The following is a 57,671-nucleotide window of genomic DNA, read 5'->3' on the forward strand; positions in this document are numbered from 1 at the left end:
ATACGCTAAAATTTCAATAACATCTAAAAGCTAGCTTTTTAAATGCGCTGGCAAGCGACTGGAAATTGCGTATAAAATAAATTACAATAGTAATTTGATTTTATCAAAGCAATAAGCGTTGGCAGCGGATATTTTACATAACGTCAAATTATAGTTACATTTTAATTCTCCAAATGCTAATCGCTGACAATCGTTTAAAAATGAAATTCTTGATCATTATACAGAATATTCAAGTTAACGAGAGGCTCTATTTTACATAGTATCATTATAGCTACAGTTGGATTATGCATTGGCGCAAATTACTTTTTACATAATTACTATCGTTATACAGCTAAAGCTCTAGAACTGCAATTATGTAAAATACTGCGTATACAGTAATTTGCTATAAATGTACTATAATTTATATTATGTAAAATAGAATATATGGAATAGAACTATTCCTCTTCAGATATAATTTTGTTTAAAGTTTTATCAATCTTCTTCTTTTCCGTCTTCGTTTTCATATTTTCATCTTTCTCTAACTTCAGTTCTCCATCACCTTTTATGTTTAATTCATCAGGCTTGTCGGTTTTTCCAAAGTTGGACGACTTCCTATATTCATCTTGGAAATCTGCATGTTTCTTTTTATCACTCATAATTTTTTTATTTATTTATTATTTTTAAAATTTCCGTTGAAAGCAAATTCATCTTGTGACATTCTTTTACGATTTTCTTTTAACTCTTGTTTTCTAAGATCCTCGGGTAAATCTTCAGGGTTGCCACCAAAATAACCAAAAGCTATCGCTGTAGTTACATGATAATTATCGGTAAAGCCAAATTCCTTTTGGGCTTTCTTAAAATCTACTCCAGCCATTTGATGCACAGCAATCTCCATACTATTTGCTTGTTGGATTACATTCCCCATAAATAGCCCTAAATCGTGCAAGGCATGAAAGTTATCCACGTCTCTATTATTCATGGTTTTTTTATAGGCATTTATCCATAGTAACTGTGAATTCCCCGCCCAACTACTATTAAATTCGTCTAAGCAATTAAAAATTCGATCATACATTTCTGTACCTTTTAATCCCCATATTACACGCCATGGTTGAATGTTTGACGCGCTTGGTGCCCAACGTCCAGCTTCTAGCAATATTTTTACTTGGTGTTCTGTAATTGGTGTATTGGCAAAAACTCTTGGACTCCATCTATTTTTTATACTATCTAAAATTGGGTAATCGGTTGGTGTAGTTTTATTTACTTTCATAAGTTTTAAAAATTTTTATTAAAAATAATCAGTTAATAATGGTCTAAAAAGGATTTAAAAAAGAATTAACGGAAATATTTTTTATTAACAAATAAGTAGAACGTATTACAATGGTTTAAACTTAATTTTACTAAAAAAAAATCTGCTATGTTGCAATTTGCACTGCCATTTGGATAACTATTGTTTTTAGATTTTCTGGTATAATTTACTGGTTGTTTTTTGAAAACTTAGTCGTTAATCCTACGCAGCTTAGCTTATCTTTGATAATGCAGTCCTTAAGTATATCACATAATATTATTCGAGCTGTGGTTAAGTATTGATACTATTTTTGTGATAGCTGTAATTTTTTCATCCTTTGCTATTCTTTTAAAATATTAGCATTAGGTATTTATGAGAATATGGGCAGCCACTCCCCTTTTCGTGGCTTTAAAAATTATCGAATTAACAGATTGACTTTCGGTAGAAATACTCCAATGGCTTTCTCATGGTGTTACTGGTATATATTTGGCTGGAGATATATTAGCATCCATATTAATTCCAGATTCTAGGAATACACTTCTTAAGGAAGATTAATTTCACAAAAAGGTATTAAAAGTTTGGAATGGATTTTATGCTATTGTATCTTTAGTATTCAAATTTTAAATATATAAAATATGACTATCAATTTTGAATATCACGAGGTAACCGCAAGTCCAAGGTTAGAAGCTTTATTGACTGAAAGGTTGAATAAATTGGAATCTAAATACGATTCTATAGTAAGTGCAGATGTTTATTTCAAAAAAGAAAATAGCAGCAATCCAGAGAAAGGTAAAATATGCAGTGTACGTTTAAGTGTACCTGGTTCTAATATTTTTGCTGAAACATCAGCAGCATCATTTGAGGCTTCTGTAGCAAAGGTTTCAACAGAGCTTAGAACGCAATTACAAAAGCGAAAAGAAAAACTACAAGCACATTAAGAAGATATAAATATGGGAGTGATAGCACGTGACGAAAATCAATTAACACTTATATACAGTAGTAATACACGTGTAGGTACTCATACGTTGAGTTATCTTACAGGTATCGAAAAACCGTATTTAGCAATTGATATTGCTAAAACGAAAGTTGGAGATACACAATGGGTGGAAGTAGCAAAAGCTCTTGGAGTGAAAGTTGGCGATCTAGTTGACACTCGTGAGCTTGATTTAAATTCTGAAAATACTTCAGATTTTAATTCAGAGGATTGGATAAAAATTATTCAAAGTAATGATTTTGTATTATCCAGACCAATTGCTATAAATGGGAATAGAACAAAACAAATTGAAAATCCAACAGAAATATTAGCGTTTTTTGATGTTGAATCTGCAGGTTTGGAGCAAAGTCCTTCCAATGACACTCCACCAAACATTCAACCTACTTCCGAAAACGAAAATTTTATAGAATAATTAAATTAATTAACTGTTTTTATTAGTATTTGAGATTCAACTCCTCTAAACTAATAAAAACAGTTTTTTTATACCAATTCAAACTTGATAACTGTTTAGAACGAATACCTAATTAGTCCGTTTTCTGTTTGATTAAATTAATTACATCATTCAGGTTTCTAAGTTTTTCAAGATCTTCATTTTTTATTTCGATATCAAAAACATCTTCTACATCTAGAACAATATCAATTAAATGGGCTGAGTTGATATTCAATTCTTTTGTAAGATCACTTTCTCTACTAATTTCCATTTTAGAAACATCTTCTGGTAGGTAGTTCTTTATAATTGGTTCAATTTTTATATAAATTTCTTCTGATGTCATATTTTATTTATTTTTTTTGAAAATAACACAAGCGTTAACATCTCCAAACCCAAAACTCGCTTTGGCCATTATGTTAAATGTTTTGTAAAGAGTTTGTGTAGGAATTTTTTCTATGGAAATATTCTTTAGTATTTCGGGGTGTATAGGCTCACAATTATTATTTTGAAAAATAAACCCTTCTTTCATTTGCACTAATGCTGAAACTATTTCGATACTAGCACTCGCACCTATACAATGCCCTATCGCACCTTTTAAGGAATTTATAAAAGGAAAGTTATTTCCATTTCTATTAAGTGCTTTACACCAACTTTCAATTTCGTCGGGGTCTTTAGAAGTTGCCGTTAAATGACCATTTATATATTCGATATCTCTTCCATTTACTTTTGAATCAATTAAGGCTGCTTCAATACATCTTACAATAGCTTTATTGTTAGGAGCTGTCATAGTTCCTTTACCTCTTTGACCACCGTTATTTATGGCGCCACCTAAAACTTCTGCATATATATTAGCTCCTCTTTCCTGTGCACTCTCTAATGACTCTAGTAGATAGGCCCCTGCTCCACTACCTGGTATAAAACCTTTTGCCGTTTCATTTAAAGGACCCGGAACTTCTTCGGGAGCATCGTTATATCTATAATTGGTAATTCTTAAGGCGTCAAAACCTGCCCAAATATATGGCCCATGATCACTAGTACTCCCACAAAGCATTTGCTTGGCTTTGCCAGTTTTTATTCTTTCGTAACCTAATAGTAGCGCCTCAGTACCAGTGGAACAGGCAGATGAGTTTGTTGTAACAATATTCCCTGCACCAATTAAACCACCTAAATAAGCGCTAATTCCGCTAGTCATTATTTGTTGAACGGTATTACTACTTAACCTACGTGCTTTTCTATCATCTACTTTATGTATGCTTTCTCTAAACTTTTCTACGCTACTTACTCCGGTTCCAAAAATAATTCCTAAATCCCATAAAGGGTCATCATCAATTTTAGATGTTGAAATTTTCGCATCTTTTAAAGCATCCATTCCTGCAATTACACCATATAAAATACTACTACTTTTAAAATTTCGTAGCTGTAATTCTGTAAAATACTCCCTTTTTTTTTCTTCACTAACTTCGGGAATGGCACCTAAATGACAAGAAAACTTTAAATCTTCCAATTCAGAATAATAGCGAATTCCAGAATTACCATTTTTTAATGCTTTCGTAAAATCGGATAACCCCACTCCTATTGGGGAACATACACCTAAACCAGTTATTACAACTCTATTTTTCATACTTCTTTATCATTCCGCTTAATTCACCTTTCGCCACTAGCTCCCCTTTTTCATTAAACATTTTAACCTTGCATTTTAATTTATTAAATCTAAAGTAAACCTTTTCAGAAACTACGTTTACTTTTTCTCCAGGAAACACAGGAATTAAAAAGTCAACTTGAGAATTGCTAAATGCAACAGTAGTTTTTACAGAAACCTCTTCTGAATTTAATAAATAGATTCCCATACACACAAGTCCGATTTGAGCCATACATTCTATAAGGATTACACCTGGTGTTACTGGGTTATTTTTAAAATGACTTTTGTAAAAATATTCGTCCTTTTTAAAAGTATAGTAGCCATCGACCCTTTCAGAAGAAATTATAGTGAGTTTGTCCACAAATAAAAATTCGGGGCCGTAAGGGAGCAGTTTTATTATGTTATCACTCTTCAAATTTTATTTTTTAATTACCGAAGACTTTCGCCCCCATCAACTTTTATAATAGTTCCATTTATCCACTTAGCTTCATCTTTACAAAGTAAAAAAACCACATTTGCGACATCTTCTGCTTGAGTCATTCTTTTAAATGGATTTCTCTTTTTACTCATTTCTGCTAATTTCTCACTACCTGGAATCATTTTAAATGATGCGGTTTTTGTGGTGCCTGCTTGAATACAATTGGATGTAATATTAAGTGAAGCAAGTTCTACAGCCATACTTCTCATTAAAGATTCTAATACCGATTTGGCAGCTGAAACGGCTGCGTACCCAGGCCAAACTCTTGTATTTCCTTCACTTGTAAAAGCTAGATTTCTAGCACAATCTGAAAATTTATTATGTTGGATTAATTCCTGTGTCCACTCGTACCAACTAGTCGCCATTGCATGTATTGTTATATCTAAATCTTGTTTGCTAAGACAAGCTTCATCGTTAGTCATATTCTTTAAACTTCCTTTCGCAATACTATGTAGTAACACTTTCACACTATTTGCTGGTAATTCAGAAATTATTATATTTCGCACCTCTCTATTTAAAGCATCTCTGTTAAACGTTTTTATAGCTACTCCAAATGCTTTTAATTTAGAAACTTCAGCTTCAAATTCAGGGATATTACTTCTTCTATCTCTGTGAACAATACATATATTCATTCCTTCTGAAGCGAGTTTAATAGCACTTGCAAGACCTAAACCACTACTTCCACCTAAAATTACTGCCCATTGATTTTTAAAACTCATAGTCTCTTGCCTTAAAACCTTAACAATATGCGCTGAGCCGAAAACCCAGGGCCAAAACTTAGCATAAGTCCGTAGGATCCAGCTTCAGGATTTCGTGTCATAAATCTTTCTAATACAAAAAGAACGGTGGCACTACTCATGTTTCCATAGAGTCTTAAAACTTCCTTGGTATCGGTAATATTTTTCCCTAATTTACCAAAAAGTTCTTCCACAGTTTCTACAATTTTCCTACCTCCAGGGTGGAAAATAAGATGGTCTATATTTTCAATTTCTAAATTATTCTTTCTTAAAAATGGGTGAATAATTTTAGGGAAGTGCTCTGCAATTTTTTCAGGTACTTCCTTATCTAATATCATTTGTAATCCGGTATCAACAAGTTTAAATCCCATCATATCTGTGGCATCATAAAAGTGATACATTTCATCAGCAATTATCTCAGCCCCAGTATCCTCCTCGCAAGAAGATAATAAAACACAAGCAGCACCATCTCCAAATATTGCGGTACTTACAATGTTTGCCATTGAATAATCATTAATTTGAAAAGTAGCAGACGGAGCTTCTATTGAAATTAAGGCTGCTCTTTTACCTGGATTCGCTTTTAAAAAATTTCGGGCATAAATCATTCCAGAAATACCTGCAGCGCACCCCATTTCAGTTACAGGTAAACGCACCACGTCATCTCTCATTTTAAGGTCATTAATTATGTAAGCATCAACCGATGGAATCATAATTCCTGTACAACTTACTGTAATAATAAAATCGATATCAGTAGGATCCCAATTAGCTTTATCTAGTGCATTTTGTAGGCATTCTTTTCCCATCTTTTTTATTTCCTTAACGTAAATGTCATTACGAGCTTCAAAACTGGGATTTTCAAATACTTCTACAGGATTCATAATAGAATAGCGTTTGTCAACCCCTGCTCCTTCCATTATTTTAACTACTTTACGTTTGTATCGATTATCTTGACCGCTCATCCAATTTTTAACTAGCTCAATAATTTCAGGTGTTTCTCTGCCATGTTGAGCTACTTGAGTCGAAACTGTTGTGATTCTTACCATTATCTATTTTTTTTTATTATCCATTGAAATCTGTATGCCCAACACCAACGGATAGTGCTTCTTTGATTTGGAATATGCTCTGAAAATTTTACTAGTTCATTTTTTTTAAAACCTTTTGCGATGGATATTAAACCGTCATGTCTAGCCGTTTTTGTTTTCAGAAATAATTTATGTACCAATTTAAACAAATTAAATGCTAGTTTGCTTCTTTCTAAATCATTTATAACTATCCCTAATCGTGACTTTATCAAAATTTTTTTTGTTAACTTTTTTATTTCTTCATTATTAAAGTGATGAAGAAATAATGTACATAAAACAATATCGGTTTCAGGAATTGCCTCTGTGTTGTTTACAACGTCCATATTAAGAAATGAAATATTTGAATAAGCAGCGCTTTTGGATTTGGCTATTTCTAATATGTTTTCATTGAAATCTATACCAATAAGCTTAAAACTTAAATTTTGCTTTGCAGAATAATCAGCACATCTTCTTAGCATTTCTCCGTCGCCACATCCTATATCAAGTATTGTAACAGTAGTACCTTTTGAGTGATTTTTTATTAACTTTTTTACCCCATCAATTGTAATGTGATTGCCACCCAACCATTTGTTTATGGTCTTTAAGTCATTCAGTAGGTTTTTCAATTCTTCTCCTTGAAAATCTAAACTGTCCATCACTTCTACTTGAGAAGATCTATGTTTATTACTGAAATTAATCATTTAGTAGGACTACCATGTGTTTTTTTTATTAGTATAGGGATTATTGAGGGAAATATTTTGGCTACGGAGAATCCAATTTTTGAACTATGAGGATTCACTAGCAAACTTTGAATAATTCTTCCTGTTTTTAGCCTTTTTCCAAACTCAATATTCCATAATCGTGTGTAATTCATCTCTAAAACACCTCTGTTAAATCTATCCTTATGCATTGCTTTTAAAAATGAATGTGAAAATATTTGAGCACTTCTAATGGCCATTGCCATCCCGTTTCCACATAAGGGATGAATTAATCCAGCACTGTCACCAATCATAAAGATATGATTTTCTACGGGCTTCTTTCTTTGAAAAGAGACTTGACTTATCGTTAATGGGTGTTGGAAAATAGGCTTGGCATTATTATAAAATTCTTTTAAAAATGGGTTCTTACTCATTTCGTTACTTTGAAAAGCATCGATTTTACCATATTTTTTAAAGGCTTTAAAAGTGGTTAAATAACAAGCATTAACAGCATTAGTTTCGATTTTACTAAGACCGCAATACCCGCCATTAAAGTTGTGTAAAGCCACAGTATCCTCGGGAAAATCAAATTCATAATGACCCTTAACAGCAAGCCAAGGTGATTTTTGTAATATAAAATCTCTTTTTAGAAAAGAATCAATATTCGATCTTTTTCCAAATGCTCCCACCACAAAATCTGCATTAAATACTTTCTTGTTCTGAGTGGATACTTCAAAACTATTGTCTTGAAAAACTATTTTTTCGACAGTTTGAAATATTATTTCTATTCTAAATTTTAAAGCTTCATAAATTAGATTATCAAAGGCGTACCGACTAATTCCGAAGCCACCTAAGGGAAGATTTGTGTTTAGAGTTGTACCTTCTAAATTCGTAATATTGAATCTTTTAATTTTTTTTGCTCCAACAGAAAAAGGATCAATGTTTAGGGATTTTAGGTAAGGTAAAATTTCATTACTCACATATTCACCACATACTTTATGGTTTGGATATGAATTCTTTTCTATCAAGCATATCTTTAAATTATGATTAGATAAATGTAAGGCTGTGGTAAGGCCTGCAAGACCTCCACCTATTATAATTAAATCCCATTTATTTTTTTTAACCATAATATCAAATAAAAATAAAAAATCCCGCTCCAATTATGGGCGGGATTTAAAATACTTTCAAATATTAATTATTCTCCAGCTTCGTTCTTTGCATCCTTCTTCATTTTTTCATTTGGAACGATAGCAATGTTTACACGTCTGTTTTTAGCTCTTCCTTCAACAGTACTATTGTCTGCAATAGGAGTATCAGGTCCGAACCACTTCGTAGTAATTCTTCCAGAACTAAGACCTTTCTGAGAAACAAAATAATTAGTTACTGAATTAGCTCTATCTCTAGAAAGTGTCATGTTAAAATCTCTTGGACCTGTACTATCGGTATGTCCTACAACTAAGATATTAGTATCCGGATATTCCCTTAATACATTCGCCAATCTATCAAGCGTTTCTTGAGATTTAGCATTTAGGTTATATTTGTTAGTAGCAAAATAAACACCACTATTTTCGTCAAAAGTTACTACAATTCCATCATCAACTCTTTCTACTTGAGCGCCAGGAATTTCTTCTTCGATTTTTTGTGCTTGTTTATCCATTTTGTTACCGATGATAACACCAGCACCACCACCAACTACACCACCAATTACTGCACCCAGCTCACTGTTTCCTCCTTTGCCAATATTATTACCTAATATAGCACCGAGTACAGCTCCACCAGTAGCACCAATTACAGCACCTTTCTGTTTGTTATTTGCGTTTCTAGTTGCTTCACAGCTTCCTAAACTAATAACAAGTGTAAATGCTAAAGCAACTAATGCGGTTTGTTTAAAAAATGTTTTCATAAGTTTTTAATCGTTTATTTTAGAAAAGTTCATATTAATTTTAAATGGTTTACCATCAAGGCTTACAGTTTGCTCCCAACGCATAGAGTTTTCATTAAGTTGCGTTAAGCTCAATCTATAACCAGCATTTGTATCTGATTTACCTTTGGCGTTTGTGGGCTTAAGTAAGAAATCATACAACCCACTTGTTGGATCTATTTCTTGAATTGTAAAAATAAAGTTACGTTCACCAGTAGGACAGTTAGAATTTTCTATGCTGTATCTACCAGTATTATTGTTAGGGATGAAACGCCACATACTGCCTTCAAAACATTCTGCAGATGTGTCATTAAACAATGTAACGTTAAAAGTACCTGTCGAATCGTAGGTAACTTCATCTAAATTCCAGTAACCTTTAATTACTTTTCGAGATTCTTGTACTGTTTTTGGGGTACCGCAGGCAAATGCGGTTGCAGCAACTAGTGCTAGCATAATTAGTCTTTTCATGATTTTAAATGTGATTTGTTTGTAAATAAATTGGTTAGAATACTACTATTTTCTAAATAATCTAGAAAGTAGGGATAGCACTAGTAATACAATAAAAATCCAAAAAATAACCATTGCGATGTCAGTTGCACCATCCGCGATGCCTCCGAATCCAAAGATTCCAGCAATTATTGCTATTACTAAGAAAATAATAATCCAGCGTACCATATTGTTTAGTTTTAATGATTAGTATTTCACTAAAGTAAACAACAATTTTAGCGTTTGTATTTCCTTTATCTAAAGTTTAACAGAGAGTGTTAAATGATTAATAAGATAATAAGTTAAACAGTTCTTTTTTAAATTTTCCTTTAGAAAGGTAACCTTTTTCAAGGTTTGCGGCAAAAGGGATTGGTGTTTCTAAACTAGCTACACGTTTTACTGGCGCATCCAATTGTTCGAAACAATTCTCTGTAATTAAAGCTGAAATATCTGATGCTATACCTCCAAACATAGAATCTTCTTGAAGAATTATAACCTTCCCAGTTTTCTTTACAGATTTATATATAGTTTCTGTATCCAAAGGTATAAGCGTTCTTAAATCTATAAGGTCTGCCTTAATATCAGGATTTTGCTCGAGAGTATCAAGCGCCCAATGCACTCCTGCTCCGTAGCTTATAATAGTAATGTCTTCTCCTTCTTTTAACAAGGCTGCTTTGCCTAATGGGATTGTAAAATAATCGGTAGGAACATCCTGTCGGATACTTCTATACAGTGCTTTATGTTCAAAGAATAGGACTGGGTTTGGATCCTCAATGCTGGTTGCTAATAGTCCCTTTGCATCATAAGGAAAAGCAGGGTATACAACTTTTAATCCTGGAGTATGTGTAAACCAAGCTTCATTTGTTTGGCTGTGGAATGGTCCGGCACCTACCCCTGCTCCACAAGGCATTCTAATTACTACATCAGCTTTTTCGTTCCATCGGTAATGACTTTTTGCCAAGTAATTAACTATCGGGTTAAATCCAGAACTAACAAAATCTGCAAACTGCATTTCTACAACTGCTTTAAAACCGTTTATTGAGAGCCCCATTCCTGTAGATACAATCGCTGATTCGCATATAGGGGTGTTTCTAACTCTATCTTTTCCAAACTGCTCAACAAAACCATCTGTAATTTTAAAAACCCCACCGTATTCCGCTACGTCTTGCCCCATTATTACAAGGTTGTCATGGCGTTCCATCGATTGTTTTAAGCCTTGAGAAATAGCGTCAATTAATCTAATGTTTTCTTTTTCTGAATTTTCTTTAACTTCCTGATAGTTAAATTCTTTGTAAACATCATTTAACTCATTGGTTTCAGAAAATTCGATTGCAGGTTCTGCAAATGCTATCTCTAAATTTTTATCAATTTCATGTTTAAATTCATTTTTAAACGCTTTAACTTCTTCTTCAGTAAGGATACCTTCAGCTAATAAATAGTTTTCAAAATTCTGTAGTGGATCCTTTTCTTTCCACTTGTCAATTAATTCTGAAGGAACGTATTTAGTACCACTAGCTTCTTCGTGACCTCGCATTCTAAAAGTTTTAAATTCAAAAAGAACTGGACGAGGATTTATACGCATATCTTCAACTATACTTTTTAGCTTAGTGTATACTTCAAGAACATTATTACCTTCAATAATATGCGATTCCATTCCGTAGCCCACACCACGGTCTGCTATATTTTCACAATTGTATTGTTCATTTGTAGGGGTTGAGAGTCCGTAACCATTGTTCTCAACACAAAACAATACTGGAAGTTGCCATACGGACGCTACGTTTAATGCTTCGTGTATATCTCCTTCGCTCATCCCTCCTTCTCCTGAAAATACAGCGCAAACTTTATTATTTTTTTTCAATTTATTGGCTAATCCTATTCCATCTGCAACACCAAATTGAGGACCTAGGTGTGAAATCATACCAATAATATGGAATTCTTGTGTCCCAAAGTGGAAGCTTCTATCTCTTCCTTTGGTAAAACCATTTGCTTTTCCTTGCCACTGTGAGAATAATCGGTGTAAAGGAATCTCACGTGTGGTAAAAACTCCTAGGTTTCGATGCATAGGTAAAATGTATTCATCTTTTTCTAATGCAGAGGTTACTCCAATAGATATTGCTTCCTGTCCTATTCCACTAAACCATTTTGAAATCTTTCCTTGACGAAGAAGAATTAGCATTTTCTCTTCAATTGTACGCGGCTTCAACATAGCGCGATACAGTTTTATTAATGTAGAGTCATCAAGATTTTTTCGGTCGTAATTGTAGAATATTTGTGAAGTTGTTTCAGTTTTCATCTTAAAAAGTTATAACTATCAAAATTAGGAAAAAACCCGTATCTAACAGGATTATTGTAGCAAATTTTATCTTCGCATAAACTTTAACAATTTGGTATATTTGTAAATCTAAAATTCATTGAGAATTGTAAGAATTTTAAAATAGCTTATAATAGTTATACAAAAATGTAGTTGATTACAAATTACAGACTTAGGCCTACTTCCTAAATCTTTAATTTTTAAACAATGAATAAATTCATTAAAAAATTGAAACTATGAATAATATACCAAGTGTTGATTTAGCTGATTTCCTATCTGAAGATCCTAAAAGAAAACAAAAGTTTGTAGACGAAATTGGTTCGGCTTATGAAGATATAGGATTTGTTTCACTGAAAAATCACTTCCTAAGCGATGATTTAGTTGATGAGCTCTACAAAGAAGTTAAGGGCTTTTTTGCACTTCCTGAAGAAACAAAAAAGAAATACGAAATTGAAGGTCTTGGTGGCCAACGCGGATATATTTCTTTTGGAAAAGAACACGCGAAAGGTAAGAAAGAAGGAGATTTAAAAGAGTTTTGGCATTTTGGTCAAGAACCATCTGCAGACGCTAATTTAGATGAAGATTACCCCGAAAACGTGCAAGTAAGTGAACTTCCAGACTTTAATCATACAGGAATGGAAGCCTACAGGATGCTTGAAAAAACTGGGATTTACGTACTAAGAGCTTTAGCATTATATATTGGAGTAGATGAGTTTTACTTCGATCATTGGGCTAATAATGGAAACAGTATTTTAAGGCCAATCCACTACCCACCTATTACTGAAGAGCCTAAAGGAGCTGTACGTGCAGGTGCTCATGGCGATATAAATTTAATCACACTATTGATGGGAGCTTCTGCAGGAGGCTTACAAGTATTGAGAAAAGATGGGGAATGGATTGATGCGATCCCAAATGAAGATGAACTTGTAATAAACGTAGGTGATATGTTAGAGCGCCATACTAATAACAAACTTCGTTCAACTATACATCGCGTAGTAAATCCACCTCGTGAAGAATGGGATACTCCTCGTTATTCTATACCTTTCTTTATGCATCCTCGTAGTGATATGAAACTAAACTGTATGCCAGAGTGTATCGATGAAAATCATCCTAAAGCATATGACGATATTACTGCCGGAGAGTTTCTGCACCAACGTTTGGTAGAAATAGGACTGATTAAAAAGTAACATTTCGACTTCACTCATTAACCAATTTGGACTATTGAGGTTAGCTGAAATATAAATCTTAAACTTTACAATTTGAATTCTTTAGAAGACCAATTAAAAAATTTATTTCCAGATCACGAACCAGAAGACGTTCCCGAAACAAAGGAAGAATCAACAATTTGGTTACAAGACGAGCCTCTAATATGTAAATACGAAAAACGTAAAGGCAAACCTATTACTATAATTGAAAGGTACAATGGTGCCGATTCAGATTTTAAAATACTTTCAAAAGAAATAAAGAAGCTTTTAAGTGTCGGTGGAAGTTTTAAAAATGAACAAATTATAATTCAAGGTGATTATCGAGATAAGATAATGAAGTTTTTGAAGGACAAAGGATTTAAAGTAAAACGTGTAGGAGGATAGTTGAATTTGAAAGAAATCGACTTGAAGCACCTTTATTCACACAGTTAATCACAAAGAATTACTATGCAACTAGAATCTATAAAATCGAGTGAATTAATTTTAACACCTGAGGGCAAAATTTACCATTTAAATCTTGCTCCTTCAGAGTTAGCTCCTACAATAATTACCGTTGGCGACCCAGGTCGAGTTGAGATGGTTTCAAAATACTTCGATTCTATTGAAGTAAAAGCTGAACATCGCGAATTTAAAACGCATACAGGTACTTACCAAGGAAAACGTATCAGTGTTGTTTCAACAGGAATTGGTCCAGATAATATTGATATTGTTTTTAACGAACTCGATGCTTTAGTAAACATTGACTTTGAAAATAGAACGATTAAAAAGAAACTTACTTCTTTGGATATTATTAGAATTGGTACATCTGGTAGCTTGACTGATGAAATTGAAGTAGATAGTTTTTTAATAAGTGCTATAGGTATTGGTTTAGATAATGTTATGCATTATTACAATGATATTGACACCATTTTTGAACGTGATTTTGCCCAAAAATTTATTGATCATACACAATGGAATCCAGATAATTCGGTTCCTTATGCTGTTAAAGCTGATAAAAGTTTATTAGATAAATTAGCTTCTGAAAAAACTTTTAAAGGAATTACTATAACAAATGTAGGTTTTTATGGTCCTCAAGGGCGTGTGCTTCGGGCTAGATTGAGAGATGAAAAACTTAACGAAAAGCTTACTTCATTCCGTATTGATAAAAAGAAAATTACAAATATGGAAATGGAAACGGCAACGATGTATGGTATGTCTAAATTATTAGGCCATAGTGCTATTTCAATGAATGCAATTATCGCTAATCGCGCCACAGGTAGTTTTAGTAAAAATTCGTATAAAACTATTGATGAGCTTATTCGATATACTTTAGAAAAAATTGTACAATGAAAAATTTTTTAATCGGCGGTGTGCCGGAACACTTTAACTTACCTTGGTATATTGCATTGCGCGATAAGGAATTTCACAAGAAAAATATCAATTTGCGTTGGAAAGATTTTCCTGAAGGAACAGGTCATATGGTTCAAGCTTTACGTGATAAAGAAATTGATATGGCAGTAATTCTTACTGAAGGAATTGTTCGCGATATTATAAATGGAAATGAATGTAAGATTGTTCAAGTATTTGTCAAATCGCCATTACTTTGGGGGATTCACGTGGCTGCCAACTCCAAATTTAACGCCGTTGAAGATTTAAAAGGTACCCACGCAGCAATTAGTCGATACGGATCTGGTTCGCATTTAATGGCTTATGTAAATGCCGAAAATCTAGAGTGGGATTTACAATCCGATTTAAAATTCAAAGTAATTCAAGATTTAAATGGTGCAATAGATGGATTGCCTAAAGGTAATGGGGATTATTTTATGTGGGAAAAATTTATGACAAAACCGCATGTAGATAATGGTACATTCCGGTTAGTAGGCTTATCTCCTACTCCATGGCCTAGTTTTGTGATTGCCGTTAGAAATGATGTGTTAGAAAATGAAGCAGATAGTATTCAGGCTATATTGGATGTAATTAACAAGACTACAGCTAACTTTAAAGATTTACCAGAAATAGACGAAGTAATAGCAAAACGCTATGGTCAGAAAATTGAAGATGTCCGTGAATGGTTATCCTTAACAGAATGGTCTGATGTGCAATTAACATCAAAAGAGCTTCAAAATATACAGCAAAAACTTCTAGAACTTCAGCTAATCGATTCTAAGGTTCAGGAAAGCAGTGTGTTACATGCATTCTAAAAAAAATCTTAATATTTACGCAACCCACAAGTAATACTTGCATCTTATTTATATAAATACGAGTATTATGACAACTTTTTTAATCATTTTGGGGGCGTTGTTAGTTACAAACTTCTTGTTACTACAGTTTAGTTGTAATGACGCAAATGCCGATACTGAAGTACCTGAAGAAGAATAGTAAGTTTCGATTCTTCTTTTAAGTAAACAGTATTTTCTGGCTATTTCGCTTAGTAAACTTTGTAATAATTTATAGCGCTTAAAATTTTTTAGCCTACCACTCAATCGGACTTTTTCCAATTTCAATCAAATAATCATTTGCTTTACTAAAATGTTTGTTTCCAAACCAGTAACCCCTATTTGCTGCTAGTGGGGACGGATGTCCGCTGTTTAATATTAAATGCTTAGCACTATCGACTTTGGAACCTTTCTTTTTAGCAGGTCCACCCCAAAGTAGAAAAACAATGCCTTCTTTTTCTTCAGAGAGTTTTTGAATTATAGCATCAGTGAATCTTTCCCAACCTCTTTTTTGATGACTACCGGCTTGATGTGCTCTAACAGTTAAAGTAGCATTTAACATTAAAACTCCCTGCTCAGCCCATCGAAGTAGATAGCCATGGTTTGGAATCTCTTTACCTATATCTGTTCTAATTTCTTGAAAAATGTTCTTTAATGAGGGAGGAATAGCTACATTCTCTCCTACTGAAAAACACAAACCGTGTGCTTGTCCATCTCCGTGATAAGGATCTTGACCTATAATTACCACTTTAACGTCGTTAAATGGTGTGTGATTTAAGGCCGAGAATATTTGATTTTCAGGCGGAAAGCATTTGGATGATTTGTATTCATATTTCACAAATTCTATTAAATCTTTGAAATATGGTTTTTCGAATTCATCTTTTAAAATCGCCTTCCATCCAGGCTCTATTGTTATCTGCATTATACTTACTTTTGTGGACACAAAAATAAGATAACATATTCACGAATAGGTGAATGTTTGAATCTTTTAATTGATTAAAAAAGAAAAGAAAAAGCCTTATTAATCCATTCAAAACTTACTAATTCGTTTTATTTAATTGTTAGCGTTTTAGTTTTTTTAATGTGTTAGTACTAAGATAATCCCAAGAGGAATCTGTATGATTAAAATTGACAAAAAAACTTTAGAGGATCTTGAGTTTCCAACAGTTCTGAATCAGATGTCAGAATTATGTGTTACCGAACCTGGTCGGGAACAGGTTCTTTCAATAAAACCGTTTCAGGAATTTTCTGAGATTGAACCTGAATTATTGCGCTTAAAGGAGTTCACAGTATCTTTTGAAGGCGATAATAAGATACCCAATCACGGTTTCGACCCTATTTTTAGAGAGCTTAAACTATTCAGTATAGAAAATAGCACTTTGGAGATTTCAGGCTTTAGAAAAATTCTTTCTATATCAGAAACCACTCGAATTTTACTAAAATTCTTCAAGAAATATGAAGAATTTTACATACACCTTAATGCTTTTTCTGAAGAAGTAAATTACACTTCAATTATTTCAGACGAAATTAATAAGAAAGTTAATAAATACGGCGAGATTAAAGATGAGGCTTCTATCGAATTAGGAACAATTCGCAGGAGGTTGAACGTTGTAAAAGGAAAGATTAATTCTTCGTTTACCAAAGCTCTTTCTCAATACTCACAAAACGATTATTTAGACGATATTCGTGAATCGGTTGTTGAAAATCGTAGAGTACTTGCAGTAAAAGCCATGCACCGTAAAAAAGTAAAAGGTGCAGTTTTGGGAAGTTCAAAAACTGGGAGTATAGTTTATATAGAGCCCCAAGAAACTCTAGAGTTTGCAAATGAGTTAAGCAATCTATTATATGAAGAGGGAGAAGAAATTAAACGAATTTTAAAAACATTAACTGAATTTGCTCGTCCGTATGCCGAACTGCTAGCTAGTTATCAGGAATATTTAACTACAATGGACGTGCTTTATGCGAAGGCAAAGTACGCACTTAAAATAAATGGAGTTCTTCCTATCCTTACCTATAAAGCTGACGGAAATAATTCTGAGAAAAAGATTTCTTTACTTGAAGCGTATCATCCTTTGTTATTGATTTCTAATAATAAGAGAAAACAAAAAACTTACCCTCAAAGTATTGAATTAATTCCTGAAAAACGGATAATCGTTATTTCCGGACCTAACGCAGGTGGGAAAAGTATTACCCTTAAAACAGTTGGTCTGTTGCAAGTAATGCTTCAAAGTGGTATGTTAATTCCCGTAAAGCCACAAAGTGAGGTGAGCTATTTCAAACGTATTTTAACCGATATTGGAGATAATCAATCTATTGAAAATCACTTAAGTACTTATAGTTATCGATTAAAAAAGATGAATTATTTCCTTAAAAAGTGTAATAAGAATACTCTTTTTTTAATTGATGAATTTGGTACTGGTAGTGATCCAGAATTAGGAGGTGCATTAGCAGAAACTTTTTTAGAAGTCTTTTATGAACGCAATGCGTTTGGAATTATAACTACTCATTATACCAATTTAAAATTATTGGCAAATGAACTTCCGCACGCTATTAATGCAAATATGCAATTTGATAGTAGGTCTTTAGAACCTTTATATAAGTTACATTTAGGTGAAGCCGGAAGTAGTTATACTTTTGAAGTAGCCCAAAAAAATGGGATTCCGTATAGTTTAATAAATAAAGCTAAAAAGAAAATTGAGCGTGGAAAAGTAAGGTTTGATAAAACAATTGCTAATCTTCAAAAAGAACGCTCAAATCTTAGAAAAACCTCTGAATCCTTAAAATCTGAGGAACAAAAAGCACGTATTGAAAGTAAACAGCTCGAAGAAATAAACGCCCGAGTACAAGAAAAATTAGAAAGTTATCAGGAGTTATTCGACGCTAATCAAAAGCTTATAAGTCTTGGTAGAAAGGTTGATTCTCTTGCAGAGAAATACTTCAATAATAAGAATAAAAAACAGCTTATTGACGAGTTTATGAAGCTTGTTATGATTGAAAATAGCAAACGGAAAAAGCTTGCGCCTAAGGTGAAAAAAGCTGTAAAAGCGAAAAAACAAAAGGTAATTAAAGAAGTAGCGAAAAAGGTTGAAGTTATTCGAGAAAGAAAAAAAATCGAAAAAGAAGAAGCAAGAAAACTCCCACCACCAAAACCAAAAGTTACTTTAAAAATTGGAGATAGAGTGAGAATGATAGATGGAAGAGCAATTGGAACAATAGATACTATTGAAAAAAATAAAGCTTTTGTTAATTATGGAACTTTTACTACCAATGTAAGCTTATCTGAATTGGAGAAAGTATAATTATATAATTAAGAAAGGGTAAGTATCAATCTTCAAAAAAATGAACCTCTATCAAATTAGGATAAGTTTTGAGTTTGATTTGAGTGCTTTTCAATAAACATTATGGTTGAAAATTATAAAATAATTTTATTTGACGGCGTTTGCAATCTTTGCAATGGCGCGATTAATTATGTTATTAAAAGAGATCATAACAACGTTTTTAAGTTTGTTGCTCTTCAAAGTGAAATAGGACAAGAACTTACCGCAAAATTCAAAATTGATAGATCAAAGGTAGATTCTATTATTTTAATTGATGGCGATAAGCATTATGAAAAATCTACGGCAGTACTATATATAGCAAAACATCTTTCGGGTGCTTACCCTCTACTTTTTGGGTTTATAATAGTTCCAAAATTTATAAGAAATGCTATTTATGATTATGTGGCTAGAAATAGATATAAGTGGTTTGGTAAAAAGGATAAATGTATGATTCCTACAGCAGAGTTGAAAAATAAGTTTTTATAGCATTCATAGGATTAACTGTTAGTTTGCAACAATTGCGAAGTTATCAAAACCTGCAAAGTCTTCTTGACCATTTTGTTTAATCTTTATTGTTAAGGAAACTGAATTTGTGCCAGGTGGTAGTATCTCTTCGATTACTCCACTATCTGACACTCCTCCTACGCCATTTTGCCCTTCTATTAAGGTTACTTCGGGTTGTGTGATGCCATCAATAATTAATGTATAATAAGCGTTATCACCACCGTCATATTCAAAAAACTCATAATAAAAACTCATTGTGGCACCGTTAGAAGCATTAGAAATATCTATAGTTTCAAAAGTTAATGTAGCATAATCTGCAGTGCCATTTCCATTTTCTGTATCATTTAAATCCATTATGCCCAAGAAATTATTTGTTAATGTTGTAATTACATTAAAACCTCCATTAGTAGCATCAGTCACTCCAAAAAAACCTTTACTACCATTATCAAAAAACGGAACATTTGATGTAAACCCCCAACTTGTATGGAGATCAAAGTTATGGTATAAGTTAACAAAAGCTAATGTGTAATTACAATGTACATCTTCCCACCCAGAGCCATTCCACATTTGCAAGCAATTTAAATCTTCAGTAAACACAAGTAAACCAACATCAGAAGTACTAGGATTAATATTATCTCTTGCTCCCACGTCAGGAACCCGTGGAGGCATAAATCCACCATAGAATACACCATCGGAAGTACTACTTACTTCTAACATAGACGCAGCCGAAGGGGTAGTTGTACCAATACCAACTTGAGAATAAGAAATCCCGGAAACAAGTAAAAAACTTAGCAAATAAAACAACCTCTCCATAACCAACAGATTTACAACATTAATAATGCAGTATTTCTAAATTATAGACTTAGATAAATTTATGGGGAGTATGCTAATATAGAAATTAAATATATAATTTCAAAACGTAAAGTGTTAATAATCAGTGTGTTCAGGAATCGTAGTCGAATGTTTCAGAAGGGTTTTTTCTAGCTTTATACTTTAACATGCCTTCTCCTTTGGCAATTATACTACATACGGTTGCATCACCCGTAACATTTACGATTGTTCTAAACATATCAAGAATTCGATCTACAGGAAAAATTATGGCAATCCAGGCTGGATTTAAGCCAACCGATTCTAATACAATTATAAGCATTACCAGGCCAGCACTTGGTACAGCGGCAGAGCCAATTGAGGCCAATGTAGCAGTTATTACAATAGTTAGTTGCTGCCCTATAGTTAGATCGATCATGTGTAATTGCGCAAGAAAGACTACTGCAACAGCCTGATATAAACAAGTTCCATCCATATTTACAGTTGCACCAATTGGTAAAACAAAGCTGGTAATCTTTTTGTCTACGCCTAAATTTTCTTCAACACATTCCATTGTTACGGGTAGTGTAGCAGCACTACTTGAGGTTGAAAAAGCCAATGTTTGTGCTGGTGCCATCGCTTTAAAGAACCCTCTATATGGAATGGTCCTTACCAAAAGCTTCATAAAAAGAGGATAAATAATGAATACCATTAACATTAATCCTAAGAAAACAGTTAATGAATACCAACTAAGACCTTTAAAAATTTCGTACACTTTGCCTATATCATCTCCCGCCATTTGGCTCACAACTCCTGCTAATAACGCAAATACAAAAAACGGAGCGGCTTGCATAACTAGGTCTACCATTTTTAGAAAAACCTCCATAGCCCCGTCCATAAAATCGGTTACAGGTTTAGATTTTTCGTTGGGAATTAGCAACAAACAAACACCGAAAAATATTCCGAAGAATATTATTTGAAGCATTAAACCATTATTAGTAAGTGAGAAAAAGAAGTTTTCTGGCACTATATCTATTAGGGGTTGTAAAGGAGTACTTTCTTTGGTTTTTTTAGCTGTCTCTAATTTGTCTGAGACTGATGCATCTTTTAATTCTCCTTTAGATAAATTGGTGATTTCCTGTGCGCGTTCAAAAAAGGCGGGATCTTGTAAGTAATTTATTCCATCCTTTATTTGATGTCCCTTAGAATCCGCCCAAAGTTCATAGCTTATACGATTATCTATTCTACTTTGTTCATCTATTAATTTACCAGGCTGAATAGTATTTACAAGAATTAGCCCTAAACTCACAGCAAACAATGTTGTGAATAAATAAGCTAATAGCGTCTTACCTCCCATTCTACCTAAGCTAGAAGGATCTCCAATATTTGCAACTCCAGTAATAATAGAAACTAACACTAATGGAACTGCAATTAATTTTAATAGATTTATAAATATTTTACCAAATGGAGCAATCCAATCCAAGGTAAATTCACTCCATCCTAATTTACTAGAAAGTAATGCCCAAATTATACCTAATACAAGTCCGATTATAATTTTCCAGTGAAGTGCGATTTTTTTCATATTGAAGTTTTGATACTAGATTTTAATTATGGTAAATTATTTAATATAGACAGTTTATGAAATTCTAATTTGCTTTTGAAACTTTATTCAACAACCAAAAATCAGCAATAACTAAAGCTGCCATAGCCTCAACTATAGGAACAGCACGTGGTACCACACAAGGATCGTGTCGACCTTTTCCTTCAGCAATCACCTTCTTCCCTTTGTTATCTATAGTTTCTTGTTTTTGCATAATAGTAGCTACTGGTTTAAATGCTACTCTAAAATAGATATCCATACCATTGCTTATTCCTCCTTGAACTCCGCCGCTTAAATTGGTTTTTGTAGAACCATCGGGATTAAAAAGGTCGTTATGTTCACTTCCTTTCATCTTTGCACCGCAAAACCCACTGCCGTATTCAAATCCTTTTACAGCGTTAATTGAAAGCATTGCTTTTCCCAATTCTGCGTGAAGTTTATCAAATACTGGTTCTCCTAATCCTGCAGGTACGTTTTCTAGTACACAAGTAATTGTACCGCCTACAGTATCACCATTCTTTCTAGTTTCTCTGATAAGCTCTTCCATTTTTTGAGCGCTTTTCGCATCAGGACAACGAACTAGGTTACTTTCGGTTTTTGTAAAATCGAGTGCTTGATAAGGTTTATCTATAAAAATATCTCCAACCGAAGATACAAAAGCGTTAATTTTGATTTCTTTAATTAGTTGTTTCGCAATTGCTCCGGCTACAACTCTACATGCAGTTTCTCGTGCAGATGAGCGTCCCCCACCACGATAGTCACGAATTCCGTATTTTTTATCATAAGTATAATCGGCGTGGGAAGGTCTATATAAGTCTTTTATATGGCTGTAATCCTTACTCTTTTGATTGGTGTTTTCAATTATGAATCCAATGGGCGTTCCTGTAGTATTTCCTTCAAAAATTCCCGAAAGAAATTTTACTTCATCTTCTTCTTTTCGTTGTGTGACAATTGCGGATTGCCCCGGTTTACGCCGCTGTATTTCAGCATTAATTGCCTTAAAATCTATGGAAATCCCTGCAGGACAACCGTCTATCACCCCGCCAATAGCATCTCCATGAGATTCGCCAAAAGTGGTGATTTTAAAGATTTTTCCAAAAGAATTGCCCGCCATAGATTGGTTTTGAACAAATGTAAACTTTCGAATTTAATAATTCAAGGATTCAAAATTCAAAATTCAAGATTTATCATTTAAAAACTTGAAATTCAAGTATGTTTAAAATCTGTTTTGGGTGAATTTACTTTAATGCATTTTTAAGAATTGTAACTGGATGCAAAGCCTTACGACCCGTACCATCAAAAATCTGATGCCTACAACTCGTTCCGTTAGCCGAAATAATAGTTTCTTCGGAAGTTTTTCTAACAGCTGGAAAAAGCTTTAGCGCTCCAATTTGCATACTCACTTCGTAATGTTCCTTTTCATAACCAAAACTTCCAGCCATCCCACAACAACCTGATGTAATTATAGTTGGTTTAAAGTTTTTGGGGATATTAAGTATATCAAACGTTACTTTTTGGTTGCTAAGGGATTTTTGATGACAATGTGAGTGAATTTTAATCAATTTTTCTTCAGAAGTAAACATATTAGATGAAATAGTACCTCTTTCAAACTCATTAGCTAAGAATTCTTCTACTAAATAACTGTGCTTTGAAATATTTGTAGCGGAGGTTTTATCAGTTGCTAACCGGAGGTACTCATCACGAAAAGAAAGAATTGCAGATGGCTCAATCCCTATTAATGGAGTAGCTGCAGATATCCTTTCTTTTAGGTAATTTATATTCTTGTTAACCTCTTTTATTGCTTCCTCCAAAAATCCTTTAGAAAGTAATGCCCTGCCACTATCCAAATTATCAATAATGTGAACTTTAAAACCTAAACGCGTTAGAAGTATAAAGGAATCTACAGCGATATCTGTATCCAAATAATTGCTAAACTCATCAACAAATAAAAACACTTCTCTTTTACTTTCAACTTCTATATTCACCTCATTTATATATAGTTCAGTTATTTTTCTTAAACTTTTAGTTGAAACTAATGGTAGGCTTCGTTTAGGATGAACTCTCCCAATAATTTTGATGAAATTGGAGGTTAAATTGTTTGAAAAAATCCAATTTGAAATTTCAGGAAACTTAGAAGCTAACCTGTTTAACTGCGTGCTTTTTCCAAAGAGTTTGTTAGAAAATGAAACTCCATTTTCTTTGTTATATTGATATAAAAACTCTGCTTTTGCAGTACTTATATCTACGTTGCTAGGACATTCACTGGCACAAGCTTTACAGCTTAAACATAAATCAAAGACCTTTTTTAAGTCTTCAGAATTGAATTTATTTACGGAATTATTGTTAGTCAACACTTCTCTTAAAGCATTTGCCCTAGCCCGAGTGGTATCTTTTTCGTTTTTTGTGGCATGATAACTCGGACACATTGCTCCAGAAGCATCTGCAGTTTTTCTACAATCTCCACTGCCATTACACTTTTCGGATAATCGAAGAATTCCCTCAGAATCACTAAAATCCATTAAGGTTTCGATTTTGGGTTCTACTCTATTAACCTTATAACGAAGTGACTCATCCATTTTAAAGGCATCTACAATTTTACCAGGATTAAAGATGTTTTGTGGATCAAATGCTTGTTTTACCTTTTTTAATAGGTCGTAATTTTTCTCTCCTATCATTAAAGGAATAAACTCTGCACGCACTATTCCATCGCCGTGTTCTCCTGAAAACGATCCATTGTACTTCTTACAAAGTAACGCAACATCGGTGGTGATTTTTTTGAAATACTGAACACCTTCATCTTCTTTTAAATTTAATATAGGACGTAAATGCAATTCTCCTGCACCTGCGTGAGCATAATAAACAGCTTGTTGATTATACTTTTTCATTATAGCTGAAAACTCTTTTATATAAGCGGGTAAATCTTCCAAAGCTACTGCAGTATCCTCAATACAGGCAACAGCTTTTCTGTCACCAACCATATTCCCTAAAAGTCCGAGACCTGCTTTACGAAGTTCCAAAGCCATTGTAATTTCATCACCTCTTAAAACGGGATTATGATAACTATAATTTGAATCTTTTAAGGAAGCCATCAAAGAGTTTACTTTGTCTTGAAGATCTTTTTCTGAATTACTCTTTAATTCTAATAATAAAATAGCTTTGGGATTATTTTTTACGAAAAAGCGATAAGGCTCATAAGTTTTATTATTAGTAGTGCAACTCAAAATAACATCATCCATCATTTCACAGGTGTGCAGATTGTGCTGCATTGCTACCACAACGTCGTTTAAACACGAATCGAGGGATTTATAGTGAGAAGCTATCATGGCTGTATGTAAGGGCGGCAATGGTTCTAATTGAAGTGTAATTTCAGTTGTAAATGCTAATGTTCCCTCGCTGCCACAAAGTAAATTACAGATGTTAATTTTATCCTCAAAGTCACCAAAAACAGATGTATTTATTAAACTATCTACAGCGTAACCTGTATTTCTACGATGTATTTCAGGTTTTGGAAACTCTTTTCTTATTTCATTTTGAACTTCTTTAGAAGATAATTCCTTATAAAGCTTTTTATAAATTTCACCTTCTAAAGAATTCAAATTTGTTTTAGCTTGAAACTCTTCTTTTGTTAGCGGTTCAAATATGACTTCGCTACCATCCGAAAGGATTGTTTTCAATTTTAAAACTTTATCACGAGTTGTCCCGTATTGAATCGATGTTGTACCGCTACTATTGTTCCCAACCATTCCTCCTATCATACATCGATTGCTAGTTGAAGTGTTTGGACCGAAGAAAAGGCCGTATGGTTTTAAATATTGGTTTAACTCATCTCTAATAACTCCCGGTTGAAGGGTGACTGTTTTCATTTCAGTATTTACTGAAATTATATTTGTAAAATGATTTGAAACATCTACAATAATACCCTCCCCTACACATTGCCCCGCAAGAGAAGTTCCGGCTGTTCGAGGGATTAGTGAAATATTATTGTTACTAGCGAAGTTTACTAATTGCTTAATTCCACGTTCACTAGTAGGATATGCTACTGCAAGAGGGATTTTTCTATAAACGGAAGCATCTGTTGCATATAGCATAGTATGTAGTGAATCAATGTGAAATTCACCATTAAATATCTTTTTAAAATCTAGGAGTTGCTTCTTCATATAGTAATGTAAATGTAGAAAATTCCTTAACAAAAGTTTGTAAAATTTGAGGTGTAGATTGGCACACTGTTAACTATAAATAACTTGAAATACCGCTATTTTTGTAATGTTTATAACTAAAAAGCAAATTATGAAAAAAACAATTTTATTAGTATTCACAGTGTTTGCATTAGGTTTGCAAGCCAATGCCCAAGAAATAGCAAAAAACGCGATTGGTATTCGTTTAAGTGAAAGTGACGGTTTTGGTCCTGAAGTAAACTACCAAAGAGCTCTTAGTGAAAACAACAGATTGGAATTAGGTTTGGCAGTTCACAGTAAGAATTATTGGGATGCTGTAAAGCTTACAGGAATTTATCAGTGGGTTTGGAATATTGATGGAGGTTTTAATTGGTATGCCGGACCAGGTTTAGGTGCTGGTGTAGTGAATTACGATAAAAAACATTGGGATTACGACCATAGATATGATGATTCTGAAGCCTTTGCATTTTTAACAGGAGACGTTGGTATAGAATATAGCTTTGATTTCCCATTGCTAGTCTCTTTCGATTTCCGCCCTCAAATTAACTTGGGATATAGAGATGACGTGAGCTTCGACGTAGGTATTAGCGCTCGTTATCAATTCTAAGAATTGTAAAATATATATGTAAGATGCCCCATTTATTGGGGCATCTTTATTTTCGTGTAGTAAGTAAATTATTATTTAATAGTTTCATAGGTCTTTACATTTTTATAACTTGTACAAAATGAGTATTATGGATACAGGTTATATAGACTTACATTGTCACCCTTCTTTAAAGCCATATAGTAAAAGTTTTAAATATAATCCAACAAAGCAAAATGCGCTTGATCCTAATCGCAAAAACTCTATATGGCACTATAGTCCTCCGAATTTTTTAGAGAAATTTGTTAATCGTTTGGTTACGTTAACCAAATTCACTCAAACCGACCTTACTGCTCTTGCCAAAGCTAAAACTAAAATTGTAATAGTTGCGCTCTACCCTTTTGAGAAACATTTTTTTGGAAAAGAAGTTATAGGAATTAAAGGGGTTACCGATGTTTTAGTAAACCTTGCAGCAAGTATTAGTCAATCGCGGATAGATAATATTCGAAGTAATGAAAACTATTACGAAGACTTAGTTGATGAGTATAATTACTATTTACAACTTCATAATCAAGTTCAAAAAATAGATGGAAAAATATATACTTATCGCATTGTTACAAGTTTCCAAGACATAAAGGCCAATTTATCGCTGGAAACTGAATCTAAGAAAATTATTAATATCATACTTTCTATTGAAGGAGGACATAGTTTCAACACAGGGCTTGTTATGCGTAAAAACACGGCCAACAAAAATGAAGTCCTAAAAAATGTTTTGGCTGTAAAAAACTGGAAGCACCGACCATTGTTTTTAACACTTGCGCATCATTTTTATAACGAACTATGCGGTCACGCGCGCAGTATATCTATTTCCTTATTAAAGAAAAACCAAAATAGAGGATTAAACTCTGGTATAACAGAATTAGGTTATGCGGTAATTAAACTATTACTCGATAATTCGGAAGGAAAGAGAATACTTATAGATATAAAACACATGAGTACAGCTTCTAGAAAAGCTTATTACAAATTAATAGACACAAAATACGATGCTGAGAACATACCAATAATTGCAAGTCACGCCGCTTGTAACGGGAAGCATTCAATTGTACAATGGGATAAAGTAGGCATAAAAAACCATCGAGAATGGTTTGCAGATATTGATATTAATTTTTACGACAGTGAATTAATTCACATTGCCAAAAGCAACGGAATATTTGGAATTCAATTAGACGAACGTCGAATAGGAAGTAAAAAGGAAATAAACAATAGTAAAATCTATATTCCCAATAAGAGAAAACAACTCAAGAAAAAATCACTACTAGTTTGGAGACAAGTTGTTCATATAGCAGAAGTACTTGATGAGCAAAATTTATTTTGCTGGGGAATACAAAGTATCGGTAGCGATTTTGATGGAATTGTAAATCCAATAAATGGTCTTTGGACTGCAGAAAATATAAAAGATTTAGCTGAAGAAATGTATAATCACGCTAAAGCTTATCTTTCAAAAAATTTAAACAACTTGAATGAGTTTAACAGAATTTCCGCAGAATCTATAGTTGCACGCGTGATGAGCGAAAATGCAATGCTTTTTATAAAAAGGAACTACTAAACTTATTTGCCTTGTTTCTGAAGGATAGCTTCTTTATATAGATTTTCGTACAAGGGAACAATTTTATCTGTATCGAACACCATTGCTGCTTCAACAGCTTGTTTCTTAAATTTATTTAAATTTTCATCAGATGACAAAATCTTTAAAGCATTTTCTGCCATTTCAGCCACATTACCTACATCACTTAAAAATCCGCTTACTCCATCAATATTTACTTCTGGCAAACCTCCAGTATTACTAGATACTACAGGAACTCCACAAGCCATAGCTTCTAACGCAGCAAGTCCAAAGCTTTCCTTTTCTGATGGTAGTAGAAATAAATCTGTAAAACACAATATTTTATCCACTTCATTACTATTACCTACAAATAGAACTTTTTCTTCTATACCTTTTTCCATACACAATTGTTCGCAGGCTTCACGTTCCGGACCTTCCCCAACCATTATTAATTTTGAAGGAATTTTATTCTGAATTCTATCAAATATTTCAATTACGTCGGTTACGCGTTTTACTTTGCGAAGATTACTAATATGCGAAATAATACGTTCTTCTGGAAGTGCCATTAGCTCGCGCTGACAATCGGTATAAGAATTAATTTTTTTAGGAATTTCTATAAAGTTAGGAACAACGTGAATCTCCTTTCTAATGTCAAAAAGATGAAGTGTGTCTTCTTTTAAACTTTGAGAAACCGATGTAACAACATCACTATTATTAATGCTAAAAGTAACAGCTGGTTTATAAAACGGATGACTTCCCACCAAAGTAATATCGGTGCCGTGTAGCGTTGTTACCATCGGAATATGAATATTCTCCTCAGCCAACATTTTCTTGGCCATATATCCCGCGTACGCGTGTGGAATGGCATAATGCACGTGCAAAACTTCAATTTTATGAAGTTTTACCATATCTACTAATTTGCTTGAAAGTGCAAGTTCATAAGGTTGAAAATGAAATAAAGGATACTCTGGGACAGAAACTTCGTGAAAATGTATGTTTTTTGATAGCAACTCTAATCTTACAGGTTGTTTGTAGGTTATAAAATGTATTTCGTGGCCGTGTTCTGCAAGAGCTAAACCTAATTCTGTAGCTACAACACCACTTCCTCCGAAAGTAGGATAACATACTATTGCTATTTTCATAATTTTCTATTTTGAAACTAAATTAGACATAATAGATTTATTAAAGTTTATTTTTAATAATCAATAGCGTCGTAAATTGCTTCTTGAATTAAACTTCTTAAATCACTTCTAATTAGTTTTCTGTTTTCTGAATCTGGATAAGTCCTGTTCGATAAGAACACATATACTATCTCTTGTTCTGGATCTGCCCAAGCGAAAGTCCCAGTAAATCCGCTGTGGCCAAAACTCGTCATGGAAACACACCCACACGTTGGACCAACCGTTCCTAATTGAGGTTTGTCAAATCCAACCCCTCTTCTAACATTATCTTTACAATAATAACAGGTGTTGAATTTATCTAAAACATCAGGATTAAAGAATCTAGTTCCGCCATAAAATCCTTTCCATAAAAACATTTGCATGATTTTAGCCACGTCATTACTATTTGAAAATAATCCCGCATGACCTCCTACTCCTCCTAGCATTGCTGCTCCTTGATCGTGTACATAGCCTTGAATTTTTTGTTTTCTAAAAATGTTGTCTTGCTCTGTTGGAGGAATTACATCCTTAGAAAACTTTTTCAGTGGTTGGAATAAGGTATAATTCGCGCCTAACGACTCGTAAAGGTTTTCCTGTACAATGTTTTCGAATGGTATGTTATATTTTCTCTCTAAATATTTCTTTAATATATAATATGGTAAATCACTGTATTTATACGATTTACTTGAGTTTAAATCACTCTCACGAATAGTTTTGTAAATGGTATCGATGTAATCACGTCTTAAATATAGATTTTCTGCAACTTCAACATTGTAGTCTTTACCTGGGATACTTGCGTAATATTTTGATGATACTCCTGTTTTTTCGTCATTTAGCGTATTTCTATAAAATGGAATCCAAGGTTTCAAACGAGCGTAATGTGAAAGCATTTGCTTTAAACTAACATTAGATTTATTAGATTGTTTATACTCTGGAAGCATTTCAGAAAGCTTGGTATTTAACGTTAGCTCCTTTCTATCAACTAACTCCATCACTATCGGAAGCGTAGCTAAAATTTTGGTAAGAGATGCAAGGTCGTAAATATCAGTATTTTTTACTTTATTTTTTTTGTCGTAATCGTGATAACCAAAGCTTTTTTGATAAATAACTTTTCCCTTGCGTGCTACCAATATTTGAGCGCCAGGATACATGCCTTGTTTAAGTCCAACATTGGCAAGCGAATCAATTTTTTTGAGTTTATAACTATTTACACCAACACTTTCAGGAGTTCCGTATTGTAATCTTCGCAATGATTTGGTTTGCATAAAAGTATTTAATGGAAAATCTTCCCCTAATGATACTGGAAGTTTGCCTTTTCCATCTATAGCTCCAAATATTAATTGAGCAGATAATTGCTGAGATATCTTACTATTTTGATAAGACATAATGACTCCTTCAAAATTAGCTGTGGTTTTAACATCCAGCATAGCATAAGGTCGAGCAAATACATCGAGAATTACTGTGTTTGTACGAGCAATTTCATACATCCAAACTAATTCCTTTTGGGTAAACTTATAGCTTTTCCAAGGATTTTCGTTGCTCTTGTGGAAACCGATTATAACGTAATTATAGTCTTTTAACTTCTGTATATAATCATCTAAACTATTAGCCTTTACCCATTGTACGTTTCCATATTTTTTCAGTTCATTCAAAAAATCTCCACCTGAATCATCACCAAAATTTACATAAGCTATTTTTTTCCTCTTTAAATCTTTAATAGGAAGAATTGCGCGATCGTTTTTAATAACCGTAAGGGCATTTCTCATTGCCTCTTCGTAAAGCACATCATCGATTATAGAATTCAAATCTTCCAATAAATATGCTGTTTTTACAGGCTCATAGTTATTTAGCCCAACTTTATATTTGGCATAAAGAATTTTCTTAACTGAATAAGCCAAACGCTTTTCGGTTATGGTTTCATCATTATAAGAATTTATTAGAAAACTTACGGCCTTTGGAATATCTTCGGAAATAAGAAGAATATCATTTCCAGCTAAGAATGCTGCTAATTCAATTTCACCAGGCTTCTTAAAATTTGAAGCACCTTTCATATTTAATGCATCTGTAAAAATAAGTCCGTTGAAACCCATTTCGTGTTTTAGAAGATCTGTAACCACCTTCGTAGAAAGTGATGATGGATAATTCATTTGTGGCTCTAATGAAGGTACATTTAGGTGTGCAATCATTACACTGTTTAGTCCTTCATTAATTAATTTTCTATATGGGTATAATTCTAAAGTGTCTAATCTTTCTCTTGAAAAGTCAATGGTAGGCAGGGTTTTATGGCTATCCATATCGGTATCGCCGTGACCTGGAAAATGCTTTGCACTTCCCATAACGCCTGCACTCTGCATTCCTTTCATAAAAGCAAGAGCTTTTTCTGTAACATTGTCGCGGTCTTCACCAAATGAACGATTACCAATTATTGGGTTTTCAGGATTTGTATTAATATCAACTACGGGGGCAAAATTTATATGCACTCCAAGTCGTTTAGAATGTTCACCAATTCGTTTCCCTACATTTTCCACAATTTTATTGTCTGTAATTGCTCCTAATGTCATATTCCAAGGAAAAGCATAGGTAGAATCTAAACGCATTGATAACCCCCATTCTGCATCCATACCAATCATAAGTGGTACCTTGGCAAGTGCTTGAAATTCATTATTCAATTTGGCTTGACGCATTGGACCTCCTTTAGAGAAAATTACGCCACCTAAATGATACTCAGTTATGAGTTTTTTTATTTTATCTGTTTTTGATTTTGGATCGCTAGAAAATATATCAGCCATAAAAAGCTGACCAATTTTTTCTTCTAAAGACATATTATCATAGATGCTATCAACCCATTTTTTTTGATTTTGAAAATCTTCTTTAACAATTAACGGATTGATTTCTTGTGCAATTGTCGGGACACAAAAGCACATAAAAATGCAGGTAAGAAAAAACTTATTCATAGCTACAATAAAAGGTTTAAGATAAAAATCGTGCATGCCAACTTTCAGATGCGGGGACTTCCCAATTTTCAAGGTATTCTGCTTTAGTATTTACAAGATTATTGAAAACTACAGTGTTTTTTGAAACAGATTTATCTTTAGCCATTTTTCTAAAATCTGTAAGCGGTTTATGAGCAATATATTTGCCAGTGTAGAAAGTAACATTCATTTTATCAAGAAGATCTACATCAAACTTTTCCTCTAAGGATTGTATAAAATGAACAGAAGCATCAATACTGCAACCAGATGCTGAAGCACTTGCTTGGTTAAGGCCTAAAACAATAAATCGGTTGTATTTAATTTCAAGCCCTGCCTCAAGTTCGGAACCGTGAGCAGTCCATTTTGCAAGAAAATCGTTTGTAAGCTCTGTTATTTGAGCAACTTCTTCGTCGCTCAATTTTCTATTCGCCTGATAAATCCAAACTCTGGAATCATCTGGCAGATTTGTAAAATCTGTTAACATTATTGGAAAATTAAAGTGATTAATTAGAATAACAAACAAATCATTCACCACGTATTCATGGAGAAGATAGTGTTGGCATTCAACTATTTTTAATGGTGATTGTTTATTTGGAAAACTTATAGGTCTTCCGCACTTGCAATCATTTCTGCGACGTCCATAACTTGTACGTTGTCTTCAGCATTTTTGGCTTTTACACCATCGGTCATCATTACCATACAAAACGGACATCCAGTAGCAATTATTTCAGAAGAAGTTTCTAAAGCCTGTTCGGTTCGCAAAACGTTAACATCTTGGTCGCCAGCTTCAGGTTCTTTAAACATTTGAGCTCCACCAGCACCACAACACATACCTCGTTTTTTATTTCGTTTCATTTCCACCAATTCCATCTCCAATTTCTCGAGAAGCTCTCTAGGCGCTTCGTACTCATTATTAGCTCGTCCTAAATAACAAGGATCATGGAAAGTGATTTTTTTACCTTTAAACTTCCCGCCTTCTACTTTTAATCTTCCCTCTTTCAACAATGATTTTAAGAATTGAGTATGGTGCATCACTTCGTAATTACCACCTAATTCTGGATATTCATTTTTTAAGGTATTAAAACAATGCGGGCATGTAGTAACAATCCTCTTTATACCATAACCGTTTAAAACTTCGATATTGGTCATAGCCTGCATTTGGAACAAAAATTCGTTTCCTGCTCTTTTTGCAGGGTCGCCATTACAGCCTTCTTCGGTTCCTAAAACAGCAAAATCTATATTAGCTTTGTTAAGAAGTTTTACAAAGGCTTTAGTAATTTTCTTTGCGCGGTCATCAAAGCTTCCGGCACAACCTACAAAAAAAAGAACTTCTGGTTGTTTTCCTTGAGCCGCATATTCCGCCATTGTAGGCACTTTTATTTGTTCAGTCATTATATTAATCTTAACTATTAATTATTAAATGCTCAATATAGTATATAACAGCATTTAATTATTTCTCTAACTATTTTTAGTCTTCAAAAACTTCAATCGTAACTTCCTTTTCAACCAAGTCTGTAAATTTCCCTTTGTAACGAGTAGCCTTTACTAGATGGTTATCCACCCAATGGTAATTGCCACCACGTGGTTTACCCATTAACATACTGTGATATTTAAAACCGTGTTTTTTTAGCCAAATTTCAGTTATTTCACGATGAGCTTCTGTACGGGATGTGAAAAAGCAAATAATATGACCTTCATCATACCATTTATTTAAAGTTTTTAATGCGTCGGGAAAAGGTTTACAGGTGGCCATTCGTTCAGGTTCCTCGTTTGGGATATCGTCTGTAATGGTTCCATCAATGTCAATTAGGTAGTTTTTTACACCTTTTGGAAGAATTGGGCTCACGTGTTCACCCTTTTCAATCTTCTCACTCAACATTTTACCTACTTCTCCTTTCTTCATCCTAACTTTTATTTACTTCTCATCTTTCCAATTAAGTCTGTCCATTTGGTTGTAAGGCCAAGGGGCTCCATTGTTTTCGATGTTCGTCATTGCCACATTCAATTCAGCAGGTGCAGCCGATTGCTCCATTACAAGATATTGACGCATTTCCATTATGATACTTAACGGGTCGATACTTACTGGGCAAGCTTCAACACAAGCGTTACATGTTGTACAGGCCCATAATTCTTCACGCGTTATATAATCGTCTAATAATTGTTTACCGTCATCTTTAAATTCACCATTCTTATCTATATTTTTACCCACTTCCTCCAATCGGTCGCGAGTATCCATCATAATTTTACGAGGTGATAATTTTTTACCGGTATTATTTGCTGGACATTCATCTGTACATCTACCACATTCGGTACACGTATATGCGTTCAGGAGTTGAATTCTACTTAAATCCATTACATCACTAGCTCCAAATTTTGATGGTGCTTCTGTAGCACCTTCAGCTGGTGCTGCAAATGGATCGATATTAGGATCCATCATCATTTTCACTTCATTGGTGACAGATTCAAGGTTTTTAAATTTACCTTTAGGGACCACTTTTCCAAAATAAACATTAGGAAAAGCAAGCATTATATGAAGGTGCTTAGAAAAGTATAAGTAATTTAAGAAAGCTAAAATTCCTAATATGTGTAACCACCAAGCGGCGCGCTCTATAATATGAAGCGTACCTTCTGGAGTGCCACTAAACATAGAAGCTACGTATTTAGAAACTACATTTCCGTTATTCATTTCTTGAAATGAAACATCTGTTGCATTCATTACAAGAAATAAAATCATCAATACCATTTCAAAGTAAAGAATAATATTTCCATCACTCTTAGGCCATCCTTTCATTTCCGATTTCCAAAATCTGCGGATTTTAATAATATTTCTTCGTATCCAAAATACTATAACAGAAACCAAAACTAATAGCGCTAATATTTCAAAAGAGCCAATTAAAAATCCGTAAAAACTACCTAAAGACGAGAAAATTCGATGGGTACCAAAAATTCCATCGATAATTATTTCTAGAACTTCAATATTGATAATTATGAATCCAACATAAACAATAATATGAAGGAAACCAGAAATTGGTCTAACTGTCATCTTAGACTGTCCAAGTGCAATGCGAAATACATTTGCCCATCTTTCACTTGTATGATCAGAAGCGTCCACTTTCTGACCTAACTTAATATTGCGAATTACTTTTCGAATGTTAAGGGTAAAATAACCTATACCCGCCACTAGGGCAATGATAAAGAGAATGTTTGGAATGTATTGCATGATTATTTGTCTGGGTTGTCTGGTTGCTCGTATTCTTTATTTTTTCTTCCGAAAATAGAAATGTGTACGTATCGTTTAGGATTTAGTTTTACATCTTGAAGAAGTTGCTCAAGTTGTCTCGAAGCACCTTCTAAATTCTCGTATAACTTGTCGTCTTTTAATAATTTTCCTACAGATCCTTCTCCATTGTCAATGCCAGCAACAATTTTATCCATTCTATCAACCATATCTTGCAAATCTGTCACTAACTTACCTGTTTCTAATTGAGATAGTGAGTCTGTTAGTTGTGAAAGGTTATTGGCAGTTCTATCAAGATTGGTGAAAGTATTATCTAATTTCCCGGTATTGTTTCCAAGGATTCTATTTAGTTTTTCTGATACACCCGCAAAAGAGTTTAGGGTTGTATTAAGATTTACAATAGCTTCTTGTAGATTATTACGTGTGTTTTCGTCAACAATTGCATTAACATTTAATAATAGTGTATCTACAGTGGCTAGTGTATTGTTAACTTTTTTTTCTAATGGACCTAAGGCCTTGGTAACAGCGGTAAGCATTCCATCTTCCACGTCACCTTTTAACGTGTCACCACTTTTGGCAACGTACTGATCATACTTTGGAAAAATTCCTAGGTTCTTCCCTCCTATTAATCCTGAGCTATAAATTCTAACAATACTGTTTTTAGAAAAGTCGAAGTCTTTTTCAACTGTAAATTTCACTACTAAACCGCCTTTGGAGTTAGCGAAAGTAATATTTTGAACTTTACCTACTGTAAGACCATTAATGGTAACAGGAGCTGATTGTGCAAGACCTTCAACGTTATCGTATTTTACATAGAATTCACGATGTTTTTCTAGTAAGTTGGTACCTTTTAAAAAGCTATATCCAAATATCAATAGCAATATAGCGCCTATGGCAAGAATTCCGGTTTTTACTTCTTTGGATAGTTTCAAGTGTGATGTTTTTCGTTAGCAACAAATTTAAGCGATAAATATAAAGAAAGCACACTAATTTGCTTTGGATTTTAACACTTCTGAAACATTAACCTTTTTACCTTTTTTAAAAGCTACAATATATGCAGAGGGAAATCCTTTTTGTTGAGCAAAGGTTTTCATTACCTGAATCTTATTGTAGTCTGAAGTATTTCCGTAATAAAATTTAAATAATCCACCTTCTTTATCGCGTTCAACATCTTTTAAACCTTTGAAATTATTAGGTCTTGGATTTAATTTTTTACTAGTAGCCGCCAATTGTACTTTAAAGGTAATACCTTCATGTATGTCTTCTTTAGTAGTTTCTATGGCTTTTTCTACTTCTAACTCCTTTACCTCGGGATGTTTTATTTTATCATCGGAAATCGAAAGACTATTTATATAACTTTTAATAGCATTACCAATTTCTCTAGCCATTTCAGTTTGACCCTTAGCTGAATTTAAATAGGCACCTTCAACCTTATTAGTTAAAAATCCAGTTTCAATAAGCACACTAGGCATATAAGTATTGTGTAGCACCCAGAATCCAGCCTGCTTTACACTTCTATCTTTACGCTTTAGATTGTTAATAATATTATTTTGCACCAAACTGGCTAATAGAATACTTTGATCTAGATACTCCTCTTGCATTAAAACCATTCCTATAAGGGATTCAGGTGCATTAGGGTCGAAACCACCATACTTCTCTTCATAGTTTTCCTCAAGATAAATAACTTCATTTTCTTTTTTAGCAACCTCAAAGTTTGCTTGACTTTTATGCAAGCCTAAAACGAAAGTTTCTGCACCGTATGCATTAGAATGGTGTGCATTACAATGTACCGAAACAAAAAGATCGGCATCTGCTCGATTGGCAATTGCAGCACGTTCACGTAATTCTACAAAAACATCTGTTTTACGAGTGTAAATTACGCGTACATTAGGTAGTTTTTCCAATTCAGAACCCACTTTTAAAACTATATTCAATGAAATATCAGATTCTTTATACCCACTACCCGGTTTTCCTTTGTTTCCGTGATCGTGACCTCCGTGTCCAGCATCCAATACTACTACAAAAGGTTTGATAGGGTTTTCTGCGGCAGAAGCTGTAAAATTGGAAAATGAAAAGCTTATTATTAATACGAAAGAAGAAATTAGTTTCGTTATCATATTTTTATAAAAATTGATATTGTTAATTACGTCTAAAACGGTTTGTTTTACGATGAAATTTCAAATTTTTCACATTAAAATTTATCGTTTACATTATAACGATAATATTATGAATCATTATATTAAACCCTATTAAATTTTGGTTGCATGTTCTTTTTCCGAAAATTTTCATTTAAAAAAACCTACCCCAAAAAATATGTTTATTTTTGACCGTTTCAAATACTGAGCCAAAATTACAAAATAATAGCATCAGCGCATTGCAGACCAATAGTCAATACTTAACAATTTTCTTAACATTTCTGCTTTTTAGCAGTTCTATATTGCATGCACAAGACATACCGTCTAATAAAAGTGCTAAACTTCCTAATTCCAATATTCAAGATACCCTCCCAGTAAACTTAAAACCTGTAGTTGAACAAATAAATGAACAAGCTCAGGACACCGTAAAGACCGATACTATAAAACCGCCCAATGAGACGCTAACAGATATAGTTGACTATTTCGGGGAAGATTATGTATTTTTAAATAGAAAGGAGAATAAAATCTATATGTTCAACAACGCTTACATCAAATATGAAGATATGCGTATAGATGCAGGTTTAATTATTCTAGATTACAATAAAAATGAAGTTTATGCTAAAGGAATAGATAGCGCTGGAGTTTACAGTCAGCGACCTGTATTTGTTCAAGGCCCGAATAAAGTAGAACCTGATAGCATTAGATATAATTTTAATTCTGAAAAAGCTCTAGTTTATAATAGCCGTACAGAACAAAGTGGTTTTAGAGTAATCGCAGAAGTAACTAAGAAAGTAAACGACTCAGTGGTTTATCTTCGAAATGTTAAGTTTACTACATCAAAAAACATCGAAGATCCCGAATATTACTTTTATACGCGAAAGGCTAAGTTTGTGCCTAAGAAAAAGATTGTAACAGGATTAACCAATATGTACATTGCCGATGTACCAACTCCTGTTGGTCTTCCATTTGCGTATTTTCCGTTATCCGAAGATCGTACTTCAGGGTTTATTCTTCCCTCTTTTGGAGAAAACAACAGTCGTGGATTCTTCTTACAAAATGGAGGGTATTATTTTGCAATCAACGATTATTTAGATTTTACAATTACTGGTGATTATTATACTAACGGAAGCTATGCCTTGCGTGGTGAGTCTTCGTACGTTGTTAAGTATAAGTACCGAGGTAATTTAAGTGCACGTTACGAAAATCTGGTTCAAGAAGAACGCGGCTTTCCAAATTTTCAACAAAGCAGTATATATAACATCCGATGGACACACACTCAGGATCCTAAAAGCAATCCTAGTTCGCGATTTTCAGCTTCTGTAAACTTAGGAAGTAGTAAATATTTTACTCAGTCTATCAACCAAACTAATAATGCAAGTGCTTTAGTAAATACATTAAGCTCTTCTATTTCGTATGCAAAAACATTTGAGGGAGATCCACAGGTGAACGTGACATTAGCAGCTACTCACTCTCAAAACACCAATACTAATCAGATTTCAATGTCGTTGCCTAATTTAAATGCAAGTGTTTCTAGAATTTATCCTTTTGCACCTAAAAACGGAACTAAAAAAGGAATTATTCAGAATATAAACTTTCAATACGACCTAACTGCCGAAAATAGAATTCAAACCGTAGATTCACTTTTCTTTAAACCTGAAATGTTTAATAGTGCACAGATAGGAGCGCAACACAGCATCCCTATCACTACTAATTTTAAAATTTTTAAATATTTAAGTGCATCTGCTGGTACAAATTTCCGTGAAACTTGGGTTATGAAGAGTACTCGCCAACGCTATGATCAAAATGCATTTGATGGTCGTGGAGGAATAGTTAAAGACACTGTTTCTGGCTTTGAAAGCTATAGAACTTACAACTTCTCGACAAGTTTAGGTACTACCTTATACGGACTTTTCAATTTTGGAAACAACAAGAAAATTCAAGCTGTTCGACACGTTATTCGTCCATCTCTAAGTTACAATATAAATCCTGCTTTCGACAGGTATTACGATGAGTTTATTATACCTGAAACAGCAGAAGAAGCTGCAGGGCAAATTCATCGATATTCACGTTTTGAAAACACATTATACGGTCCTCCTAGCAAAGTGTATTCTAGTAGTATAGGAATGTCATTAAGCAATAATTTTGAAGCTAAAGTACGAAACCGCGACACTACTTCTATTGAGCCTAAAAAAGTGATATTACTAAACAACCTGAATTTTTCAACAGCTTACAACCTTGCAGGAGATTCACTTCAATGGAGTCCGGTGCAGTTTTCCGGAAACATTCCAATTATTCCTAAGTTAGATTTAAACTTCAGCGGAACCTTAGATCCATATGCTTTAGACAATAACAACAATAAAATAGATGTCTTTAATATTGAAAACGGCGGAAGTTTATTTAGGCTTACGAATGCTAACATCAGTATTAATTATTCGTTTTCTAGCAGAGATTTTCAGTCGAAAACTAGAGATACAGACAAAATCGAGAATGAAACCTTTAGGAATGGTGGGCGTCCTGATGATCTTTTTGGAGATGCGGCAAATATCTATGATGGAAGAATATACGACAATGAAGATGATGACACCGATAAAACAAATGTAGATTGGTATAACTATAAGATTCCTTGGGATATGCGTTTTGCTTATACAATTACTTACGGCAATGCACGAAGGCAAAATGAAATTTCGAGCCAGTCGTTTATGATGAGCACCAATTTAGAACTCGCCCCGCGTTGGACAGTTGGAGTTTCTTCTGGTTACGATTTTAAAAATAAAGGTGTAACCTTAACACAGTTTCGATTCCAACGTGATTTGGAAAGTTGGCAAATGAGTTTTAATTGGACACCAATTGGAAGTATCAACACGGCTTGGTATTTCTTTATAGGAATTAAATCGTCAATGCTTAGCGATATTAAATACGACAAGCGTAGAGAAAGCGATAAGCGATTATAGCCTTATATGAGGGTTTTAAAAGCTGACACAATTATAAATTAATTATATACAAGCGTCTTTTTGTGATACAAAGCTTAAGTCGCCTTAAATTTTAGTTATGAAAAAAATAATAAAAACTTCAAATGCACCTGCCCCTATCGGCCCATATAATCAAGCTATTCTTAGTGGAAATATGCTTTATACTTCGGGACAGATAGCAATTAACCCTAAAACAGGAGAGTTAGAGACAGAAGATATACAGTCTGAAACTAAACTAGTAATGGAAAATTTGAAAGCTATTCTTACTGAAGCAGGAATGACTTTTGAAGATGTTATTAAGTCATCAATTTTTATAAGTGATATGCATAACTTTGCAGCTATAAACGAAGTATATGGCACTTATTTTAATGAGGAAACAGCACCAGCTCGCGAAACAGTAGAGGTAGCAAACTTACCTAAATTTGTAAATGTTGAAATTTCTGTGATTGCTTCGAAATAAGCAGTGATTGAATTTAAATCGATTTAAAAATATTAGAGTAGCTAATTTTAATAATTGGTTACTCTAATCTTCCTCCTCCACCTTTGTAGCTTGAGGTTTTATAGTTTCTGAGTTATTATCTTCTTTTTCGTCTTCTTCATTTTTAACCTCAGACTCTAATTGCATTTTCTTATTGAATAACTTTTGATAAAGTTCTCTAAAGGTATTGAAGTCTACTGAATAAGAGATCCCTGTACCCTGCTCGAATATTTGATCTTCACCAATAAATTGAAGATCTGCCTGTCGGTTAAAGAATTTCATTCTCAAACTTCCATCTTCATTTATCAACCATTGAACTTCAATATCTCCCGCTACAGCACTTTCATTAGCTCCCCCTACTGGTACTCCTACTTTACCGTTTATTAAAACGCGTTCGCTAATCTCTGTAGAAAGTGTAAGGCCAATACGGTCGGCTGTTTCTTGGTCTGGAGTTCTTGTTCCAACAGAATAATCTAAACCTACACGAAACTTGCCGTCCTCATCTGCAAATAGGTCATTTACCAATCCAGAAACTCTATCTGCGACTGTCCCTGCAAAAGCATTGGTGCCTGCATAATTATCACTTACAAATGAACCCGAAGCGAGTAAAAATAATGCCTGCTGTTGCTTTTGTTCCTCATTTTGAAGTTTGTATTGCAACTCACTTTTAAGCGTAGAACTTACTCTAGGGAAATCGATATTAAACTTAAGTTCAGGATGTGCTAGTTGACCCAATAAATCAACATAAACTTCTACAGGAATTTTTGTATTTATAGCTGGGTTATCAAGCAATACAGATGGATTTGCGGCTGTTCTATATACAGCGCTTAGATTCAGGTTTGCTTTTTCGGGAGCTCCATTCCAGGTAATATTACCACCAGGAACAACACTAATGTTTTTTTGTATAATTCCCCCGTATCTAAAATCGTATTCTCCTTTATATACTTGAAAATCTCCGTACATCTGGAATTTCCCATTTGTATTTATTTCAATAAGTAGAATTCCCGCACCTCGACCTTTTAATGTAGAATTGTTTACTTTATCAACAACAACTTCAACTTCTGCATTATTGTTAATATCGAGATCGAAATTTAAAGAAAGGCCTTTAATAGATTCCGTAACAACGGTTTCACCTTCAATTCTGGCTTGTTTTTCTTTAGGTGAAAGAAAATACACAAACGAGTCGTCGCTTATAGATTCTGTCTCACTAATAGGTATTTTAAAGGTAGTACCTTTTTCAGTAGTAGCTGCAACATCAATAACTAATTCGTCTATAGGTCCTGTAATATCTGCTCTACCACGTATAAATGCTGTACCATAGTAAAGAGCGTCTTCATCTGGTGGCGTATCTAATACTAACAACCTATCTGGTGCTTCAAAATGTAAATCTAGTTCCCACGCTCCAAAATTGTTGTGTTTTGCATTACCATACATTATCCCCTCTGTTCCATATTTTGTGTCTTTAAATTTAGAACGAGACATTTCTAGTTTTCCTTTTGTGACTAATATTTCAGCATCGTCTTCTATGTCGAAATCAGTATTTAGTTCGGGAACTTTTAAGCCACTTTTTTCTAAAATAAAGCGACCATTAATATCAGGAGATTTGTAATTTCCAGAAACCTTAGCACTACCAGTGATAAAACCTCTAATATCGGTTAATACATCCCCACCAAATGGGCTAAACGCCTGCATATTAAACTGATTTAAATCCACATCCATTCGAATTTGTGGATATTTAGTTGCAACGTCAATTTCACCTATAGCGCTAATAGATTTTATATTATCATTGGTTAGCGAAGTGTTTATGTTGTATTTAGTTAAGTCTTTATTTCCGTCAATATTCAGATTTAAATCTCCGAAAGGAATTTCATTTATAATAACATTATCTATAGTTACCGAACTATTAGGGTAATAAGCTCCATCTTTTTGAAGGAAATCGAAACGTCCATTCATATTTCCTTGAAGTTGCAAACTGTCAATTTCTGGTGTGATATTGCCAATATTTACATCATTGAAACGAACTTTAATGTCTTTATAAGTAGAATCTCGTAAAACACCCGCTAATTGGATCACCTCATTATTATGGTTTAATACTAAGGAGTCAATTCGCATTTCATTAAAGTTATCATCAAATACAACTTTGTTTAGTCTATTGTTGTTTTCGTTTATATACCAAACCTTATTTTTATAGGTAATGTCAGATTTTTTAACTCCTATAACCGATTTTCCGGCGGGATTAATTGTGTGGTATAATGACAGGTTAAAACGGTCCTCCTTCTTTGGGCCCCCTTTAAATTCTGAACGCACATACATAGTGTCGTTCATTGTTTTATTAATTACATTAAATGGCTTAATATTATAAAAACCTGTATAAATAGAATCAGATTCTATATACGTGTTATATAGAGGATTATCGTTGTCTATTTGAATGTTTAGTTTACTTATATAATTATTGAACAATATAAGTTCGGGAGAACGAAAATCGAGTTTAAATTTTGATTCGTCGGAGTAAACTGAACCTTTCATTCGAGTATTATCACCTAATTTTAATTGAGGAACAAAAATATCTACAATCTTATTGTGAACCACAAATTCATAGTCGATGTACTGATTGGTTGTAACCTCTTGCGGTATGTAATTGGCGTATATACTAGCGATACCATTTTGAAAAAGATTTGGAATATCTGCTATCAAAAATTCACCTGAAATTTCTCCGTTTAATATATCCGGTGAATTAATTTCAATAGTTCTAACAGGACCATTAAAGGTTGATGCTATAGTAAAATCATCAAAATAAAAATAGTCCCGTTCATTTTGGTAAAAAGTTTGACTGAAATTGATAGTACCTACAACATCATCTATCGTTCTACCATCCATATTTACAACTACATTACCAGTAAATACAGAAATACTATCACGCTTTACTAAGTTAAGTTTATTTAATTCGGCATATTCAATATTAGCCTCAAAGTCAAGATGATTTGTTTCTTTTGATGCGTCTATCAATCCTTTAAAGTCTAATTTAAGGTTTGGGTCGTCTATGGTTAATTCACCATTAAATAGCGGATTTTTAAAATTTCCTGAAACATCAATATTCTGATAGTTATAATCTTCAAAAGAAAATGATGAAATTTTACCAGATATCTCGGTATTTACAGTTTTTTCATTAAACCCTCGCCCATCAAAATCTAGATTTCCTGTCATTTTTCCTAAGGAAGTAGTTTTTGCAATCTTACCTAGGTTAAACTCTTTAAAAACAACATTTCCTTTGTAATAAGCATTTTCTATATAAGTGATATTTCCAATTTTTAAATTAAGCTTAGCACTGCCAATAGCACTTTGTAGATTACTAATAGTATTGAGTTCATCCCCTACTATTGAAGTGTTTCCAACTAAAATAAAATTACCTGCAGGCTTCAGCTCAACAGGAATTACATTTCCTAATACATTCGGCATAAACCGTCTTAAATCATAATAGTTTGTCGAAATATTATGATTGTCAGCTATTATCACGTAATCCCCTTCCGGATCTAAAATATTTTTAAACTTATAATCTCCGCGTATATCAGTGTTGCTTGTTTGAAATTTAAGGTTATCCGCACTAAAGTCATTTAAAGTTCCGGTTAAATCAACGTCAAGTAGAGCCATTTGATTAGGGCCAAATTCATTATAGAAACCATTTATGTCATTGGTAGATAATTTTGAATCTTTAAGATTGGCAGTAATTACAACATCATTGACAAAGTCTGCCATTCCATTCTTAGAATAATCCAAATCGACATCGCCAATTAGAAGTGATTCTGAAGTTTCTAACGTGAGGTTTTTTAAGGTGATATTAGTTTCGGTATAGGAAAAATCTGCTTGCATATCCACAATTGTAATCCCCCTTTCTGCAACTAGCGAAAGCTCTTTAATATTTGCTGTAACATCAACATCGTGGATATTAAAGTTATTGGCGAGAAGATTTACGTCCGTAAGAACAAACACTTCAGGATTTTCGAGGTTTTGGTTGGTTATTTTTATACTACTGTTTTTTAACCTTACATCATTACTAAATAGCTCAAAAGGTGATTTAGGTTCTTTTCCTGTATTAAATTTTTTTGAAAATATAGATAGGTTATCCTTGTCCTCACCTTTGTATGTTTTAACATATAGCTTTGCACGGTCTAATACAATATCACCAAAACCAAGTTTTCCCTTGATTAAGTTGCTGAAACTAATAACATTTGTTTGAAGTTCCTTGCTGTAAATTAATGTATCTTTATGGTGATCAGCAATATATACATCTCTAATATCAACTTCTCCTTTCCAGTTAAGACCGAGTCGATTAATAGTAATATCTGTACCGTAAGTTTCGTTTAGTGAAGTAGTAACTTTTTTAGCAGTATAAGTTTGAACCGATGGAATAGAAAAAATAATAATAACAAGTACAATTAGTAATGCAATGATTACAAAGGCACGAACTATTATTTTCCTAAGTTTTTTGATACGCTTTTAAAGTTTTAATTTTACAACCAATAAATATACCCTTTTGCTTTGACAGAAAAAGAATGTTACATCTTAGGAATCGAATCCTCTTGTGATGATACTGCTGCTGCGGTAATCAACAACGGAAAAATACTCAGTAATGTTGTTGCTACACAAGCTATTCACGAACAATACGGTGGTGTTGTTCCTGAACTTGCTTCGCGTGCACATCAGCAAAATATTGTTCCCGTAGTTCACGAAGCTTTACGCAAAGCAAATATCGACAAAAATCAGTTATCTGCCATTGCTTTTACTCGTGGACCAGGACTTATGGGGTCATTGCTTGTAGGTACCTCATTTTCAAAATCTTTGGCATTAGGATTAGGTATTCCTTTGATAGATGTTAACCATATGCAAGCACATATACTGGCTCATTTTATTAAAGCTGAAGGACAATCGGCACCAAATTTTCCATTTTTAGCAATGACTATTAGTGGTGGTCATACCCAAATCGTAAAGGTTACCAATTATTTTGAAATGGAAGTAATTGGCCAAACTATAGATGACGCTGTTGGTGAAGCTTTCGATAAAAGTGCTAAAATACTCGGACTACCCTATCCTGGTGGTCCTTTAATAGACAAGTATGCACAGGTCGGAAACCCAAAAGCCTTTAAGTTTCCAAAGCCAAAAGTAGGATTAATGGACTTTAGCTTTAGTGGCTTAAAAACATCGGTACTTTATTTTGTGGAAAGGGAGGTTGCTAAAAATCCCAGTTTTATTTCTGAGAACATAGAAGATATTTGTGCTAGTTTACAATTTACTATAGTTGATTATTTAATGGATAAACTTAAGAATGCGGTTAAGACGACGGGGATTAAGGAAATTGCAATTGGTGGGGGTGTTTCTGCAAATAGCGGGATTAGAACTGCTTTAAAAGAAGCCGAATCTAAATACGGTTGGAAAACGCACATTCCAAAATTTGAATTCTGTACTGATAATGCTGCTATGATTGCTATAGTTGGAGAATTAAAATACAAAAATCAAATTTATGCTGAAAATAATGTGATAGCTTCAGCACGAATGAAATTTTAAAATTATTTCCAAAACGACATTGCTTTAAGTTTTTAGTTAAAAATGTAAGTAAAATTAAATACCTTTTAAATGCAATTATTCTACAATCCAACCATCTCTAGTTCTGATAAAGATATTTCTTTCAATAAAGAGGAAAGTCGTCATATCGTCAAGGTTTTACGCATGAAGGAAGGTGATATTTTTAAAATAACCAATGGAAAAGGTGTTTTCTTTGATGCTGAAATTATTAACGCAAATCCTAAAGATTGTTCGGTTAAAATACTTTCGGAAGAAATGCAACCACCACTACCCTACCAACTTCATTTAATTGTAGCACCTACTAAGCTTAACGATCGTTACGAATGGTTTTTAGAAAAGGCTACAGAAATTGGAGTAACTGAAATAACCCCAGTTATTTGTCATCATAGTGAACGTAAGGTTATTAAACCAGAACGCTATGAGAAGATATTACAAAGTGCCATGAAGCAATCTTTAAAAGCTTATTTACCTATTTTAAATGAAGCTATTACATTTAAGGATTTTATAGATTCTAAAACCATTTCAGATGAATTAAAATGTATAGCGCATTGTGAAGATGGTACCACAAATAAAAAACCGTTAAAATCTGTATTACTGCCTAATAAAAATACTTCTATATTAATTGGTCCCGAAGGTGATTTTTCTCATGAGGAAATAGAAATGGCTAAAATTGCAGGATATATTCCCGTTGCATTAGGCGAAAGCAGACTACGTACAGAAACTGCGGCAATAGTGGCTTGTCATAGTGTAGCGTTTATAAATGAATGAAAAAACCTAACAGATTTACATTTTAATAAATTCTTATTTTTTACTTTAACAAATAGTCGGAGAACCAACCATTATAAAGTAAAAAGCGCTTTATAAAAATGAAAGAGTAAATCTGTTAGGTAAAAGTTAGACTTGTTTTATTAAAATTGTGGGAATTAGAATATTAAATATAGTTACACATAACATACTTTTCTTTTATTTTTATTGTTTTGTCAATTTTTGTTACTATAACTTACATTATAATGCAACATAATGTAATTGCGTGACAGTATTGATTACTTATTTATATTTTTGAGGGCTATGCGATTAATAATTTTATCTTTTTTTTTATGTATTTACACTACAACTTTACAAGCTCAAGAAATTGCAGTCTTGGAATATGGAGGTGGTGGTGATTGGTATGCAAATCCCACATCATTACCTAATTTGGTAAAGTTTTGCAATGAAAATATAAATACAACTATTAACGAAAAGACTAAAACCGTTACTCCAGCTAGTATTGATATCTTTGATTATCCTTTCGTGCATATGACAGGCCATGGTAATGTTTTCTTCTCTGCAGAGGAAGCTGAGAATCTAAGAAATTACTTGTTTAGTGGTGGTTTCTTACATATAGACGACAATTATGGAATGGATACTTATTTGCGAAAAGAGATTGTTAAGTTATTTCCTAACAAAGAATTAAAAGAATTACCTGCTAACCATCCTTTATTTAATTACCATTTTAAATTCCCAAATGGAATGCCTAAAATTCACGAACACGATGGTTTAAGACCTCAAGCTTTCGGAATATTTGAAGGAGACAGACTTTTGCTACTCTATACCTATGAAACAGATTTAGGGAATGGTTGGGAAAATCCTGAAGTGCATAATGATCCTCAAGAAATAAGATTGAAAGCATTGCAAATGGGTGCAAACATTATTAAATACGTTTTTGAAAATTGATATATTGTACTTCATAATAGACCTATATTTAAATAATAATCTTACAATCAATCTATCAATTTTCATCTTAAATACTTAACAAACATTTAGTTTTTCACAATTTGTTTTATAGTATATTTACCGTGTGAAAGTCACTGCAAGAGCAATAACACTAGGTATTTTAAGAGCACTAGCCGTATTGGTTGGAATCTGTATTTTGTTTTGGATTTTACACGAAATTCAGGCGCTTATCTTATATATCGGGTTAGCAATTGTGCTTTCACTAATTGGCCGGCCGGTTGTAGTTTTCTTGAAAGACAAACTAAAATTCACCAACACATTAGCTTCAATAACTACCCTATTACTAATAATTGGAGTATTCAGCCTTGTATTAAGTATTTTTATCCCTATTATAATTGAACAAGGAAAGCATATTTCACAAATAAATTTTGATGAAGTTAAACGCGATTTAAACGAACTTAATATTCAGGCAAGTGACTACTTAGGAGTAGATCACTTTCAACTAGTTGAAGCCGTTAAAAGGACATCGTATGCAAAAAATTTGGATGTGGATATTATACCGAGCTTCGTAGATATACTCTTTGGAAATATTGGTTCCACTGTAATAGGATTATTTTCAGTATTATTTATTCTATTTTTTCTACTTAAGGACGAGGGATTGATTGCACGATCTGTATTGTCTTTTGCAAAAAATAAGAATGAAGCAAGATTCAAGAGGATATTGATTAAAATTAAAGAGCTGTTATCTAGGTATTTTATTGGAATTGTATTTCAAATTTTAATCCTAGCACTATTCTACTCCGTACTTTTATTGTATATAGATATAAACGACGCTATAGCTGTTGCTCTAATTTGTGCTTTCTTAAATATTATTCCGTACCTAGGTCCATTAATTGGTTGGGGGTTAATGTTACTTGTGATAGTTTCAAATAATTTAGCAGCAGATTTTTCGTCAGAATTATTACCCTTATTAGTCATTGTTACGGTTGGGTATTCCATTGCGCAAATATTTGACAATTTTATATCACAACCTGTAATTTTTGGTCATAGCGTACGATCGCATCCTTTAGAAATCTTTATTTCTATTATTATGGCTGGGTTTATTTTTGGAATACCAGGGATGATACTTGCAGTACCTACTTACACTGCAATAAAAGTTATAGCGAAAGAATTTCTTTCTGAGTATAAAGTTGTAAAACGCCTAACAAGAAATCTATACTAATTGTTTAATAAGTCAATTTTAAATACCGAAGTTCAAGATTTTATAAGAAATTTTGAAGGGGAGACTTCTAAGCTGGCTTTCAGCGGAAGTCCATTTGAAGCAGTTAGTATTCGAGAGTTGCTCCAACAAATTGAAAGTCGAAGTAGAATAGAAAAGAAGTTACCCACTTGGTTTTCTACCCGAAATATTTTATATCCTCCAAAATTAAATCTGGAGCAAACGTCCTCAGAAATTACTTCAGAGTATAAAGCTTCTTTAGTGAAAGGAGAATTAATCGCGGACATTACTGGCGGATTTGGTGTGGATAGTTATTATTTTTCTAAAAAATTTGATGAAGTTCATTACTTTGAGTTAAATGAATCTCTTTCGGAAATAGTGCGTCATAATTTTCAAGTTTTAGGTAGAAATATAAAGTGCTTCAACGAAGATGGATTAAACGAAGTATTGAATAAGAAGTACCCGGTAATTTATGCCGATCCTTCACGTCGTCACGATAGTAAAGGAAAAGTTTTCTTTTTAAAAGATTGTCAGCCTAACATTCCCGACAATATTGATGAAATTTTAAGCAACTGTAAAGTTTTTCTTCTTAAGACCTCCCCTATGCTTGATTTAACAGTTGGTTTAAGCGAATTAAAAGACGTTTCAGAAATACATATAGTTGCAGTTGATAATGATGTAAAAGAGCTTTTATGGCTTCTAGAAAAAGGAAAAGCTTCTGAGTTAAAAATTAAAACTATAAATTTCACGAAAACCGAGCTTGAAGAATTTAATTTTAATTGGAATGAAACTGTAAAAGCAAAATACAGTTTGCCTCAAGAATATTTATACGAACCTAATGCAGCAATTTTAAAAAGTGGTGCATTTGATTTGATATCAAAAAAGCTCAACTTAAATAAAATTGAAGTCAACACCCATTTATACACCAGTGATCATTTAATTGATTTTCCTGGAAGAAGGTTTAAAATTGAAAAGGTTGTTCCTTATAATAAAAAGGAAATTAAATCGGCTTTAGCGTTCAAGAAAGCAAATATCACGACCAGAAACTTCCCAGAATCAGTTGCAACACTTCGTAAGAAATGGAAACTCTCTGATGGAGGGAATATTTACCTATTTTTCACAACCAATTTGGAAGGTAAAAGAGTAATGATTGTATGCTCTAAGGTGTAGGACAAGTTTTTTTAATTTTTTTTCATTGTCATCTGCTTGATTTCAAATCAATTAAGAAATATCTAAAAAAAAAGCTCATTTTTGTTTGTGGGGATTAATAAGAAGGCATATATTTGCACTCGCATTTCAGGATGCAAGTTCATAAAAAAATTGGAGAGGTGCCGGAGTGGTAACGGAGCAGATTGCTAATCTGTCGACGGGTAACCGTCGCCAGGGTTCGAGTCCCTGTCTCTCCGCATTGACTCGAAAAACTAAAGATCTTTATTTATACTGATATTAGTTTTTAAAGTTAGAAATGTTAAAGTTCGCGAGAACTTTTTCGGGGTGTAGCGTAGCCCGGTTATCGCGCCTGCTTTGGGAGCAGGAGGTCGCAGGTTCGAATCCTGCCACCCCGACAAAAAGCCGGACAATTAATATTGTTCGGCTTTTTTATTTTTTATTGGTCGCGTAGCTCAGCTGGATAGAGCATCTGCCTTCTAAGCAGACGGTCCCAGGTTCGAATCCTGGCGCGATCACACTCAATCCCCTTCTAAGGGGATTTTTTGTTTCTTATAATTTCTATTAAATTTTATTCAGGATATTCAACACGCAAATGGAAGATATTGTTCAGCTTTTTCTTTAAAACCTTTTTGATTGTTTCAATCTCCTTAAAAGTAATATCGGCATTTAGAAACTGTCCTTGCGCCATTTGATTATTAATAATCTTTTCTACAAACTCATCAATAATGGTTGAAGAAGGCTCTTTTAAACTCTTACTAGCAGCTTCTACACTATCTGCCATCATTAATATTGCAGTTTCTTTTGAAAAAGGTATAGGACCTGGATAAGTGAAGTCTTCAATATTGGCTTCTCCATGTAACTCTTTTTCCTTTTTATAGAAATAATAGACCAAACTAGTACCGTGATGGGTTCTTATAAAATCAATCACTCTGTCTGGTAAATTATTTTTTCGTGCTATTTCAATACCCTTAATTACATGGTCAATAATTATTTTGGCACTTTCTTGAGGATCTAACTCGTTATGAGAGTTTATAGAATTGGCCTGATTTTCAGTAAACATTGTAGGGTTTAACATTTTACCTATATCGTGGTATAGCGCTCCTACTCTTACCAACATGCTATTAGCCCCAATTTCGTTTGCAGACGCTTCGGCAAGGTTTGCAACATTCAACGAATGGTGAAATGTTCCTGGTGCCTTGTTCGATAACTCTTTTAAAAGTTTTGAGTTCGTATCACTGAGTTCTAAAAGTGAAACGTCTGAAACTAGTCCAAATATTTTCTCGTAAAAGTAAATTAACGGATGGGCAAATAGTGTCGCTAAGCCACATAGTATAAAATACTGAAAACTTTGCCACTCCAAAGCTTGAACGTTCCCTTCTTGAATTACAAAAAAAGCAAAATAACCAATTATGTAAATCAATGTTATTTGACCTACTGAAATAAATAAATTAACTCGCTTGTAAAGTTCAGAAACAGTAAGAATTGTCACAATTCCCGCAATGAATTGCAAAAACATATATTCAAAACTGTTAGGTACAAGAAAGCCTAATAATAATATGGTTAACACATGAACAAACAATCCAACACGTGGATCAAAAAAGGCTTTTAGAATTAATGGTAAAATACAGATGGGTACTATGTAAACATAGTCTGAATGCACTTTCAATACTAATGTGGTTAAGAAAACCATTAAAAAGATATTGAAAAATATAAATGTAACTTTGGTGTTGTTATTATATATATAAGGTCTATATTTTTTTAGGAATAGGAAAAGCATTAAAAATACTAATGACACCAATATAGTGTATCCCACCAAAAGCCAGAGGTAGTTATTCTTACTCCAAATCTGACTTTCAAATTCAGCTTTTAGAGAATTCAAAATTTGAAACTTTTCACCTTCAACAACCTCCCCTTTAGCAATCACTCTTCCTCCCTTTTCAATTATTCCTCTATTTGGGTTCAGTGCTTTAATTTCAGATTCAATTGCAGCCTCAGTTAATTTGGAATTCAGTTTTACATTAGACTGTAATACATCGTTTAATATATTATAAAGTAAAGCTTGAGAGTCTTCAGTGTTATTCTTTTCAACTAATTGTCTTACGCTATTGTTTAATTTTTCTTTCTTAAATAGTTGAGAATAGTTCTGTTCTTCAATTTCATTTCCATTTTTTAAATAAATAAGACGATTACCTTCGTAATTAAATATTTCATCGGTAACGCCATTCTTATATATTTGAGAAATAAATCTTACCCCTATGTGTTCAATTTTATTTTTTGGGGTTTTATGCAGACTATCTACATATCTTAATGCGAGTTCTTCTTTAAAGTCTTCAATTACATTTTGTTCTACCTTACTATTGTATTCAAAATACGGAATAGCATTAGCTCTAATTGCTTCTTTTTCTTTTTTTAGACTGTCTTCAGCCTTTTTGATTGTAAAACTAAATGGAGCATATAAGTTCTCATATTGCCATGGCTTTCCTTTTTGGAAATTGTATTTAAACTGTCCACCTTTAGGAAGAAAGTAAATTACTAAGAATGTGGCAAAAAAGAATAGAAAAACCTTATAAATAAGAGATTGGTTTTTTGCGAACAAAGAAAAATAGTTCCTCATATATTAATAACTTACAGTAAAGGTATAAATAAGGAATGAGTTATCCCAAAACCTATACCTGCAAAGATTGATTTTTAAGATTGAAATCCGTAATTTCGCAGTCCTTATTTTTAATATTAAAAACAGTGATATGAGCAATAAAGTAGTAATAGTTTCGGCAGCAAGAACCCCAATTGGAAGTTTTATGGGTAGCCTTTCATCTCTAACTGCAACTCAACTAGGGTCTGCAGCCATAAAGGGAGCCTTAGATAAAATTAACCTTGATCCTTCTTTAGTACAAGAAGTATATATGGGTAACGTGGTACAAGCTGGTGTTGGTCAAGCTCCTGCTAGACAAGCTGCTTTAGGTGCAGGCCTTTCCGATAGCGTACCAAGTACTACAGTAAACAAAGTATGTGCTTCGGGTATGAAAGCCGTAATGCAAGCTGCTCAAGCTATCGCTTTAGGCGATGCAGAAATTGTTGTAGCAGGTGGAATGGAAAGCATGAGTAATATTCCTCATTATGTACATATGCGTAACGCTACAAAATTTGGACCAGCTACATTAACAGATGGTATGCAAAAAGATGGTCTTGTAGATGCTTACGATCACAACGCCATGGGAACTTGCGCAGATTTATGTGCTACAGAATATAATTTTTCTCGTGAAGATCAAGATGCATTTGCTGTACAATCGTATGAGCGTTCTGCAAAGGCTTGGTCTGAAGGTAAATTTAATGAAGAGGTGGTGCCAGTTGAAGTTCCACAACGTCGTGGCGAACCAGTTGTAGTTTCGGAAGATGAGGAGTATAAGAACGTAAAGATGGATAGAGTTGCATCGCTACGCCCTGCATTTACTAAAGATGGAACTGTTACTGCGGCAAATGCTTCTACAATTAATGATGGTGCTGGAGCAATGATTTTAATGAGTGAAGCTAAAGCAAAAGAATTAGGTCTTACTCCTTTAGCTTACGTTAAGGGTTATGCAGATGCTGCCCACGAACCAAAATGGTTTACAACTGCTCCTGCGAAAGCGCTTCCAAAAGCAATTGCAAAAGCGGGTATAGATATTAAAGATGTAGATTTCTTCGAATTTAATGAAGCATTCGCAGTTGTCGGACTTGCTAATATGAAAATATTGGGTCTAGACGATAGCAATGTAAACGTAAATGGAGGTGCTGTTTCTTTAGGACACCCACTTGGATGTAGCGGTGTAAGAATTTTAATTACGCTTCTTAATGTTTTAAAACAAAACGATGCAAAAATTGGCGCTGCAGCTATCTGTAATGGTGGTGGTGGTGCTTCTGCAATGGTAATTGAAAGAATCTAAACCGTATACTTCAATATATTCTGAATGGATTACGGGATCTGTAATTTAAGCATAGTTCCTCTTCGAGCCGAAGCTAGTGATGCTAGTGAAATGGTTACGCAGGTGCTCTATGGCGAACATTTTAAAGTTTTAGAATCTCGCAAGAAATGGAGCCGAATCCGTTTAGCTTTTGATAAATATGAAGGTTGGATAGACAATAAGCAGTTTGTGAATATTTCAGAAGAAGATTATTTAAATTTTGATAAAATCAATTTGAAGCTTTCTTCAGATTTAGTTGATTTTGTGACTACTTCTGAAAATCAATTATTTTCAATTTGCTTAGGAAGTAACGTTTCTGCAGCTGAATATTTAAATCATTATTTTGAAGGAAAATCAATTACAAAATCGCTTCCTAAAGAACATTTAGTTGAAACAGCCCTACTCTATTTAAATAGTCCATATTTATGGGGAGGTAAAACACCTTTTGGAATTGATTGTAGCGGTTTTACTCAAATGGTTTATAAACTAAACGGTCAAAAATTATTAAGAGATGCTAGTCAACAGGCCACACAAGGTGAAGCTTTAAGCTTTATTGAGGAAAGTGAACCTGGGGACTTAGCTTTTTTTGATAACGACGAAGGAAAAATCACTCACGTGGGGATTATTATGAAAGACAATTATATTATTCACGCTCATGGAAAAGTGCGCATTGATAGAATTGATCATAGCGGAATATTTAATTACGACGTTCGTAATCATACTCACAAACTAAGAGTTATAAAACGTATAATATAAATTATGTTTTAATGAGGGTAGTGAAATTCTATGAAAACAACACCTTCCTTCTACTACTATAAATTTGATAACAAAAAAACCCTCTGAAACTTCAGAGGGTTTTATATTATGTATGGAACTAACTTTTCTTATTTTTCTAAAGTAGCAAGTTTAGCTTTCATTTTTTGATAATTTGCATCATCCGCCAATTGTCCGTAAATGTTCATCAATGTTCTAACAACATCTGGATTATTAGGATTTAATTCCATTGCTTTAGTAAGGTAAGGAACAGTTGCTCTATAAATATCAGCACGTTGTTCTTTAAGCTCATCATAACGAATGTTATCAGCTCTTGAATTTCCTAAATTGTTCATTTCTTCAACTAAAGCATCTTCAGTAGATAATTTCAGTACAGCAATGTTAATAAGAGCAGCCTCGTAATCAGGTTTCAACTCTATAGCTCTATTGTAGTGCTCTAACGCTTTATCAGTATCTCCTAATTCTGCACTAGCAACACCCATGTTAAAGTAAATCTCTGGATTGTCTGGATCAGTTGCAGCAATTTGGTTCATGATTTGGTTATATCGAGAAATATCACCCATTTTATAACTCATATCAGCTTCGGCTCTCATAAGGTAGATATCATCTGGGTTTTCTTCTCTAGCAGCCTTCATTACTGAAGTAGCCTTGTCATTATCTCCTTGTTCTAAGTAGATAAGTGTCATATTACGCAGAATTTCACCTTTTCTAGATGCAGTAACTCTAATTTCAGGCTTGATATATTGACCACTTTTAAGAGCTAAGCTTCTTGATTGCTCAGTTTCAAAAGGAATTACTTCACCAGTTTCTTTATCAGTAGCAACAAATTCCTTGGTTTCGCCAGTATAACCAGCATCCAATAACATTTGATAGTACTTTAAACTTGAATCAAAATCTTTTGCGTTTACTGCATTACCAGCAGCAAAATAAAGATCATCCATATCCTTACTTACTGTATAACTTGTGTACAATTTCTCTGTCGCCAGCTCGAAATTACCAGCATTTTGGTCTTTAATTGCGCCATTAATTAATCCAGCACGAAGATTCTGAAGTGAAGCTGCTAATTGTGATTCTAACTTAGGATCTAACTCCAATGCTTTAGCAAATGCATCTGCAGCACCCTTTAAATTAGAATAATTGGTAGCTACACCATTACCTAATAAGGCATTACCACGCGCAGCATAAAACTGAGCTTTCATATCATTATCTGCAGTTCCTAAAAGAGGTTCAGCTTCGTTTAAATAAGCTAAAGCTTCTTTAAAATCATTAGACTTTAATGCCTTTTCTGCCTTTCTTATTTCTTTTTTTTGTCCAAATGAAATAGCAGATACAAAAGCAAGCCCTGTTATTAAAATTCGTTTTTTCATGTGTTAATTTTTATTCGTTATTTTCGGTTTGTGTGTCGTTAGTATCAAGAGTAGTGCCATCATTGTTATCATCAAGAATTTCTAACTCATCCTCGTCTTCATCTTTCATCGCTTTTGCAACTGCAGCAATGGCGTCATCTTCTCTAACTTTTATTAAACGAACACCTTGCGTAGCACGTCCCATAACTCTTAGGTCGGAAACTGCCATTCGAATTGCGATACCAGATTTATTGATAATCATTAAATCATCATCATCTGTTACATTCTTAATAGCTACTAATTTACCGGTTTTTTCGGTAATATTAATAGTTTTTACACCTTTTCCACCACGGTTAGTAATTCTATAATCGTCTATTAATGACCTTTTACCATAACCGTTTTCAGAAACTACTAAAATATCGGAGTCACCAGGGTTAACAGCAATCATTCCAACCACTTCATCATTTTCATCCCCTAGCGTAATTCCGCGAACACCAGAAGCATTTCGTCCCATAGGACGGGTTTTCTCTTCTTCAAAGCGAATTGCTTTTCCTGAACGAACTGCTAACATTACTTGACTATCACCAGTTGTAAGTTTTGCTTCTAAAAGTTCATCGTCTTCACGTATGGTAATGGCGTTAATACCATTTGCTCTAGGTCTAGAATATTGCTCTAAAGGAGTTTTTTTAACTTGTCCTTTTTTTGTAGCCATGATTACATAATGGCTATTGATATATTCTTCATCTTTTAAATCTTGCGTACAGATAAAAGCTTTTACTTTATCATCTGGACTAATATTTATTAGATTCTGAATTGCTCTACCCTTAGATGTTCTTGTCCCCTCAGGGATTTCAAATACACGCATCCAGAAACATTTTCCAGTTTGTGTAAAGAACAACATATATTGGTGATTTGTACCAACAAATAAATATTCTAAGAAATCTTCATTTCGAGTAGATGAAGCTTTTTGG

General features: G+C 33.5%; 49 protein-coding genes and 3 tRNA genes (1 of these 52 running past the window's edge). 22 read left to right on the forward strand and 30 right to left on the reverse strand.

The features are described from left to right. Positions 1–434: 434 nt before the first annotated feature. Together K8344_RS04280 and K8344_RS04285 are read right to left on the reverse strand one after the other, a co-directional pair. A complete protein-coding gene (locus tag K8344_RS04280) occupies positions 435–635 on the reverse strand; it encodes a hypothetical protein (RefSeq protein WP_237607028.1) in 201 nt (66 codons plus the stop codon). 11 nt (positions 636–646) lie between these two features. Next, a complete protein-coding gene (locus tag K8344_RS04285) occupies positions 647–1,246 on the reverse strand; it encodes a nitroreductase family protein (RefSeq protein ID WP_237607029.1) in 600 nt (199 codons plus the stop codon). A 653-nt stretch (positions 1,247–1,899) separates the two neighbouring features. Between K8344_RS04285 and hpf the strand changes: the two genes are divergently transcribed. Next, a complete protein-coding gene (hpf, locus tag K8344_RS04290; RefSeq protein ID WP_237607030.1) occupies positions 1,900–2,202 on the forward strand; it encodes a ribosome hibernation-promoting factor, HPF/YfiA family in 303 nt (100 codons plus the stop codon). Between the two features lie 12 nt (positions 2,203–2,214). After that, positions 2,215–2,670: an arsenate reductase family protein gene (locus K8344_RS04295; RefSeq protein ID WP_237607031.1), complete on the forward strand. Its 456-nt coding sequence runs from the start codon at positions 2,215–2,217 to the stop codon at positions 2,668–2,670. Between the two features lie 112 nt (positions 2,671–2,782). Here the strand turns inward: K8344_RS04295 and K8344_RS04300 are convergent, their stop codons facing one another. The 11 genes from K8344_RS04300 to K8344_RS04350 form a co-directional block, all read right to left on the reverse strand. Continuing rightward, positions 2,783–3,031 carry an acyl carrier protein gene (locus K8344_RS04300; RefSeq protein WP_237607032.1) on the reverse strand — a complete coding sequence of 83 codons (249 nt, stop codon included), beginning with the start codon at positions 3,029–3,031 and terminating at the stop codon, positions 2,783–2,785. 3 nt (positions 3,032–3,034) lie between these two features. After that, entirely contained in the window at positions 3,035–4,309 is a 1,275-nt protein-coding gene (locus K8344_RS04305) for a beta-ketoacyl-[acyl-carrier-protein] synthase family protein (protein ID WP_237607033.1), read from the reverse strand. After that, positions 4,299–4,742: a 3-hydroxyacyl-ACP dehydratase FabZ family protein gene (locus K8344_RS04310; protein WP_237607034.1), complete on the reverse strand. Its 444-nt coding sequence runs from the start codon at positions 4,740–4,742 to the stop codon at positions 4,299–4,301. Before K8344_RS04310 ends, K8344_RS04305 begins: the two co-directional genes overlap by 11 nt. Before the next feature lie 14 nt (positions 4,743–4,756). Beyond that, positions 4,757–5,524, reverse strand: a complete 768-nt coding sequence (locus K8344_RS04315; RefSeq protein ID WP_237607035.1) for an SDR family oxidoreductase — start codon at positions 5,522–5,524, stop codon at positions 4,757–4,759. 11 nt (positions 5,525–5,535) lie between these two features. Next, on the reverse strand, positions 5,536–6,585 hold the full coding sequence (locus tag K8344_RS04320; RefSeq protein WP_262913387.1) for a type III polyketide synthase: 1,050 nt from the start codon (positions 6,583–6,585) through the stop codon (positions 5,536–5,538). Continuing rightward, a complete protein-coding gene (locus K8344_RS04325; RefSeq protein ID WP_237607036.1) occupies positions 6,585–7,304 on the reverse strand; it encodes a methyltransferase domain-containing protein in 720 nt (239 codons plus the stop codon). The genes K8344_RS04320 and K8344_RS04325 overlap by 1 nt, the downstream gene beginning before the upstream one ends. Then, complete coding sequence (locus K8344_RS04330) at positions 7,301–8,428, reverse strand: NAD(P)/FAD-dependent oxidoreductase (RefSeq protein WP_237607037.1); 1,128 nt, start codon at positions 8,426–8,428, stop codon at positions 7,301–7,303. The genes K8344_RS04325 and K8344_RS04330 overlap by 4 nt, the downstream gene beginning before the upstream one ends. Positions 8,429–8,496: 68 nt before the next feature. After that, positions 8,497–9,204 carry a YiaD family glycine zipper/OmpA-like lipoprotein gene (locus tag K8344_RS04335; protein WP_237607038.1) on the reverse strand — a complete coding sequence of 236 codons (708 nt, stop codon included), beginning with the start codon at positions 9,202–9,204 and terminating at the stop codon, positions 8,497–8,499. A gap of 6 nt (positions 9,205–9,210) precedes the next feature. Next, positions 9,211–9,690 (reverse strand): lipocalin family protein, encoded by a 480-nt coding sequence (locus K8344_RS04340; RefSeq protein ID WP_237607039.1) that lies wholly within the window; start codon positions 9,688–9,690, stop codon positions 9,211–9,213. Between the two features lie 45 nt (positions 9,691–9,735). Then, positions 9,736–9,897 (reverse strand): DUF1328 family protein, encoded by a 162-nt coding sequence (locus tag K8344_RS04345; RefSeq protein ID WP_237607040.1) that lies wholly within the window; start codon positions 9,895–9,897, stop codon positions 9,736–9,738. Between the two features lie 97 nt (positions 9,898–9,994). Then, complete coding sequence (locus tag K8344_RS04350) at positions 9,995–12,001, reverse strand: alpha-ketoacid dehydrogenase subunit alpha/beta (protein ID WP_237607041.1); 2,007 nt, start codon at positions 11,999–12,001, stop codon at positions 9,995–9,997. Between the two features lie 254 nt (positions 12,002–12,255). On the opposite strand from K8344_RS04350, the gene K8344_RS04355 reads away from it, so the two are divergent. The 4 genes from K8344_RS04355 (at position 12,256) to K8344_RS04370 (ending at position 15,404) form a co-directional block, all read left to right on the forward strand. Next, positions 12,256–13,206 carry an isopenicillin N synthase family dioxygenase gene (locus K8344_RS04355; protein WP_237607042.1) on the forward strand — a complete coding sequence of 317 codons (951 nt, stop codon included), beginning with the start codon at positions 12,256–12,258 and terminating at the stop codon, positions 13,204–13,206. Positions 13,207–13,278: 72 nt separating this feature from the next. Next, on the forward strand, positions 13,279–13,608 hold the full coding sequence (locus tag K8344_RS04360; RefSeq protein ID WP_237607043.1) for a translation initiation factor: 330 nt from the start codon (positions 13,279–13,281) through the stop codon (positions 13,606–13,608). Between the two features lie 63 nt (positions 13,609–13,671). Next, the gene (locus K8344_RS04365; protein WP_237607044.1) at positions 13,672–14,553 is read left to right on the forward strand and encodes a nucleoside phosphorylase; all 882 of its coding nucleotides are present in this window, start codon (positions 13,672–13,674) and stop codon (positions 14,551–14,553) included. Continuing rightward, on the forward strand, positions 14,550–15,404 hold the full coding sequence (locus tag K8344_RS04370) for a substrate-binding domain-containing protein (protein ID WP_237607045.1): 855 nt from the start codon (positions 14,550–14,552) through the stop codon (positions 15,402–15,404). The genes K8344_RS04365 and K8344_RS04370 overlap by 4 nt, the downstream gene beginning before the upstream one ends. Before the next feature lie 271 nt (positions 15,405–15,675). Here the strand turns inward: K8344_RS04370 and ung are convergent, their stop codons facing one another. Beyond that, complete coding sequence (ung, locus tag K8344_RS04375; protein WP_237607046.1) at positions 15,676–16,341, reverse strand: uracil-DNA glycosylase; 666 nt, start codon at positions 16,339–16,341, stop codon at positions 15,676–15,678. A gap of 196 nt (positions 16,342–16,537) precedes the next feature. Between ung and K8344_RS04380 the strand changes: the two genes are divergently transcribed. Beyond that, complete coding sequence (locus K8344_RS04380) at positions 16,538–18,718, forward strand: endonuclease MutS2 (protein WP_237607047.1); 2,181 nt, start codon at positions 16,538–16,540, stop codon at positions 18,716–18,718. A gap of 102 nt (positions 18,719–18,820) precedes the next feature. After that, positions 18,821–19,222 carry a thiol-disulfide oxidoreductase DCC family protein gene (locus tag K8344_RS04385; protein WP_237607048.1) on the forward strand — a complete coding sequence of 134 codons (402 nt, stop codon included), beginning with the start codon at positions 18,821–18,823 and terminating at the stop codon, positions 19,220–19,222. An 18-nt stretch (positions 19,223–19,240) separates the two neighbouring features. On the opposite strand, the gene K8344_RS04390 is transcribed toward K8344_RS04385, so the two are convergent. From K8344_RS04390 to K8344_RS04405, 4 genes are all read right to left on the reverse strand, one after another. Further along, positions 19,241–20,053: a hypothetical protein gene (locus K8344_RS04390; RefSeq protein ID WP_237607049.1), complete on the reverse strand. Its 813-nt coding sequence runs from the start codon at positions 20,051–20,053 to the stop codon at positions 19,241–19,243. A gap of 130 nt (positions 20,054–20,183) precedes the next feature. After that, the gene (locus tag K8344_RS04395; RefSeq protein WP_237607050.1) at positions 20,184–21,629 is read right to left on the reverse strand and encodes a dicarboxylate/amino acid:cation symporter; all 1,446 of its coding nucleotides are present in this window, start codon (positions 21,627–21,629) and stop codon (positions 20,184–20,186) included. Positions 21,630–21,693: 64 nt separating this feature from the next. Next, positions 21,694–22,761, reverse strand: a complete 1,068-nt coding sequence (gene aroC, locus K8344_RS04400; RefSeq protein ID WP_237607051.1) for a chorismate synthase — start codon at positions 22,759–22,761, stop codon at positions 21,694–21,696. A gap of 124 nt (positions 22,762–22,885) precedes the next feature. Next, positions 22,886–25,804 carry an FAD-binding and (Fe-S)-binding domain-containing protein gene (locus tag K8344_RS04405; protein ID WP_237607052.1) on the reverse strand — a complete coding sequence of 973 codons (2,919 nt, stop codon included), beginning with the start codon at positions 25,802–25,804 and terminating at the stop codon, positions 22,886–22,888. A gap of 130 nt (positions 25,805–25,934) precedes the next feature. On the opposite strand from K8344_RS04405, the gene K8344_RS04410 reads away from it, so the two are divergent. Then, positions 25,935–26,429, forward strand: a complete 495-nt coding sequence (locus K8344_RS04410; protein WP_237607053.1) for a hypothetical protein — start codon at positions 25,935–25,937, stop codon at positions 26,427–26,429. A 118-nt stretch (positions 26,430–26,547) separates the two neighbouring features. Further along, positions 26,548–28,011, forward strand: coding sequence for a membrane dipeptidase (locus K8344_RS04415; protein ID WP_237607054.1), 1,464 nt, complete (start codon positions 26,548–26,550; stop codon positions 28,009–28,011). Positions 28,012–28,013: 2 nt separating this feature from the next. Here K8344_RS04415 and bshA read toward each other — a convergent pair whose 3' ends face one another. The 8 genes from bshA to K8344_RS04455 form a co-directional block, all read right to left on the reverse strand. After that, entirely contained in the window at positions 28,014–29,150 is a 1,137-nt protein-coding gene (gene bshA / locus K8344_RS04420) for an N-acetyl-alpha-D-glucosaminyl L-malate synthase BshA (RefSeq protein ID WP_237607055.1), read from the reverse strand. A 53-nt stretch (positions 29,151–29,203) separates the two neighbouring features. Beyond that, the gene (locus tag K8344_RS04425; RefSeq protein WP_237607056.1) at positions 29,204–32,122 is read right to left on the reverse strand and encodes a serine hydrolase domain-containing protein; all 2,919 of its coding nucleotides are present in this window, start codon (positions 32,120–32,122) and stop codon (positions 29,204–29,206) included. Between the two features lie 16 nt (positions 32,123–32,138). Next, complete coding sequence (locus K8344_RS04430; RefSeq protein ID WP_237607057.1) at positions 32,139–32,624, reverse strand: ABC transporter ATPase; 486 nt, start codon at positions 32,622–32,624, stop codon at positions 32,139–32,141. Positions 32,625–32,740: 116 nt separating this feature from the next. Further along, a complete protein-coding gene (locus K8344_RS04435) occupies positions 32,741–33,532 on the reverse strand; it encodes a (Fe-S)-binding protein (RefSeq protein ID WP_237607058.1) in 792 nt (263 codons plus the stop codon). A 76-nt stretch (positions 33,533–33,608) separates the two neighbouring features. Then, positions 33,609–34,043 (reverse strand): LNS2 domain-containing protein, encoded by a 435-nt coding sequence (locus K8344_RS04440; protein WP_237607059.1) that lies wholly within the window; start codon positions 34,041–34,043, stop codon positions 33,609–33,611. A gap of 12 nt (positions 34,044–34,055) precedes the next feature. After that, on the reverse strand, positions 34,056–35,360 hold the full coding sequence (locus K8344_RS04445) for a 4Fe-4S dicluster domain-containing protein (protein ID WP_237607060.1): 1,305 nt from the start codon (positions 35,358–35,360) through the stop codon (positions 34,056–34,058). Positions 35,361–35,362: 2 nt separating this feature from the next. After that, positions 35,363–36,310, reverse strand: a complete 948-nt coding sequence (locus tag K8344_RS04450) for an MlaD family protein (RefSeq protein WP_237607061.1) — start codon at positions 36,308–36,310, stop codon at positions 35,363–35,365. Positions 36,311–36,364: 54 nt separating this feature from the next. Continuing rightward, the gene (locus K8344_RS04455) at positions 36,365–37,495 is read right to left on the reverse strand and encodes an N-acetylmuramoyl-L-alanine amidase family protein (protein ID WP_237607062.1); all 1,131 of its coding nucleotides are present in this window, start codon (positions 37,493–37,495) and stop codon (positions 36,365–36,367) included. A 206-nt stretch (positions 37,496–37,701) separates the two neighbouring features. On the opposite strand from K8344_RS04455, the gene K8344_RS04460 reads away from it, so the two are divergent. Further along, a complete protein-coding gene (locus K8344_RS04460; protein ID WP_237607063.1) occupies positions 37,702–40,464 on the forward strand; it encodes a putative LPS assembly protein LptD in 2,763 nt (920 codons plus the stop codon). 97 nt (positions 40,465–40,561) lie between these two features. Then, positions 40,562–40,942 (forward strand): RidA family protein, encoded by a 381-nt coding sequence (locus K8344_RS04465; RefSeq protein ID WP_237607064.1) that lies wholly within the window; start codon positions 40,562–40,564, stop codon positions 40,940–40,942. 63 nt (positions 40,943–41,005) lie between these two features. On the opposite strand, the gene K8344_RS14240 is transcribed toward K8344_RS04465, so the two are convergent. Then, positions 41,006–44,947, reverse strand: a complete 3,942-nt coding sequence (locus tag K8344_RS14240) for a translocation/assembly module TamB domain-containing protein (protein ID WP_237607065.1) — start codon at positions 44,945–44,947, stop codon at positions 41,006–41,008. 549 nt (positions 44,948–45,496) lie between these two features. On the opposite strand from K8344_RS14240, the gene tsaD reads away from it, so the two are divergent. The 8 genes from tsaD (at position 45,497) to K8344_RS04510 (ending at position 51,154) form a co-directional block, all read left to right on the forward strand. Continuing rightward, on the forward strand, positions 45,497–46,519 hold the full coding sequence (tsaD, locus tag K8344_RS04475; protein WP_237607066.1) for a tRNA (adenosine(37)-N6)-threonylcarbamoyltransferase complex transferase subunit TsaD: 1,023 nt from the start codon (positions 45,497–45,499) through the stop codon (positions 46,517–46,519). 69 nt (positions 46,520–46,588) lie between these two features. Further along, positions 46,589–47,305, forward strand: coding sequence for a 16S rRNA (uracil(1498)-N(3))-methyltransferase (locus tag K8344_RS04480; RefSeq protein WP_237607067.1), 717 nt, complete (start codon positions 46,589–46,591; stop codon positions 47,303–47,305). 300 nt (positions 47,306–47,605) lie between these two features. Continuing rightward, a complete protein-coding gene (locus tag K8344_RS04485) occupies positions 47,606–48,250 on the forward strand; it encodes a DUF4159 domain-containing protein (RefSeq protein WP_237607068.1) in 645 nt (214 codons plus the stop codon). A gap of 124 nt (positions 48,251–48,374) precedes the next feature. After that, positions 48,375–49,472, forward strand: a complete 1,098-nt coding sequence (locus K8344_RS04490; RefSeq protein WP_237607069.1) for an AI-2E family transporter — start codon at positions 48,375–48,377, stop codon at positions 49,470–49,472. Beyond that, positions 49,473–50,639: a THUMP-like domain-containing protein gene (locus tag K8344_RS04495; RefSeq protein WP_237607070.1), complete on the forward strand. Its 1,167-nt coding sequence runs from the start codon at positions 49,473–49,475 to the stop codon at positions 50,637–50,639. A 152-nt stretch (positions 50,640–50,791) separates the two neighbouring features. Continuing rightward, a tRNA-Ser gene (locus K8344_RS04500) sits at positions 50,792–50,875 on the forward strand. 84 nt (positions 50,876–50,959) lie between these two features. Beyond that, positions 50,960–51,034: transfer RNA gene (locus K8344_RS04505), tRNA-Pro, on the forward strand. A gap of 46 nt (positions 51,035–51,080) precedes the next feature. After that, positions 51,081–51,154 (forward strand) — tRNA-Arg (locus tag K8344_RS04510). Positions 51,155–51,207: 53 nt separating this feature from the next. On the opposite strand, the gene K8344_RS04515 is transcribed toward K8344_RS04510, so the two are convergent. Beyond that, positions 51,208–53,253, reverse strand: coding sequence for an HD family phosphohydrolase (locus K8344_RS04515; protein ID WP_237607071.1), 2,046 nt, complete (start codon positions 53,251–53,253; stop codon positions 51,208–51,210). A gap of 130 nt (positions 53,254–53,383) precedes the next feature. Here K8344_RS04515 and K8344_RS04520 point away from each other — a divergent pair, with 130 nt between their 5' ends. Next, entirely contained in the window at positions 53,384–54,562 is a 1,179-nt protein-coding gene (locus tag K8344_RS04520) for an acetyl-CoA C-acyltransferase (protein ID WP_237607072.1), read from the forward strand. A gap of 24 nt (positions 54,563–54,586) precedes the next feature. Next, on the forward strand, positions 54,587–55,336 hold the full coding sequence (locus K8344_RS04525; protein WP_237607073.1) for a C40 family peptidase: 750 nt from the start codon (positions 54,587–54,589) through the stop codon (positions 55,334–55,336). Between the two features lie 128 nt (positions 55,337–55,464). Here the strand turns inward: K8344_RS04525 and K8344_RS04530 are convergent, their stop codons facing one another. Then, on the reverse strand, positions 55,465–56,721 hold the full coding sequence (locus K8344_RS04530; protein ID WP_237607074.1) for a tetratricopeptide repeat protein: 1,257 nt from the start codon (positions 56,719–56,721) through the stop codon (positions 55,465–55,467). Positions 56,722–56,731: 10 nt separating this feature from the next. Beyond that, positions 56,732–57,671, reverse strand: the final stretch of a protein-coding gene (gene gyrA / locus K8344_RS04535) for a DNA gyrase subunit A (RefSeq protein WP_237607075.1). It continues 1,586 nt past the right edge of the window; the window shows 940 of its 2,526 coding nt (coding positions 1,587–2,526); its start codon lies beyond the right edge, outside the window — the gene reads right to left on this strand; the stop codon is at positions 56,732–56,734.

Source organism: Aequorivita xiaoshiensis (assembly GCF_022008395.1).
Taxonomy (GTDB): domain Bacteria; phylum Bacteroidota; class Bacteroidia; order Flavobacteriales; family Flavobacteriaceae; genus Aequorivita; species Aequorivita xiaoshiensis.

Excerpts from the sequence above, each read along its gene's own strand:
- K8344_RS04280 (WP_237607028.1), bottom strand. The coding sequence starts at position 635 with ATGAGTGATAAAAAGAAACATGCAGATTTCCAAGATGAATATAGGAAG.
- K8344_RS04285 (WP_237607029.1), bottom strand. The coding sequence starts at position 1,246 with ATGAAAGTAAATAAAACTACACCAACCGATTACCCAATTTTAGATAGT.
- hpf (WP_237607030.1), top strand. The coding sequence starts at position 1,900 with ATGACTATCAATTTTGAATATCACGAGGTAACCGCAAGTCCAAGGTTA.
- K8344_RS04295 (WP_237607031.1), top strand. The coding sequence starts at position 2,215 with ATGGGAGTGATAGCACGTGACGAAAATCAATTAACACTTATATACAGT.
- K8344_RS04300 (WP_237607032.1), bottom strand. The coding sequence starts at position 3,031 with ATGACATCAGAAGAAATTTATATAAAAATTGAACCAATTATAAAGAAC.
- K8344_RS04305 (WP_237607033.1), bottom strand. The coding sequence starts at position 4,309 with ATGAAAAATAGAGTTGTAATAACTGGTTTAGGTGTATGTTCCCCAATA.
- K8344_RS04315 (WP_237607035.1), bottom strand. The coding sequence starts at position 5,524 with ATGAGTTTTAAAAATCAATGGGCAGTAATTTTAGGTGGAAGTAGTGGT.
- K8344_RS04320 (WP_262913387.1), bottom strand. The coding sequence starts at position 6,585 with ATGGTAAGAATCACAACAGTTTCGACTCAAGTAGCTCAACATGGCAGA.
- K8344_RS04325 (WP_237607036.1), bottom strand. The coding sequence starts at position 7,304 with ATGATTAATTTCAGTAATAAACATAGATCTTCTCAAGTAGAAGTGATG.
- K8344_RS04330 (WP_237607037.1), bottom strand. The coding sequence starts at position 8,428 with ATGGTTAAAAAAAATAAATGGGATTTAATTATAATAGGTGGAGGTCTT.
- K8344_RS04335 (WP_237607038.1), bottom strand. The coding sequence starts at position 9,204 with ATGAAAACATTTTTTAAACAAACCGCATTAGTTGCTTTAGCATTTACA.
- K8344_RS04340 (WP_237607039.1), bottom strand. The coding sequence starts at position 9,690 with ATGAAAAGACTAATTATGCTAGCACTAGTTGCTGCAACCGCATTTGCC.
- K8344_RS04345 (WP_237607040.1), bottom strand. The coding sequence starts at position 9,897 with ATGGTACGCTGGATTATTATTTTCTTAGTAATAGCAATAATTGCTGGA.
- K8344_RS04350 (WP_237607041.1), bottom strand. The coding sequence starts at position 12,001 with ATGAAAACTGAAACAACTTCACAAATATTCTACAATTACGACCGAAAA.
- K8344_RS04355 (WP_237607042.1), top strand. The coding sequence starts at position 12,256 with ATGAATAATATACCAAGTGTTGATTTAGCTGATTTCCTATCTGAAGAT.
- K8344_RS04365 (WP_237607044.1), top strand. The coding sequence starts at position 13,672 with ATGCAACTAGAATCTATAAAATCGAGTGAATTAATTTTAACACCTGAG.
- K8344_RS04370 (WP_237607045.1), top strand. The coding sequence starts at position 14,550 with ATGAAAAATTTTTTAATCGGCGGTGTGCCGGAACACTTTAACTTACCT.
- ung (WP_237607046.1), bottom strand. The coding sequence starts at position 16,341 with ATGCAGATAACAATAGAGCCTGGATGGAAGGCGATTTTAAAAGATGAA.
- K8344_RS04380 (WP_237607047.1), top strand. The coding sequence starts at position 16,538 with ATGATTAAAATTGACAAAAAAACTTTAGAGGATCTTGAGTTTCCAACA.
- K8344_RS04385 (WP_237607048.1), top strand. The coding sequence starts at position 18,821 with ATGGTTGAAAATTATAAAATAATTTTATTTGACGGCGTTTGCAATCTT.
- K8344_RS04390 (WP_237607049.1), bottom strand. The coding sequence starts at position 20,053 with ATGGAGAGGTTGTTTTATTTGCTAAGTTTTTTACTTGTTTCCGGGATT.
- K8344_RS04395 (WP_237607050.1), bottom strand. The coding sequence starts at position 21,629 with ATGAAAAAAATCGCACTTCACTGGAAAATTATAATCGGACTTGTATTA.
- aroC (WP_237607051.1), bottom strand. The coding sequence starts at position 22,761 with ATGGCGGGCAATTCTTTTGGAAAAATCTTTAAAATCACCACTTTTGGC.
- K8344_RS04405 (WP_237607052.1), bottom strand. The coding sequence starts at position 25,804 with ATGAAGAAGCAACTCCTAGATTTTAAAAAGATATTTAATGGTGAATTT.
- K8344_RS04410 (WP_237607053.1), top strand. The coding sequence starts at position 25,935 with ATGAAAAAAACAATTTTATTAGTATTCACAGTGTTTGCATTAGGTTTG.
- K8344_RS04415 (WP_237607054.1), top strand. The coding sequence starts at position 26,548 with ATGAGTATTATGGATACAGGTTATATAGACTTACATTGTCACCCTTCT.
- bshA (WP_237607055.1), bottom strand. The coding sequence starts at position 29,150 with ATGAAAATAGCAATAGTATGTTATCCTACTTTCGGAGGAAGTGGTGTT.
- K8344_RS04425 (WP_237607056.1), bottom strand. The coding sequence starts at position 32,122 with ATGAATAAGTTTTTTCTTACCTGCATTTTTATGTGCTTTTGTGTCCCG.
- K8344_RS04430 (WP_237607057.1), bottom strand. The coding sequence starts at position 32,624 with ATGTTAACAGATTTTACAAATCTGCCAGATGATTCCAGAGTTTGGATT.
- K8344_RS04435 (WP_237607058.1), bottom strand. The coding sequence starts at position 33,532 with ATGACTGAACAAATAAAAGTGCCTACAATGGCGGAATATGCGGCTCAA.
- K8344_RS04440 (WP_237607059.1), bottom strand. The coding sequence starts at position 34,043 with ATGAAGAAAGGAGAAGTAGGTAAAATGTTGAGTGAGAAGATTGAAAAG.
- K8344_RS04445 (WP_237607060.1), bottom strand. The coding sequence starts at position 35,360 with ATGCAATACATTCCAAACATTCTCTTTATCATTGCCCTAGTGGCGGGT.
- K8344_RS04455 (WP_237607062.1), bottom strand. The coding sequence starts at position 37,495 with ATGATAACGAAACTAATTTCTTCTTTCGTATTAATAATAAGCTTTTCA.
- K8344_RS04465 (WP_237607064.1), top strand. The coding sequence starts at position 40,562 with ATGAAAAAAATAATAAAAACTTCAAATGCACCTGCCCCTATCGGCCCA.
- K8344_RS04480 (WP_237607067.1), top strand. The coding sequence starts at position 46,589 with ATGCAATTATTCTACAATCCAACCATCTCTAGTTCTGATAAAGATATT.
- K8344_RS04485 (WP_237607068.1), top strand. The coding sequence starts at position 47,606 with ATGCGATTAATAATTTTATCTTTTTTTTTATGTATTTACACTACAACT.
- K8344_RS04515 (WP_237607071.1), bottom strand. The coding sequence starts at position 53,253 with ATGAGGAACTATTTTTCTTTGTTCGCAAAAAACCAATCTCTTATTTAT.
- K8344_RS04520 (WP_237607072.1), top strand. The coding sequence starts at position 53,384 with ATGAGCAATAAAGTAGTAATAGTTTCGGCAGCAAGAACCCCAATTGGA.
- K8344_RS04525 (WP_237607073.1), top strand. The coding sequence starts at position 54,587 with ATGGATTACGGGATCTGTAATTTAAGCATAGTTCCTCTTCGAGCCGAA.
- K8344_RS04530 (WP_237607074.1), bottom strand. The coding sequence starts at position 56,721 with ATGAAAAAACGAATTTTAATAACAGGGCTTGCTTTTGTATCTGCTATT.